Genomic DNA, 57,129 nt, shown 5'->3' on the forward strand with positions numbered 1-57,129 from the left:
AGCAACCTGACGGCTGGGTACGGCAGCACCGGCACCGCAGGCGCGGATAGCTCATTGATCGCCGGATATGGCAGCACTCAGACATCGGGAAGTGACAGCGCACTGACAGCGGGCTACGGCAGTACGCAAACCGCACAGGACGGCAGCAACCTGACCGCCGGATACGGCAGCACCGGCACGGCAGGTTCCGACAGCTCGTTGATCGCCGGTTACGGCAGCACGCAAACCTCTGGAGGCGACAGTTCGCTCACTGCGGGCTATGGCAGTACGCAAACCGCACAGGAAGGCAGCAATCTGACCGCCGGATACGGCAGCACCGGCACGGCAGGTTCCGACAGCTCGTTGATCGCCGGTTACGGCAGTACGCAAACCTCGGGCAGCGGCAGTTCGCTCACTGCAGGTTACGGCAGCACCCAGACTGCCCGTGAAGGCAGCACCCTGACGGCCGGATATGGAAGTACCGGGACAGCCGGTGCCGACAGCTCGCTGATTGCCGGTTACGGCAGCACGCAAACGGCCGGCGCTGACAGTAACCTGACCGCAGGCTATGGAAGCACGGGCACCGCGGGTCATGAGAGCTTCATCATTGCGGGCTATGGAAGTACGCAGACAGCAGGCCGCAAAAGTATTCTGACCGCTGGCTACGGAAGCACTCAGACTGCCAGGGACGGTAGCGACCTGATTGCGGGCTATGGCAGTACGGGAACCGCAGGTTCGGGCAGTTCGCTGATCGCAGGGTATGGCAGCACCCAGACCGCGAGTTACAGAAGCATGCTGACCGCCGGTTATGGGAGTACTCAGACGGCCAGAGAATACAGTGACCTGGTCGCAGGTTATGGCAGCACCTCAACGGCAGGATCAAACAGTTCGCTTATCGCCGGATATGGAAGCACCCAAACGGCCAGCTTCAAAAGCATATTGACTGCCGGGTATGGCAGTACCCAGACGGCACAGGAACGCAGTGACCTGGTGACAGGCTACGGAAGCACGTCGACTGCGGGTTACTCAAGCTCCCTGATTGCTGGCTATGGCAGTACGCAGACGGCAGGCTACGAGAGCACGTTGACAGCCGGTTATGGCAGTACGCAAACCGCACAGGACAGCAGCTCGCTGACCACCGGCTACGGAAGTACTTCCACTGCGGGCTATGGAAGTTCGCTGATCGCGGGTTACGGCAGTACGCAGACGGCAGGTTACGAGAGCACGTTGACTGCGGGTTATGGCAGTACGCAAACGGCGCAGGAACGCAGTGACCTGGTTACAGGTTACGGAAGCACTTCCACCGCAGGTTATGCAAGCTCGCTGATTGCCGGTTACGGCAGCACGCAGACGGCAGGTTACGAGAGCACGTTGACAGCCGGTTATGGCAGTACGCAAACCGCGCAGGAAAAAAGCTCGCTCACCACCGGCTACGGAAGTACCTCTACCGCCGGCTATGAGAGTTCGCTGATCGCGGGCTATGGCAGTACGCAGACGGCAGGCTATAAAAGTACGCTCACGGCAGGTTATGGCAGTACCCTGACTGCCGAGCATGGAAGTTCACTGACGGCGGGGTATGGCAGTACGGCAACAGCCGGGCAGGACAGCTCATTGATCGCTGGTTATGGCAGTTCCCTGACCAGCGGAATCCGAAGTTTTCTGACGGCAGGTTACGGCAGTACGCTGATCGCCGGGCTTCGCAGTGTGTTAATTGCCGGTTATGGCAGCAGTCTCACATCTGGCATTCGCAGCACATTGACTGCGGGCTACGGCAGTAACCAGATTGCAAGTTATGGCAGCTCGTTGATTGCGGGCCATGAAAGTATTCAGGTGGCCGGACACAAAAGCATGCTTATCGCCGGCAAGGGCAGTTCGCAGACCGCAGGTTTTCGCAGCACGCTGATAGCCGGTGCAGGCAGCGTACAGCTGGCAGGTGACCGCAGCAGACTTATCGCCGGTGCAGACAGTAATCAGACGGCGGGGGACCGCAGTAAACTACTGGCCGGTAACAACAGTTACCTCACCGCTGGAGACAGAAGCAAGTTGACCGGCGGGCATGACTGCACGTTGATGGCGGGAGACCAAAGCAGACTGACCGCTGGAAAGAACAGTGTGTTGACAGCAGGCGCTCGCAGCAAACTTATTGGCAGTGAAGGTTCCACGTTATCGGCAGGAGAAGACTCCACGCTTGTTTTCAGGCTCTGGGACGGTAAGCGGTACAGACAATTGGTGGCCAGGACGGGAGAGAACGGTGTTGAAGCCGACATTCCGTATTACGTGAACGACGATGACGATATCGTCAATAAAACCGACGAGGACGATACCTGAGTCACGTAACCGGGTTATTCGTACTGAATCATCGACAGGGTACGTCGGTGCGGTTCGGGACATGATGTCCCTTTATAAACGAACCAACGGTGTACGGCACAAAGGTGCCAGGGGTAAAACCGATAAAACCTGCGTTGTTTTTTATGTGTAAGCCGCGAAACTTTATTTTTTCAATCAGGGTATTCGACCGGGCGTCAGAACTGTTACGCGGGAGCAGCACGCCGCCCCCACGAGAATCAATCATTGCAGGCGTTATGGCAGCTCGTGGCTGGCATAGAACGCGCTCAATACCTTGACCAGATGCGCCAGATCATGACTGCCAGCCAGTTCGCGAATCGAATGCATGGCGAACGTCGGCAGGCCGATGTCTACCGTGCGGATCCCCAAATGGCTGGCGGTGATTGGCCCGATAGTCGAGCCGCAGGCCATGTCGCTGCGCACCACGAAACTCTGCACCGGTACTTCTTCAGCCATGCACAGATGGCGGAAGAAACCGGCTGTTTCACTGTTTGTGGCGTAGCGCTGGTTACTGTTGACCTTGATCACCGGCCCGGCGTTGAGCTTGGGACCATGATTGGCGTCATGTTTTTCGGCGTAGTTGGGGTGTATGCCGTGGGCGTTGTCAGCCGATATCAGCAGCGATTTCTGAATGGTTCGTACATAGTCTTCGCTGCTCGGTAGCAGGCGCTGGACGATCTGTTCAAGCATTGCGCCGTCTGCGCCACAGGTCGACGACGAACCGACTTCTTCATGATCGGTGCACACCAGCAGAGCGGTTTCGTCACTTTCGCTGTTCAGCAGCGCTTGCATCCCGGCATAACACGACAGCAGGTTGTCCAGGCGTGCGCCTGCCAGGAAGTCCCCATTGAGGCCGACAACGGCGGCACTCTGTGTGTCATAGAAACTCAGCTCGTAATCGAGCACCACGTCCGCATTCAGCCCGTGTTCGCGGGCCAGTTGATCAGTCAGAAGCGCACGGAAGTCCGCGCGTTCGTCGCCAGCCACTTGCGCGAGGATCGGCGGCAGTTCGTTTTGCGCATTGATCGCCCAGCCTTCATTGGCGGTGCGGTTCAAGTGGATGGCCAGGTTGGGGATCACGGCAATCGGCAGCTTGAAGTCGATCAACTGACTTTCAACTTTGCCATCGCGGCGGAAGGTGACGCGACCTGCCAGCGACAGATCACGGTCAAACCACGGTGCCAGCAGCGCGCCGCCGTAGACTTCGACGCCCAGCTGCCAAAAGCCCTGGCGTTGCAGTTCCGGTTGCGGTTTGACCCGCAGGCACGGGCTGTCCGTGTGTGCGCCAACCATGCGAATCCCGCCGGTGAGTGGCGACTGACGGCCCATGCGGAAGGCGACGATAGAGGAGTCATTACGGGTGACGAAGTAACGACCTCCAGTTTCTATTGCCCAGGTATCACGTTCATCCAGCCGCTGAAAACCCGCAGCTTCGAAGTGTTGCACGAGGGTGGCGGTGGCGTGGAACGGGGTGGGAGAAGCCTTCAGAAAATCGATGAGGCCGTTGTTCAACTCTGCGCGCATAAATAGCTCCAGACAGCAATGGCGCGAGTTTACCCCATTGGCTCAGTCGTTGCCGCTGCCACAGAAACGCTTTTCAACCGCGGTGGCACTGACGACGCAGAGTGCGACGTTAGTGACGGCTGAGTCCTGGCGCTGATCCGGCGACCCCCGGATCAGTGACAGGGCGAAGGAACCCGACGAAGTCGGGCCGGAAACAGGAGCGGGGGGGCTTTGGTTACTTTGGCCCCATCAAAGTAACTCGCCGAGGGGCGAAAAGGTGACCTGAGTCGACCCTAAATTCACCTGAAGTCGCAGAACCGCTGTGTGACGCGGAGCGTGGGAACGATAGTCAGAGCAGCTGTATGACGCGGAGCATCTGCACGATAGCCAGCGTGTCATTCAGATCAGAAAGGCGCGGGGCACTCGAAGGTCAACCGCTCGCCGGTGCCCGGATGGGTAAAGCTCAACATGCTGGCATGCAGGCACAGGCGCGGATACGCCGCCAGCGCTTCGGGGTGGGCATACAGACCATCGCCCAGCAGCGGATGACCGATCGACAGCATGTGCACCCGCAGTTGGTGCGAGCGGCCGGTAATAGGGGTAAGTTCGACCCGGCAGTAGGTGTCGTGACGTTCGACGACTTTCCAGAATGTCAGCGCGTGTTTGCCACCCTCGTGATCCACGACATGCCGGGGCTTGGTGGGCGGGTCGTAGCGTAACGGCAGGTCGATACTGCCGCTGTCCAGCGACGGTTGACCCCAGCACAGTGCGGTATAGGCTTTTTCGGTTTCGCGATCATGAAACTGACGCGACAGTTCGCGATGCGTGTCTGCATCGCGGGCCAGCAGGATGATGCCCGACGTTTCCCAGTCCAGACGATGGACGATGCGGGCTTCGGGGAAGCCGTTTTCCTGCAGGCGGGTAATCAGGCAATCCTTGTTGTCGTCGGCGCGGCCGGGGACGGAAAGCAGCAGGGTAGGCTTATCGATTACCAGAACGGCTGCGTCCTGATAAATGATGCGGATGTTCGACAACGGCATGCAACGGCCTCGAAACGCTAAAAACGCCAACGGCGGTAAGGGCGCAGCTTCCTGAGAAGTGCGCCGATACCGCCGCAAGCGACTGCCTGATCAGCGATCTGGCAGGGTGATATTGAGTTCCAGAATCGAGCAGCTGCCTTGGCTTTCCAACGCAACCTGAACTTGATCGGACTCGATATTGACGTATTTACGGATCACTTCCACCAGCTCTTTCTGCAGTGCAGGAAGGTAGTCCGGGGTACTGCGCTGGCCGCGTTCGTGCGCAACGATGATCTGCAGACGCTCTTTCGCTACCGAGGCCGTGCTTTCTTTTTTGCGGTCACGAAAGAAGTCAAAAATATTCATTAATTACCCCCGAACAGACGTTCAAAGAATCCTTTCTTCTGCACATCCAGGAAGCGATGTTCCCGGTCTTTGCCCAGCAGGCGGTCAACGGCATCGCTGTAGGCCTGGCCAGCATCGCTCTGGTCATCGAGGATGACCGGCACGCCCTGGTTGGAGGCTTTCAGGACAGCCTGGGATTCGGGGATCACGCCGAGCAGGGTAACAGCAAGGATTTCCTTGACGTCTTCCACACCAAGCATTTCGCCCTTGCTGACACGCTCAGGGTTGTAGCGAGTCAGCAGCAGGTGTTCCTTGATCGGGTCTTCGCCGCGTTCGGCACGACGTGATTTGCTGGCCAGCAGGCCCAGCATACGGTCGGAGTCACGCACAGAGGATACTTCGGGGTTGGTCACGACGATCGCTTCATCGGCGAAATACATGGCCAGGTGAGCACCGGTCTCGATACCTGCCGGCGAATCGCAGACGATGTATTCGAACGATTCCTTCAGCTCCATGAGGACTTTTTCAACGCCCTCCTTGGTCAGTGCTTCCTTGTCACGGGTTTGGCTGGCAGCCAGCACGTACAGGCCTTCGATCTTCTTGTCCTTGATCAGCGCCTGTTGCAGGTTGGCTTCGCCATTGACCACGTTGACGAAGTCATACACGACCCGACGCTCGCAACCCATGATCAGGTCGAGGTTACGCAGGCCGACGTCGAAGTCGACGATGACTGTCTTGTGACCACGCAATGCGAGACCGGTACCGATAGCGGCGCTGGTGGTGGTCTTGCCCACACCACCCTTGCCGGATGTAACAACGAGAATCTTGGCCAAGGTGTATCACCCCTAGAGGAAAAGGACATTAAGTCCCTGAAGAGCATCTCCTGGCGCCGCGCCCGTCGAAGCATTGTGTCAATTCTGGGGTCTGATTCCGGAAAGGTAGCGTTAAGCTATTACTTTCAACTCATATACCCGCTGAAAAGCAGTGCTTGTCAGAACTTCCTGCCGCCTTCACGACGGTTTCGCGACGAATCAGAGATACTTTGAAAATTGCGGCAGTATCCGTTAAAGACGAATGATGTTCAACACATCACCTGACAGGCTGACCTGGACCGGCGAGCCCCATAGAGGGTCCCTGCGCAAGTCCTCGGAAACCTTGTATTGCCCGGCAATCGAAATCAGCTCTGCACTCAACTGCTGACAGAAGATTCGTGCTTTCGTGTCGCCTTTTATTCCCGCCAGTGCCCTGCCGCGCATTGGGCCGTACACATGGATGTTTCCATCGGCCAGAAGTTCCGCACCGGGACTGACCGGCGCAACCACAACCAGATCGCCGCCCTGGGCATAAATCTGCTGACCGCCGCGCACCGGAGCGGTTATCACGCGGGTCGGCTTGATGAGCGGTTCGGGTGGTTTTTCCGGGATCTTTTTCGGCGCTTCGACTTCAATCGGGTCGATTACGCGCTCACGTGCGCCGGACGGCGGCAGCACCGGAAGATCAACGGCAATGGCTGCAGCGATGTCTTCGATGCGGTTGGCACGGATCGCCAGGGTGCGCAGACCGTGCTGGCGACAGATACGCACCAGCCCGGGGAGATCCACCGGGCCTTCGTTCGGCGCGAGTTTGTCCAGAGCCAGGATCAACGGCGTATTGCTGAAGAAGTTGGGGGCTTGTGCCACTTTCGCCGCCAGTTGCCTGTCGAGCGCTTCAAGGTTGGTCCGGGCCAGCTCCATCACAGTGATGGCGAGCATGCTGCCCTTGAGCTGAAATACAGGTTCCGGGTTTTGCGATTCAATCTGGCTCATGGTTGATATACACAACAGCTTGTCGCTAAAAGTGCCGAGACTTATAGCGAGAACGCCCGCGAGCCGCAAGCAGGTAGAACCGTTGTAGAATGCGCGGCCTTTGTTCTGACGGAAGCCCAAATGGATCGCCCGCGCTTTAAAGCCAGTTTCCTTCACCCCCGTTTCTGGCCGTTGTGGCTGGGGCTGGGGCTTTTATGGCTGGTTGTCCAGTTGCCGTTTCGCGCCCTGCTGGCCATCGGTCGGGCATTGGGTGCGGTCATGTACCGAGTGGCCACTGATCGAAAAAATATCGCGTCACGCAATCTTGAGCTGTGTTTTCCTCATATGTCCGCCGCCGAGCGCAAGCGTCTGCTCAAGGAAAACTTCGCCTCCACCGGGATCGCCTTCTTCGAGATGGCCATGAGCTGGTGGTGGTCGAAAAAACGTCTGGCCAGACTTGCTCATGTCGAAGGGCTCGAGCACCTGCAGAATGCTCAGGAGAAAGGCGAGGGCGTGATTCTGATGGCGCTGCACTTCACCACGCTGGAGATCGGTGCGGCACTGCTGGGCCAGCAACACACCATCGACGGCATGTACCGCGAACACAAGAGCCCACTGTTCGATTTCGTCCAGCGTCGCGGACGCGAGCGGCACAACCTTGATTCGCTGGCTGTAGAGCGCGATGACGTGCGCGGCATGCTCAAGTTGCTGCGTGCCGGCCGGGCCATCTGGTATGCACCGGATCAGGACTATGGCGCTAAACAGAGCATCTTTGTGCCGCTGTTCGGCATTCAGGCCGCGACCGTGACCGCTACCAGCAAATTTGCGCGTCTGGGCCGTGCTCAAGTGGTGCCGTTCACTCAGCAGCGTCTGGCTGACGGCAGCGGTTACAGGCTGGTGATTCACCCACCGCTGCAGGATTTTCCGGGTGAGAGCGACGAAGCCGATTGCTTGCGTATCAATCAATGGGTAGAAAGTGCTATCACTGAATGCCCGGAACAGTATCTTTGGGCGCATCGGCGCTTCAAGAGTCGACCGGCTGGCGAACCGAAGCTATATAACAAACGTAGATAAAAAAGCGTCGTTGACCATCGAGGCCAGTTGTAGATGCCAGATACCGCAGTAGTGACCCAGGCTGTAACCGAAGTCGAGCCCGTGACCGGGCTTATTTTGTCAGGTGGCGGTGCGCGTGCTGCGTATCAGGTTGGCGTACTTGCAGGCATTGCCGACTTGCTGCCGCCCGGTTCTCCCAATCCCTTTCCGGTCATTGTCGGTACGTCAGCCGGGGCAATCAACGCGGTGAAACTGGCCAGCGGCGCGCTGCACTTTCGCATTGCCATTCACCAGTTGACCGAGTTCTGGCAGTCGTTCCGCAGCCATCAGGTGCTGCGTAGCGACTGGTCTGGTGTGATTCATCAGGCCAGCCGTTTTTTCGGCCGCAGCCTGATGGGCTTCGGGCGAAATATCCCGGTTGCCTTACTCAATAGCTCGCCTCTGCGTGAACTGCTCAATGAGCGGCTGGACCTGTCCGGGATCGAGGCCGCCATTGATGCCCATCACCTGCGCGCCGTGGCGGTAACAGCCTTTGGCTATGAATCAGGGCAGGCAGTCACGTTCTATCAGGGCCGCGGCACCATCGAGCCCTGGCTGCGTCATCGACGTATCGGCCGCCCGACTCAGCTGACCGTGGATCACCTGCTTGCCAGTTCGGCCATTCCCTTGCTGTTCGCCCCCGTAATGCTGGATCAGGAATACTTTGGTGACGGTGCCGTGCGTCAGTCGGCACCGATCAGTCCAGCGCTGCACCTGGGCGCCAATCGTGTTCTGGTCGTAGGCGTGAGTGGCAATCCGCGCGGGCTGAAAACCGAAAGGCCGGCACCGCGTGCGCCAATCGGCATACAGCCAAGTCTGGCGCAGATCAGCGGCCACATGCTCAACAGCACCTTCATCGATAATCTGGAAAGCGATATCGAGTTGCTGGAGCGCTTGAACATGGCCAGCGCGTTGCTGCCTTGCGATCAGATCAGGCAGCCGGGTATGGAGCCGGTGGAAGTGCTGGTGATTTCCCCAAGCCGCCCGCTGGACGAAATCGCTGCCCGGCACCGCCGTGAACTTCCGCCTGCATTGCGCACGTTCCTGCGCGGGCCGGGCGCGACCAAAAGCAGTGGCGCCAGTGTCCTGAGCTATCTGTTGTTCGAATCGGGTTATTGCAGCGAACTGATCGAATTGGGCCGACACGATGCGATTGCCCAGGGTGCGGAACTGAAAAGGTTCCTGCGCCTCACATGACGCCTCCACGGCAGGAGCCAATCCTGCCGTGGGACGCGCTTCTACCTCAGTCGCCGAACCTGCAGGTTGCCACAAGGCGGGCCGCTCAATTGCTCTCCGGTTTCGAGACTGAACACCGAGAAGTGCAGGGGACAGGTAATGGATCGGCGTTTCTCGTTGACCACTCCATGCTCCAGCCACCCCTCACGATGCGGGCAACTACTCGGTACCAGGTATTGCTCCTGGCCGATATGCACGGTGAACGTGTCGGGACGACGAAACTCAGCAGGCTCGTTCAAGGTTGGCCTCCTTGTTGAAGTGCTTGAGTCGGCGAGCTTTCTCTACGGCCAGGTCGAATGCCAGATTGGTGATCTCGCGCCCCATGCAGATGCCTCGCCAGGCTTTCACCGGGGCCAGATCACCGCTGACGTCCATGGCCTTGAGCAGGCGCTGCCCCTCGATGGCATGGAAAACGTCGATATGAACGTGTTCGGAGTAGTAGGTATGAGCCTGGATCTGCAATCGCTCGCAGAGCTGGGTGTAACACTCGAAAAAGAACGGCACCACGGTCTCGAAGTAGGTAATGACCCCGGCAAACCATGATGGATCATCCGCGCGCATGGCCAGCCAGCAGAACATGTTGGGAAAGGTGAAACCGGCACTGGAGTTGGCCTCCACATAGAATTGCAGGTCCAGCGGCATGTCCAGTTCGCGCAGCAGGTCCTGATACAGCGTGGTATGCGAGCGCTTGAGGTTTCCCGAGCCAAACTCGTCGATCATCATGCGCAGCATGGGCATTTGCGCGGGCAGGCTGAGCCTGGGCATCAAATGATAGAAAACCTGCGCTTCGGTCAGACCATCCAACGCAAACTCCTGAACCAGAATCCGAAACTCATCGAGCGTCATGTCGCTGCCGACATAGTGCGCGCTGGGCGGCACTTCGCTGCTCTCCAGCTCGACCAGTTCGGCCAGCATCCTGCGCAGACCAGCAAGATCACCAGGAACATCCGCGGTCATGCTGCGTTCGATGGCGTCGTCGATCCAGCGCTGCTCGAATGCCAGGAGTTCCTGTGGGATAGGCACGAGTTTTTCGATAAGTGCACGATTGGCCAGAAACAGTTGTTTTTGCATGTTTTCCATTAAGCAGCCTCCTCGGTCATAACCCGGTCGCTGTCGATCACGCCACGGGCTTTAAGCTCGCGCTTGACCTGGGCGTACCAGTCGGACGCACTCAGCAGATACCGTTCATTGAGCGTCGCGATTTCCTGACTGAGCGCTGGCTGTTGGCGGTCAGCCGCTTGCCGACAGAGCAGCGGTTCCAGGTTGGCGAGGGACACCACGTTGCCGTCGGACTCCAGTTCGCCAGCCAGCTGCATTTCCCAGCCGATAAAGTAGTCGACGCCCTGTTGCCGAATGGCATCCACCTGATCCTGCGAGCGAGGCATGGATGGCGAGTCCTTGAGGCCAATCACCCTGGGTAACTGCGCGATGGCTTCGAGGGTGGCGAAGGTCTTCTCGTTGCCTGACAGGGCGGCCTCGTTGTACATGAAGATATCCAGACGGGTCGCGTCATGAATGGTCTGGTAATGGTCGATGATCACCTGCTGACTGATACCGGGTGTAAACGGCGAGGTGAACATCACCGCTTGCGCGCCGGCATCCTGAGCCATCAGGGCAAAGTCCAGTACCTCCTGCGTCGAACTGCGCTCAATCCCGGCGATGACCAGCTTGTCGCCTGCGTGGCGTAGGGTCAGCTCCAGCATCTGTAGCCACTGCTGGCGCGACAGCCGCCAGCCTTCTCCGGAGGTCAGGCATGGAATGTAGCCGTCGACGTGGGCTGCGAGGCTGCTCAAAAGACGTTCAAGACTGGTTTCGCAGACCTGCGCCTGTTCGTTCAGAGGCGTTACCAGCGGCACCAGAATGGTTTTACCAGACATGTTCAAAGTCCTCGTTGCGGATCACCATGGCACTCGACTGGTCATAGAGACGTTGCAACATCTCCGGGAACGCAGGCTGTCTGACGGGGCTTTCGAACGGCTGCAGGAAAGGCTGCAGGACGTGCAGGCGCAGCAGCTCCGGATCGTGGGTATAAAACGGGATTTCCTGCTCCAGTACCTGCGCCGCCAGCAGTTTCTTTTCGACGGGCAGGCCTTTGAGCAGTGTGTCCGTCGCGGCGCGCTGGAGTATGTATTCGCTGCAGCCCTGGCGCTGGATGGCCATGTCAGTGTGCAGTACATCCATGAACGGGTAGTACACGTCCTGCAAGGCACGGCTTTTCTTCCAGATAATGGCGTCGCAAATGCCTATCTGGGCGAAATTCATCTGCACGCTGCTTTCGTAGAACCGGGAAAAGAAGCCCAGGGATTTGTCACGCACACCTGGATCGGCGTGGTGCATGCCCATGAACACTGTTGCGTCGATCATTGGCAGGTCGAAGTCAGACATGGAAGTTCTCCAGTGCCTTGGCGATGACCTGAACCGCAGCCGCGAATTCGTCCGGTTTGCGTGCCAGTGCCAGACGTATGTAACGCTGGCCTTTTTCGGGCTGGCTCCAGTAGAAATATTTGCCCGGCAGCACGTACACGTCCCATTGCAGCAGATAAGCCTGCAACTCATCGGCGTTAATGCCAGTGGGCAGAATCTCGAACCACGCCACGCTGGTGTCGATCATCGGTTCCACATACTGCAAAACCCTGCCCTCAAGACCCGCCCGGGCCATGCGGCGGTTGACGTCCAGCACCGAACGCACGGAGTTGAAGTCATCGTCGTTGCTGTCCTCGATGTAGCGGGTAACCACATTGAGGATGAATGGCGAGACGTTCAAAAGGACGCTGGTGACGATGCTGTAGATATCGGCGTTGATGTCCTGGCTGGCCATGAGGGTGGCGCATTTGGTGTCTTGTAGCGGCCAGGTCTTGCCAGTGTCTTCCATGACCAGGTATTGCGTGCCGATATCGTCGAGAATCGCGTAGGCGTCCACGCGTTCCCGACCGGCCGCCTTGAAGAACGAGGCGAAACAGAAATCGAGTATCAGCAGTTTGTTGTAATCGCGGCAGTATCTGGCCACTTCGACGAACGTATCCGGTCCGCCGGCAAACAGGCTGGAACCGGTCGGGTTATTGGGATCGACCAGAAAGATCGCATCCAGCCCGATGGCCGCTTTCTGCAAGTTTGCGTACACCTCGGTCGATGAGGTGAACAGGCTTTCATCGAGTGCCGACATGGGCACTTCCATGTGTTTCAAGAGATCGTGCAGGTTGTCGAAGCAAGGCTCGATCAGCCCGACACTCATGTTCTGTTTGCGCAGGTAGGTCGCGGTAATGTGCATGGCGATGGACGCTGCGTAGACGAGATAGATTTCGTCGTGGCGTTTCAGCGCATGGTGCTGGCCATGGAAGGTGAAAAAGGCATGAATGAAGGCCTGCTCACTCTGGTATTGGGTCTGGTTCTGCGCCTGATACCACAGCTCGGGCAGGCTGGCGACGATCATGCGCTGAGTGTCGCTCTGATCCTGATGAGTGTGCGCATCGGCCAGGTTGAAACGGGTTTTGAGGGCAGAGATTTCGTGTTGGGTAATATCGTCCAGAACAGGAACCGCGTTCAAGGTGTCGATACCGGCATATAGACTGTTCATACCATTATCCCTATGGAGTCATTATTGTTTGGGGCGCAGCCGTCCTGGATATCCAGAACGCCCAAGCAGATTTCCTTATTTTTGGCTGAAATAACACTGTACCTAAGTGCAAATAACAGAATGTTATATTTCAAGGTATGGACCTGTTCTTAGGTACAGTAGATTTACCGTTTGAAATACGCGATGCTTCACACTGGTTGTGCAAGGTGGAGTTTATATGTCGAGCGGGTTTGAGTTTCAGTTAGCCAGTTACACGACGATGCCCGTTACGTTGCTGGAAACGCTATATTCCATGCGCAAGAAGATTTTTTCAGATCGGCTTGAGTGGAAAGTTCGTGTGAGTCATGCATTTGAATTTGATGAATACGACAATGCCAATACCACTTACCTTGTCGGAAGCTGGAACGGGGTTCCGCTGGCCGGACTAAGGCTGATCAACACCTGTGATCCCTACATGCTGGAAGGCCCATTCCGCAGTTTTTTTGACTGCCCTGCGCCCAAAAATGCTGCCATGGCGGAGTCGAGTCGGTTCTTTGTCGACACGGCTCGGGCACGCTCGTTGGGTATTCTGCACGCACCACTGACCGAAATGCTGCTGTTCTCCATGCACAACCATGCTGCGTTGTCCGGTTTGCAATCGATCATCACGGTGGTCAGCAAGGCAATGGCGCGGATCGTGCGCAAGTCCGGATGGGAGCACCATGTGCTGTCGACCGGTGAAGCATCGCCAGGCGAGACAGTGCTGCTGCTGGAGATGCCGGTGACGGCCGACAACCATCAGCGGCTGCTCGGGAATATTGCCCTCAGACAGCCTGTTACGGATGACCTGCTGCGTTGGCCGATAGCGCTTGGCGTGTCAGACCCCGCACCGCCAGCCTGCATGCACAGCGCTGCCTGAGTCAGACCATGCCCATGTTGATTGCTTTGTAGACTGCCTGCTTGGCAGTGCGCACTTCGAGCTTGCTGGAGACGTTGGACATGTGAAACTTCACGGTGCGTTCCGAGATGGAAAATATTTCAGCGATTTCGCTGTACGACTTGCCCATGGCCACCCATTTCAACACACCTGTTTCGCGGGTGGACAACTTGCACTGGGTGGGCTGCGGAAAGAGTTCATGGGGCGCTCGGGTCTTGATCAAACGGTCATGGAAGCGGATGAGACTCATCTGGATATCGGCGGCCTTTTCGCGGATTCGCTGATCGAAATCATTCTGCTGCCGGGCATTGCAAAGACTCAGTGCGGCAAAAAGCCCGCTGGCATCGTGCAGGGTGAAAGTGGCCCCCGAGGACAGTTGATATTTGGCCGATCGTTTCAGGAAATCGTCGGTCTCGACGCCTTGAGCGGCATTGCGGGCCTCTCTCCAGAAGAATGGCGTAATGCTATGCCAGGCATGTTTGATGATGGGGTCAATGAGGTGATAGTTTGAGGCTACATAAGATTTCAGCCAGGAGTCGGGGTAATTGGACAAAATGACGGGTTTGACATTACGCGTCTTGGGCGTGGAAAAGTAGGCATAAGTGAAATCGCCAATGTGGTGCAGATCGTTTTCAAAGTCTTCGATCAGTTGACGGAGCGGGGCGGGGGCCCCGTTTATCTTCAACGGTGGGCAGTCAAGTTGGGCTTTCACGGTACGAACCTCCATGTAATACCTTGTTTATTGTTTTGTTCTCGGCCTGGCTGTACTCATTATCCTCATTTGTAATTTAAGTAGTACATGAAAACATGGACTACCTGTGTCTTTTGATTTTGAACACAGGTTTAGGCTGTAAAAAAGTGCGCTCGTCGAAGCATTCGCATGCGAGTGCACGCGTGTTCGGGCGTTGGGCCCTGCACTGTGATCACGCACACCAATTATGATTTTGTTGCGATTGCAATCATATTCTTCGTTCCATTATGGTGCAAGGACGCTTGTCCGACAGCAAGGAGTAGAGATGAACAGCGCAAATGGCCACCAGTTGGCGCCGCAAACCCGGGTCGCAGCGCTGGCTTGCATGGAAAAGATTCAAGCGGCTGCGGGGCTTGCACTGCGCGGGTGCTGTTCACCCCTGTTTGCAATGGCCGACATCGTTGAGCGCCTGACGCGAGACCCGTCTACCTCGCGGCGCATATCGGTAGTGCGAGCCAGCAAGCACATGGTCTGCGAGCAGGAGGGCGTGCTCGCCAGCGCCTGGCCTTTGCGATTTGCTGCTCAGGCCGGCAAGGTCGAATTGCCTCTGATCTACATGATCAGCAGCGAAACCTCGGCCGAACTGAGCGCGCTGGCATCGGAGTCATCCCAACGTGGAATTTTCTGCAACGACATCGAGACGCTGCCATCTCGCTGGCCCAAGGGCGCTCATCCGTGGCTGCCGTTGTGGCTCCTTTCAAACCGCAAGTGTCAGCCTTATGACCCTGCGGATGCCGCGGAGGCTCGGGCTATCACGCTGCACGCCTTGCACAGCCTGTATGTTGAGGGCCGGGCCGGTTTCTATTACATGGCGTTGCATGACGAATCCAATGATCAGGTCAGTGCGTTGAGCGAGACGCAGGCTGCGGCGGCTGTGCAAGGTATGTATCGGGTTGGCGATGCCGTTTCCGGCAATGACGGCCGTCGCGTACGCCTGCTGGGCGCGGGCCTGGCCCTGCGTTCGGTGCATCAGGCGGCAAGCCTGCTCAAGGAGCACTGGAATGTCGATTGCGAAATCTGGAGCTGCCCCAGCTATACCCGACTGGCGCGCGATGCCGGCTCTGGCCGACGCTGGAATCGTTTCCATCCCTTGAAGACCCCTCGGTCCTGGCACCTGCGTGATTGCCTCGGCGAAGGGCACGACGCCGTGGTGGCGGTCACCGGTTATCCGCAGGCCGTGGCCGAGCAACTGCGTGAACATGTCCCCGGACGGTTTGTTGCCTTGGGAGCCGATTCCGCTGCGCCGCAAGGTAAGCCTGCAATCAGCCCCGAGTGGATTGTCGTTCAGGCCCTGACCGCGCTTGCGGAGGGCGGGCAACTGAGTTACGAGCCGCTGAAACTCGCCCTGCAACGCTATCGGCTGGTCTGATGTCAGCTTGTACTGCCACTTTGTCGGGCTGCCAGTGCGGCACGCTCCAGCGCATCAGCAAACACGCGGCGCTGCGGGGCGTCGAATTGCGCCAGAAACAGCTCGTCAACCGCCGTTTCGTAGATCTGCCACATCTGTTTGCGCAGTGCCCGGCCCTTGTCGGTGATCGCTGCCACAGCGCCCCGGCCGTCGCTGTCGGACCTGTGGCGCTCCACCAGCCCTTCGCTTTCAAGGCGGTCGATGAGGCGGGTCAGGTTGTAGCGTTCGATGGCCATGACATCGGCCAGTTCATGCATGCGGCGCATGCCCTGAGGCCCGCTTTCCACACCCCAGAGCGCGTCATACCAAGCGTATGGGGGCAGCTCGGCCGCCGCCAGACGTCGTTCGATTTCGCGAATAAGACAGCGGTGCGCCCTGACGAATCTGAACCACGTATCCGGTTCGGCTGACGACATGAATCACCTTTGTCTGAAATTCTTGAGGGTTGCAATAGTAACCGAGCACGGGATAAATTCCGGCATGTGATTGCAATTGCAATCAGATTTTTCAAGGCAGACGCCTGTCCGGCGTCCACTGCCGCATCACAGTAGGAGACGACGATGGCACAGCAACCCCGGTTTCTTGACGAGGATCCGCAAGAAACCCGCGAATGGCTCGAATCGATTGAGTCGGTACTCAACAGTGAAGGGCGCCCGCGCGCGCACTACCTGATCGATCAGTTGCTGGACTTCGATGTCGCTCAACACGGCGATTTCTATGGTCGGGTCACGACGCCCTACGTCAACACTATTCCCAGCGACCGTCAGCAGCCTTATCCGGGTGACCTTCAGGTTGAAAAGCGTATCAACGCGTTCATCCGCTGGAACGCCCTGGCGATGGTACTGCGTGCCGGCAAGCATTCCGGTGTGGGCGGCCATATCGCCTCCTACGCGTCTGCCGCCGTGCTCTATGACGTGGGGTTTGATCACTTCTTCCGTGGCCGTACCGAGCAGTTCGCTGGCGATCTGGTTTACATTCAGGGCCATTCTTCGCCGGGCATTTACGGCAGGGCGTACCTGGAAGGTCGCCTGAGCGAAGAGCAACTGGACAACTTCCGTCGCGAAACGGATCGCGATGGCATTTCGTCCTATCCACATCCGCGTCTGATGCCGGACTTCTGGCAGTTCCCTACGGTCTCCATGGGGCTTGGGCCAATTACGGCGGCGTATCAGGCGCGCTTCATGCGTTACCTGGAAAATCGCGGGCTCAAGGAGCATCAGGGCCGCAAGGTCTGGGCATTTCTCGGCGATGGCGAAATGGACCAGCCCGAGTCTCAGGCGGCCATTGCGCTGGCCGGGCGCGAAAAGCTCGACAACATCATCTTCGTGGTCAACTGCAACCTGCAGCGTCTCGACGGCCCGGTGCGTGGCAACAGCAAGGTCATTCAGGAATTCGAAAGCCTGTATCGCGCCGCTGGCTGGAACGTAATCAAGGTCATCTGGGGCAGTGGCTGGGATGCGCTGCTGGAGAAGGACAAGAGCGGGCTGCTGCGTCAGCGCATGATGGAATGCGTGGACGGCGAGTACCAGAACTACAAATCCCAGAACGGCGCCTACGTGCGTGAGCATTTCTTCGGCAAGTACCCGGAGTTGCTGGAGCTGGTCAGCGACATGAGCGACGACGATATCTGGAAGCTCTCGCGGGGCGGGCACGATCCGGAAAAAGTCTACAACGCCTACGCTGCCGCAATGCGTCACAAGGGCGGGCCGACCGTGATTCTGGCCAAGACGGTCAAAGGTTTCGGCATGGGCGAGGCGGGCGAGGGGCAGAACATCAATCACCAGTTGAAGAAACTCGGGGCAGAGGCAATCAGGGCCTTCCGCGACCGTTTCTCTCTGGACATCACCGATGATCAACTGGGCGACATGCCTTATCTGAAACCCGCCGAGGGCAGTACCGAAGCGCTGTACCTCAAGGCCCGCCGGGCTCAGTTGGGCGGTTACATTCCGGCGCGTTTCAGTGACGCGGCCACCTTGCAGGTTCCGCCGCTTTCGGTGCTGGATACCCAGCTGAAAAGCACCGGTGATCGCGGTATATCGACGACCATGGCCTTTGTGCGCATCCTTTCGACGCTGCTCAAGGACCCGAACATCGGCAAGTTGATTGTGCCGATTGTGCCGGACGAGTCGCGAACCTTTGGTATGGAGAACCTGTTCCGCCAGATCGGCATCCATTCCCATGTCGGTCAGTTGTACACGCCACAGGATGCAGGGCAACTGAGCTACTACAAGGAAAGCACCGACGGGCAGATCATGCAGGAAGGGCTGAACGAGTCCGGCGCCATTTCCTCATGGATTGCAGCCAGTACGTCCTACGCCAACCATGGCGTGATGACCGTGCCGTTCTATATCTTCTATTCGATGTTCGGTTTCCAGCGTGTGGGCGATCTGGCCTGGGCGGCGGGTGATGCCAGGGCCAGGGGCTTTCTGCTGGGGGCCACCTCAGGCCGGACCACGCTGATGGGCGAAGGCCTGCAGCATGATGACGGGCACAGCCACGTGATGTCGTCGACGATACCGTGCTGTGTGTCTTACGACCCGACGTTTGCCTTCGAACTGGCGGTGATCATTCAGGACGGCATGCGCCGCATGTTTGCCGAAAATGAGGACATCTATTACTACATCACCTTGCTCAACGAGAACTACCCGCACCCTGATCTGCCCGAGGGCGCCGAAGCCGGCATTATCAAAGGGATGTACCCATTGCAGGCCAGTGCGTCGGTCAACTCCGGCAAACACGTGCAATTGATGGGCTGCGGGTCGATCCTTCTCGAAGTCATTGCAGCCGCCAGATTGCTGGAGGACGACTTTGGTGTGAGCAGTGAAGTCTGGAGTGTTACCAGCCTCACCGAGCTGCGCCGTGAAGGCCAGGACGTCGAGCGCTGGAACCTGCTGCACCCTGAGCAGGAGCCGCGCCTGAGCTACGTTGAAAGCTGTCTCGCCGACAGGGAAGGGCCGGTCGTAGTAGCAACGGATTACATGAAGATTTTCGCTGACCAAATCCGTCCATTCGTACCCCTGCGTCGTTTCGTGGCGCTGGGTACGGATGGTTTTGGTCAGTCCGATACCCGTGAATCGCTGCGTCATTTCTTCGAGGTGGACCGTTACTTCGTGGCTGTGGCTGCGCTCAAGGCGCTGGCCGATGACGGCAAGGTCGAGCGTAAGGTCGTGGCCCAGGCCATCGAACGCTACAAGATCGACCCAGGCAAGCAGAACCCTGTGCTGGTCTGAGTCGCGCTCGTCTCTGTCACGAGACAGTAGTTGCGAAACCGTGCACTTCAAGCGAGGTGCACGGTTTCCTGATTACCTGCGTGAGAGTATCTGCTCACTTTAGCCTGTCACGCCGTCAGACGATCTTCCCGGAAATCACGCAACGCCTGGTCAATCTCTTCGCGGGTGTTCATCACGAACGGCCCGTACTGCACGATCGGCTCGCGCAAGGGCTTGCCGGCAATCAACAAGACGCGTGCACCCTTGGTGCTGCTGATCTGCAAATCACCGGTGTCAGACAGGCGCGCAAGATGGCGCTTGCTCACTGACTGTGCGCTGCCTTCTATTTCGATACTGCCTTCGTAAACGTACAGCAATGCAAGATGCCCTTCGGGCATGCGCGGGCTGATACGACTGCCGGCAGGCATGTCGAAGTCAAAGTACAGGGGCTCGGTATCCGGGCGCTGTACCGCACCGGCCTGTTGAACCTGGCCATCGTCGAAATGCCCGGCCAATACCACCACCTGCACACCGGCTGCAGTGGTCAGGCGAGGAACGTTTTCCGGCTGGATGTCCTTATAACTGGCGTCGTTCAGCTTGTTCTTGCCCGGCAGGTTCAGCCATAGCTGAAAACCTCGCATGGTGCCTTCTTCCTGTTCAGGCATTTCGCTGTGAATGATCCCGCGTGCGGCGGTCATCCACTGTACGCCGCCGCCCTGCAGCAGGCCCACATTGCCCATATGGTCTTCGTGACGCATGCGGCCTTCAAGCATGTAGGTCACGGTTTCGAAGCCACGGTGCGGATGAGGTGGAAAGCCCGCGATATAGTCATCAGGCACGTCCGACCCGAACTCGTCCAGCATCAGGAATGGATCGAATTGTTCCACGCCCCGTCCGCCGAAAACGCGTGTCAGTTTGACTCCCGCGCCGTCAGAGGCAGGTTGGCCTGCCTGAATCGACAGGACTTTACGAAATTGAGTCATGGAAAGAGAGCACTCCTTATCAGGTGGCCTTTTCAGGCGCCAGGGAGTGTCATGGTATGCCTGTCTATTCGATAAACTGATTCGAATCCCGAAACGGAATGATCGTATTTGTCGATGTGTTGCCTGCTGATACGTATTGGCGTGAGTAACAGGCAACCTGCCCGGAATAGCCTCCGGGTCAGGCTTGAGAGCGCTGGGTGATCAGTGTTTGCTGCCCTGTGTCGACATGGCCAGCAGTTGCTTTTCCTGGTTCCAGTCAAACGGTTCGTCGTTCTGCTCGGCTTCGTAACGGCGCTCTTCCAGCGCTTGATACAGCTCGATTTCATCATCCGGCATGAAATGCAGGCAGTCACCGGCAAAAAACCACAGCAGGTCGCGAGGTACCAGGTGGGCGATTTGCGGGTAGCGCTGGATGACCTGACACAGGATGTCCTGGCCCAGGTACTGGCTTTCTATCGGGTCCTGCGGCAGTTGCTCGACCAGTTCGTCGAAGCGCTCCATGAACAGCGCGTGGCTTTCTTCCGGAACCTGCTCGGCCTCGCCCAGCGCGACCAGAATGCTGCGCAGGTGTGCCAGCAGGCCAAGTTGGTGATCGAGAGTGGCGTCGGCCATCGGGTAATCCTCAAATGCAAAAACAGGCGCGAGAGTATAAAGCTCTACGCGCCTGCTGTGTGGTGTGACCTGACTATCAGCGAATCTTGCCCGCTGCCTGGGTCAGTTCTTCCTTGTCGAAATCATCCACGTCGATCACCTTGCGACGGGCGGCTTCGGCTGTACGCAGTGTCTGTGCCTCTTCTGCCTGCAAGGCACCGATGCGCAACGCAGCGTCGATGGCGTGCTCGCCTGCGGCCGGTTTGATCTGACCACTCTTGAGCGCCACTTGCAGCTTCTTGTGCAGCGGATAGGCGGCGCTCAGCAAGTCGATGGCGTGTTGCAGCGCGCCGACCGGATCTTCTGCCGATTGCGGGCGATAGCAGCCTGCCAGCAACTCCTCCAGTGTCGGATCGCCCTTGGCGCGGCCCAGTACCTGTGCAACTTCGGCGTCCAGCTTGTCCGAAGGGCCCTTGTGACGACGACCGAACGGGAACACCACTGCACGCAACAGCCCACCCAGCACACGGTTAGGGAAGTTGCCGAGAATTTCGTCCATGGCACGTTCTGAATGGCCCAGACTTTCTTCCATGGCCCAGCGAAACAGCGGGCTCATGTGATCCGGCGAGCCAAGATCGTGGTAGCGCTTGAGTGCCGCCGAAGCCAGATACATATGACTGAGCACATCACCGAGACGCGCCGACAGGCGCTCACGGCGTTTCAACTCGCCGCCCAGCAGCATCATGCTCAAGTCCGCCAACATCGCGAACGCTGCTGCCTGACGGTTCAACGCGCGGAAGTAGCCTTGGCTCAGGCTGTTGCCCGGTGCTCTTTCGAAATGGCCAAAGCCCAGATTAAGAATCAGTGTGCTGGCAGCGTTGCTCACCGCAAAGCCGATATGCTTGAGCAGAAGCGCGTCAAACTCGAGCAGCGCCTGCTGCTTGTCTTCGCGCCCGGCCAAGGCCATTTCCTTGAGTACGAATGGATGGCAGCGAATGGCACCCTGGCCAAAGATCATCAGGTTACGTGAAAGGATATTCGCCCCTTCGACGGTGATGAAGATCGGCGCGCCTTGCCAGTTGCGGCCCAGGTAGTTGTTCGGGCCCATGATGATGCCCTTGCCACCATGCACATCCATGGCGTGACCGATACATTCGCGGCCACGCTCGGTCAGGTGGTATTTGAGGATCGCGGAGAGCACCGAGGGCTTTTCGCCCAGATCGACCGCATTGGCGGTCAGCATGCGCGCGCTGTCCATCAGCCAGGCGTTGCCGCCGATACGCGCCAGTGCTTCCTGAATACCTTCGAACGCCGACAGCGGTACATTGAATTGCTCGCGCACCTTGGCGTACTGGCCTGTGACCAGGCTGGTGTACTTGGCAGCGCCGGTGCCGACCGCGGGCAGCGAAATCGAACGGCCTACCGACAGGCAGTTCATCAGCATCATCCAGCCTTTGCCAAGCATTGGCTGGCCACCGATCAGGTAGCTCAGTGGGACAAAGACGTCCTTGCCCGAATTCGGGCCGTTCATGAACGCCGCGCCCAGCGGCAAGTGGCGACGGCCGATTTCAACGCCTGGCGTGTCGGTTGGAATCAATGCCAGGCTTATGCCCAGATCTTCTTCTTCGCCTAGCAGATGCTCAGGGTCGTAAGCCTTGAAGGCCAGGCCAAGCAGGGTGGCGACCGGGCCAAGGGTGATGTAGCGCTTTTCCCAGGTCAGGCGCAGGCCGATGACTTCTTCGCCTTGCCACTGGCCTTTGCAGATGATTCCGGTGTCGGGCATCGCGCCCGCATCGGAACCTGCCAATGGACCCGTCAGCGCGAAGCAGGGGATATCTTCGCCACGTGCCAGACGTGGCAGGTAATGGTTGCGCTGTTCGTCGGTGCCGTAATGCAGCAGCAATTCAGCAGGGCCGAGGGAGTTAGGCACCATCACGGTGGAGGCCAGGTCGCCGCTGCGGGTGGCCAGCTTCATGGCCACCTGAGAGTGGGCGTAGGCCGAGAAGCCCTTGCCACCGAATTCTTTCGGAATGATCAGGGCAAAGAAACCGTGTTCTTTCATGTGCGCCCAGGCTTCGGGCGGCAGGTCCATTGCCTGGCCGATTTCCCAGTCGCTGACCATCGCGCAGAGTTCTTCGGTCGGGCCGTCGATAAAGGCCTGTTCTTCTTCGGTGAGCTGGACTTTTGGGTAGGCCAGCAGCTTGTCCCAGTCCGGGCGACCGCTGAACAGCTCGCCATCCCACCAGACGGTACCGGCGTCAATCGCATCGCGCTCGGTTTCCGACATGGGCGGCAGGACTTTCTGAAACCAGCTGAACATGGGCGCAGTGAAGTGCTTACGGCGCAGGTCGGGCAGCACAACAGGTACGAACACTGCCAGCCAAAGCACCCAGAAAACAGTCAGCAGCCATCCTGGCGCGTGGCTGAAAATGCCCATGGCCAGCAGGTAGACGGCTACCACGCCAAGCGCCGGGAGCGGGGCGGTACGCCGATGGGCCAGCCAGGCAATGCCGACGACCAGCACTACAATCCACAACAACAGCATAGGTATTCCTCCGTGATGACCGCCGCCGTGGCAGCGATCAAGAACTGGTCGCCGGGCAGTGGTGAGGCGACATCGATAGTGACCCCTGGTTGACGAGGAAGTTGCCGCCGCTTCGGGGTAGACTGTGAGCCTTTATTTATCAGCGACTGCGAGGGGAACGCAATGCTCAAGATCTGGGGACGGAAGAATTCCAGCAATGTGCGCAAGGCACTCTGGATTGCCGAAGAAGTGGGCGTGCCCTATGAGACGCAGGACGCCGGTGGGGCATTCGGGCTGGTCAATGAAGCGGCTTACCGCGCGAAAAACCCCAATGGCCGGATTCCCATGATTGAAGACGGCGACTTCGTGCTTTGGGAGTCGAACGCGATCGTACGCTACCTGGCCGCCCGCCATGCCCCGGACTCGGACCTGTACCCCGCTGACCTTCAGGCCCGCGCCAACGCCGACAAGTGGATGGACTGGACCTCCTCGACCATCGCGGCCCCGTTCAGCCCGGTGTTCTGGGGCGTGGTACGCACGCCGCCCGAGAAACAGGACTGGCCGGCCATCGAGCAAGGCATCAAGACCCTGCACAGCCTGCTGCTGGTCGCCGATGAGGCACTGTCTCGCCAGCCTTACCTGTCCGGCGAGGCTTTCGGCATGGGCGACATTCCCCTGGGGTGCTTCGCCTACGGCTGGTTCGAAATGCCGATTGAACGTCCGCCGCTGCCCCACCTCCAAGCCTGGTATGAACGCCTCAAGACGCGTCCGGCGTATCGCAAGGCCGTCATGAGTCCGCTGACCTGAGCATGCAGTCTGAGCCTTTAAAATAGTTGACCGGGCTCATGTCCGGCTCTTGATATTTACTATTAACAGATGTGTCTGTACTTGAATGACCCAGCCAAGCACCATTGCATGCCTGGGTCGTCATGACAGGCGTGTGTTCCCGGTCTGCTTCATTCCTTTTTCCTGATGAGTACTCTTTCCGATATGTCTTCCGCTCTGTCCATTCGGCAGCTAACCAAAACCTACGGCAACGGTTTCCAGGCCTTGAGTGGCATTGATCTGGACGTCGCCGAGGGTGATTTCTTCGCCTTGCTGGGCCCCAACGGCGCTGGCAAATCCACCACCATCGGTATCATTTCGACGCTGGTTAACAAGACCAGCGGTACGGTGAACATCTTTGGCCACGACCTGGATCGCGAGCCCGCCGCGCTCAAGCGTTGCATCGGTGTCGTGCCGCAGGAGTTCAACTTCAACCAGTTCGAGAAGACCCTGGACATCGTCGTCACTCAGGCGGGCTACTACGGCATCCCGGCGAAAATCGCCAAGGAGCGCGCCGAGCAGTACCTGACGCAGCTGGGGCTTTGGGAAAAGCGCGATGTGCCTTCTCGTTCGCTGTCCGGCGGCATGAAGCGGCGTCTGATGATCGCCCGTGCGCTGATTCACGAGCCGCGCCTGTTGATCCTCGATGAGCCCACTGCTGGTGTGGACATCGAGTTGCGCCGTTCGATGTGGACGTTCCTGACCGAACTGAATCAAAAAGGCATCACCATCATCCTCACCACGCACTACCTGGAAGAGGCCGAGCAGCTGTGCCGCAACATCGGCATTATCGACCACGGGGTGATCGTGCAGAACACCGGCATGAAGCAATTGCTCAGCACCCTGACTGTCGAAACCTTCGTGCTGGATCTGAAGGCGTCCTGGCAGACCGCGCCGCAGCTGCCCGGTTTCCCTTGCCGTTTGCTCGACAGCCACACCCTGGAAGTTCAGGTCGACAAGAATGTCGGCATCACCGCGCTGTTTAGCCAGCTCGCTTTCCAGAACATCGAAGTCTTGAGCCTGCGCAATAAATCCAATCGCCTTGAGGAGTTGTTTGTGTCCCTGGTGGAAAAAAACCTTGCGAAGGTGGCGCTATGACTGTGCAGAGCGGCGAGTTGCGCCCCAACCTGATTGCCCTGAAGACCATCGTTTACCGCGAGGTCCATCGCTTCATGCGGATCTGGCCGCAGACCCTGCTGCCGCCTGCGATCACCATGGTTCTGTACTTCGTGATCTTCGGTAACCTGATCGGCCGCCAGATTGGCGACATGGGCGGCTTTACCTACATGCAGTACATCGTGCCGGGGCTGATCATGATGTCGGTGATCACCAACTCCTACGGCAACGTGGTATCCAGCTTCTTTGGTGCCAAGTTTCAGCACTCCATCGAAGAACTGATGGTCTCGCCGGTTTCCCCGCACACCATTCTGGTCGGTTACACCCTGGGCGGTGTGTTGCGTGGTCTGATGGTCGGTTTCATCGTCACCATGCTGTCGATGTTTTTCACCGACCTGCAAGTGCACCACTTGGGCGTGACCATTCTGGTGGTGGTGTTGACCGCCACCATCTTCTCGCTGCTGGGCTTCATCAACGCAGTGTTCGCGCGCAACTTCGACGATATCTCGATCATCCCGACCTTCGTCCTGACCCCGCTGACTTACCTGGGCGGCGTGTTCTATTCGATCAACCTGTTGCCGCCGTTCTGGCAGACCGTGTCGCTGGCCAACCCGGTCCTGCACATGGTCAACGCCTTCCGCTACGGCATTCTGGGCGTCTCCGACATCAAGATCAGCATCGCCCTGGCGTTCATGATCGTGGCAACGTTTGTGCTGTACTTCGGCTGCGCACGGTTGCTGGTGAGCGGGCGCGGTATGCGTCAGTAACACATGCTTTGCGACCCGCCAGCCTGGCGGGTCGCCTGTCTGCCGAGAACGGCTGTTCAGGTTTTGCAACACACCATCACTTCCGACATTTCGATATTGCGCTGATCCTTGAAGCTTTCCGCTTCAAGGAATCACCATGCGCACAGGGATGATCGCGCTCGCGTCGGGGCTTGTGGCCTTACGCTTTCTGCCTGCTTTGCCGCCGACCTGGCTGTTGCTGCTGATGCCGATACTGGCGTTGATGCTGCTACCGCTTCGTACCTATCCACTGGCGCTGTTCCTGCTCGGTTTTACTTGGGCGTGTGTTTCTGCGCAGTGGGCGTTGAATGACCGTCTGGTTCATCGTCTGGACGGTCAGACGCTTTGGCTGCAAGGCAAGGTAGTCGGTTTGCCCAGTGTCGCCGAGGGCGTGGTGCGTTTCGAACTGGAAGGGGCAAGGTCGCGCAGGGCCATATTGCCTGCACGCATCCGGGTGGCGTGGTACGGCGGTCCGCAGGTCAACAGCGGTGAGCGCTGGCGCATGGCGGTCAAACTCAAGCGGCCGGCCGGGCTGGTCAATCCTGATGCTTTTGATTACGAAGCCTGGCTGTTGGCGCAGCGCATCGGTGCCACCGGTACGGTGGTGGATGGTCAACTGCTGACACCTGCGCACGGGGCGTGGCGCGACCTTATTCGTCAGCGCTTGCTGGCGGTCGATGCGCAGGGCAGAGAGGGCGGCTTGGCGGCGCTGGTGCTGGGCGATGGCTCCGGGTTGTCGAGCACCGATTGGCAGGTGCTGCAGGACACCGGCACGGTGCATCTGCTGGTGATTTCCGGCCAGCATATCGGTTTGCTGGCCGGGGTGATTTACGCGCTGGTCGCAGGCCTTGCACGCTGGGGGCTGTGGCCACGGGCTTTACCCTGGCTGCCTTGTGCCTGTGCGCTGGCGTTCATCGCTGCGCTGGGTTACGGGCTGCTGGCCGGTTTCGAGGTGCCGGTACGGCGTGCCTGTGTGATGGTCGCGATGGTGCTGCTGTGGCGTTTGCGCTTTCGGCACCTGGGCGTTGTCTGGCCGTTGTTACTGTCATTCAACGCGGTGCTGATTTTCGAGCCGCTGGTGACACTGCAGCCGGGGTTCTGGCTGTCTTTCGCGGCGGTTGGCATTCTGGTGCTGATTTTCAGTGGACGTCTCGGTGCCTGGAATTGGTGGCAAAGCTGGACGCGTGCGCAGTGGCTGATCGCAATTGGCTTGCTGCCTGTTCTGCTGGCGCTGAACCTGCCGATCAGCCTCAGCGGGCCGTTTGCCAATTTGCTGGCTGTGCCTTGGGTCAGCTTGATCGTCCTGCCGCCTGCGTTGCTTGGAACACTGCTGCTGCCGGTCCCTGTTGTGGGCGAAGGCTTGCTCTGGCTGGCCGGAGGAGCGCTGGAGTGGCTGTTTATGTTTCTCGGCTGGGTTGCCGCGGTCTTGCCCGCCTGGTTGCCCAGTGCAATGCCGGGCTGGACGTGGCTGCTTAGTCTGCTCGGGGCCTTCATTTTATTACTGCCCAAAGGCGTGCCGATGCGTCCGCTGGGTTGGCCATTGCTGTTGTTGTGCGTTTTTCCGCCGCTCGACTCAGTGCCTGCAGGCCAGGTAGAAGTATTGCAGTTGGACGTGGGGCAGGGCCTGGCCATTCTCCTGCGCACTCGAAATCACACGCTCTTGTACGACGCAGGTCCACGTTTCGGCGAGTTCGATATCGGTCAGCGCGTGGTCGTGCCCGCCATGCGCAAGGCCGGTGTGCGTCATCTGGACCTGATGTTGATCAGTCACGCCGACTCCGATCATGCCGGGGGCGCAGCGGCGGTTCATCAGGCATTTCCGGTTGACCGTGTACTGGGCGGTGAGCTGGCCAGGCTCGCGCCGCAACTCGACGCGCGCTTGTGTGAGAGCGATGCGCGCTGGGAGTGGGATGGGGTGGTGTTCTCCACCTGGCGCTGGGAGCAGGGGCCTGATGGCAATCCCGCATCCTGCATGTTGAGTGTCGACGCCGGGGGCGAGCGTCTGCTGCTGACGGGTGATATCGACGTCGACGCGGAACGTGCGGCAATCGCCAGCGGTTTCGACCTTCGTGCCCATTGGTTGCAGTCCCCGCATCACGGCAGCCGGACCTCGTCATCCAAAGTATTTCTTCAGGCCGTCGGAGCGGTTGGCGTGCTGATCTCCCGTGGCCGTAACAACGCCTTCGGCCACCCGCATCCGTTGGTCATGGCGCGTTATCGATGGCTGGGTATGGCCAGTTATGACAGCGCTGAGCTGGGCGCTGTCAGTCTGCGTCTGGGTACGTTCGGCACGCCGCAGGCAGAGCGCGCGCAACGGCGTTTCTGGCGTGACTGAGTGAAGGGATATCGATCTCGGCGTTCGGCACTTGGCGACCCTATGATAGAGTGGCGCCAATTTTTCGAGGGAGTGATCACTGTGTGGGAACTGGTCAAATCTGGCGGCTGGATGATGCTGCCGATTATTTTGAGCTCCATCGCCGCTGCCGGCATTATCATCGAGCGTCTGTGGACGCTGCGTGCCAGCCGTATCACGCCGCCGCATCTGCTCGGACAGGTCTGGCAGTGGATTCAGGAAAAGAAGCTCGACGGCGAAAAGCTCAAGCAACTGCGCGCCGACTCGCCTCTGGGTGAAATTCTCGCCGCAGGTCTGGCCAATTCCAGGCACGGTCGCGAGATCATGAAGGAATGCATCGAAGAAGCCGCCGCCCGGGTTATCCATGAACTGGAGCGCTACCTGAGCGCGCTGGGTTCGATTGCCGCCATGGCACCGCTGCTTGGCTTGCTGGGTACGGTGCTGGGCATGATCGATATTTTCGGCTCGTTCAACAGTTCGGGGGCCACGGCCAATGCCGGTGTGCTCGCCGGTGGTATCTCCAAGGCGCTGATCTGTACCGCGTCGGGCCTTATCGTGGCTATTCCGGCAATCTTCTTTCATCGCTTTCTGCAAAGTCGCGTCGATGAGCTGGTGGTCGGCATGGAGCAGCAGGCCATTCGTCTGGTTGAAGTGGTGCAGGGCGACCGCGATGTCGATCTGATCGACGCCAAAATCGATCTCAAGTCGCTGGCCAGAGCGGGCGGGGGCAAGAAGAAGTGAAATTTCGCCGTCGCAGACCCCGGGAAAACATCGACATCAATCTGGTCTCTCTGATTGATGTGGTGTTCATCCTGCTGCTGTTTTTCATCGTGACGACCACGTTCACCCGTGAAACCCAGCTGCGGGTGGATCTGCCACAGGCGGTCACCGGTACGCCGGAGGTGGACGCCAGCGCTAAGCATCTGGACATCGCCATCAACGCCGACGGGATCTTCTCGCTGAACAACCAACTGTTGCCCAAGAACGATCTGGCAACCCTGATCGAAGCGCTGCAACGCGAGTCGGCGGGCGATACCAGCCTGCCGTTGTCGATCAGTGCCGACGGCAAGACCCCGCACCAATCGGTGATTACGGCCATGGATGCGGCGGGTAAACTGGGTTTCAGCCATTTGCGCATGACCACTGTCGAGGCCACGCCGGCTAACTGATGGCATTTACCGACCGTTTGCTTGATGCCTGGTACAAGGGCCACCCTGCGCTGGCGCTTTTGCGTCCGCTCGAATGCCTTTATCGGCGTGTCGTCGATGGCAAACGCGCGCGCTTTCTGGCGGGTGAGGGCAGCATCTACCGCGCTCCGGTGCCGGTTATTGTGGTGGGTAATATTACCATCGGCGGCACTGGCAAGACGCCACTGATTCTATGGATGATCGAGCACTGCCGTCGTCGTGGCCTGCGTGTCGGTGTGGTCAGTCGCGGTTATGGTGCCAAGCCTCCCAGCCTGCCGTGGCGCGTCAAGGCCGACCAAAGTGCCAGCGAGGCGGGCGATGAGCCTTTGCTCATCGTCAAACGCAGTGGCGTGCCGCTGATGATCGATCCGGATCGCAGTCGCGCCGTGCAGGCCCTGCTCGCTGCCGAGCCTCTGGATCTGATTCTTTCCGACGATGGCCTGCAACATTATCGTCTGGCCCGCGATCTGGAGCTGGTGCTGATCGATGCCGCCCGCGGGCTGGGCAACCTTCGTTGTCTGCCTGCCGGGCCATTGCGCGAGCCGGTTGAGCGCCTAGGCAGTGTCGACGCTTTGCTTTACAACGGCGCGATGGCTGATCGTGATGATGGCTACGCATTTATGCTCAAACCGTCAGCCCTTATCAATCTTCGCAGTGGCGAACGCCAGCCGGTGGATTATTTCCCGGCCGGGCAGGCGCTGCATGCGGTCGCCGGAATCGGCAATCCTCAACGTTTCTTCAATACCCTCGAAGGATTACACTGGCGGCCGGTGGCTCACGCGTTCGCCGACCATGCGGTCTACAGTGCCCATGCGCTGACATTTACACCGGCATTGCCCTTGGTCATGACCGAGAAGGATGCGGTGAAATGTCGTGCCTTTGCAGCCGATGACTGGTGGTATCTGGCAGTGGATGCAGTACCGTCCGATGCTTTTGTCGACTGGTTCGATGAGCAACTGCTAAGTCTCTCTCCATGATTGCTTCAGGATCTCCTATGGACACCAAACTACTCGATATCCTCGCTTGCCCTGTGTGCAAGGGACCATTGAAGCTCAGCGCCGACAAGACCGAGCTGATCAGCAAAGGGGCAGGCCTTGCCTACCCGGTACGCGACGGCATCCCGGTGATGCTCGAAAGCGAAGCGCGCACCTTGAGCACCGATGAGCGGCTGGAAAAATGACAGCAGCGTTCACCGTTGTCATTCCTGCGCGTTATGGCTCCAGCCGCTTCCCCGGCAAGCCACTGAAAACCATTGCTGGCAAGCCCATGGTCCAGCTTGTCTGGGAGCAGGCGTGCAAAAGCAGCGCCGAGCGTGTGGTGATTGCCACCGACGATGCGCGCATCGTCGAGGCTTGTCAGGCTTTTGGTGCAGAAGTGCTGCTGACCCGCGAGGATCACAATTCCGGCACCGATCGTCTGGCCGAGGTGGCTGCGCAACTGGGGCTGGCTGCTGATGCGATTGTGGTCAATGTGCAAGGCGACGAGCCGATGATCCCGCCTGCGGTGATCGATCAGGTGGCGTCCAACCTGGCGGCTCACCCCGAAGCCGGCATGTCTACGCTGGCCGAGCCTATCGACGATGTGGCCGCGTTGTTCAACCCGAACATCGTCAAGGTCGCAACAGACATCAACGGCCTGGCGCTGACGTTCAGCCGTGCCCCGTTGCCTTGGGCGCGTGACGCGCTGGCCGCAAACAGGGACGAGTTGCCCGCTGGCGTGCCTTATCGTCGTCATATCGGTATTTACGCCTATCGTGCGGGCTTTCTTCATGACTTCGTTAGCTGGGGTCCGTGCTGGCTGGAAAACACAGAAAGCCTGGAGCAACTGCGTGCGTTGTGGAATGGCGTGCGAATTCACGTTGCCGACGCGCTTGAAGCGCCACCCGGTGGCGTCGATACGCCTGAAGACCTGGAGCGCGTAAGGCGCTTGCTGGAGGGTTGATGCGCTTCGTCCAGTGGTTCGGGAAGGCGAGAGTATGACCTTGCAGGTGCAGTCCGCGATTTCCCTCAAACCTTTCAACACCTTTGGCGTGGATGTTCAGGCCCGCTTGTTTGCCGAAGCGCATAGCGATGACGATGTTCGCGAGGCGCTGGCGTATTCGGTCGAGCACGATGTACCGCTGCTGGTTATTGGCGGTGGCAGTAACCTGCTGCTCAGCAGTGACGTGCAGTCATTGGTGCTGCGCATGGCCAGTCGCGGCATTCGCATCGTGCATGAGGACTGTCTCGAGTCGATTGTCGAGGCAGAGGCTGGCGAGCCCTGGCATCCGTTCGTGCAGTCCTGTCTGGAGCTGGGGCTGGCGGGGCTGGAAAACCTCAGTCTGATTCCAGGCACCGTTGGGGCGGCACCCATGCAGAACATCGGTGCTTATGGCGTCGAGATCAAGGATGTATTCCATAGCCTGACTGCGCTGGATCGTGAAACGGGTGAATTGCGCGAGTTTTCCCTGGAGGACTGTGCGTTCGGCTACCGCGACAGCGTGTTCAAGCATCAGGTCGCGCGCTGGTTGATCCTGCGGGTGCGCTTCAAGCTTAGCCGCGTAGCCAATCTGCACCTTGAATATGGTCCGGTTCGTCAGCGTCTCGACGAGTTGGATATCGATAAACCGACGCCTTTCGATGTCAGCCGGGCAATCTGCGCCATTCGCAGTGAAAAGCTGCCTGACCCAGCGGTGCTGGGCAATGCCGGCAGTTTCTTCAAAAACCCGATTATCCCTGCCCAACTGTACGCGACGATCAAACAGCAGCACCCTGGTGTCGTCGGCTACCCGCAGGACGATGGCCGGGTGAAGCTGGCAGCGGGGTGGTTGATCGAGCAGGCTGGCTGGAAGGGTTATCGTGACGGCGACGCTGGCGTGCATAAGCTCCAGTCGCTGGTACTGGTCAATTACGGGCAGGCCAGTGGCTTGCAGCTATTGAACCTTGCGCGTCGCATCCAAAGCGACATCGTCGAGCGTTTTGGTGTAGAGCTGGAAATGGAGCCGAACCTCTACTGAGGTCTGACTGCCACCCTAGTAGTGAAACCGGGCGACGCTTTGCTCGTCCGCGATCTTTGGAAATGTAGGAGCGGACTCGTCCGCGATGGGCTGCGAAGCGGACCCAAAACCGGCCATCTTGTTTGTATCTGGTGCACCGAGGCAGCTGGTTTTGCTGCCGGTTCCCGGCAGTTCGCGGACAAGCGAAGCGTCGCCCGGTCCGCTCCTGCAGTCGATGTATTTCCCTGAGTCACAGACGTAAAAAAGCCCCGTCTGTCTGCACAGGCGGGGCTTTTTCATGGGCCGGAGTTAGGCGAGTGGTTTAGGCTCGTTTTCTTTCTCGGCTTCATGTTGCGGTTTGACTGCTGGTTGCTCAGTCGCCGCTTCTTCAGTCTTTTCCTCGATAGCCTGAGAAGGCTGGACCGATTCTGCTTCAGCGGCAACAGGTGCTGCTTCGGCGATGACTGGAGTGCTGGCCGCGGCGGCTTCCTGCTGACGGCGTGCTTCTTCTTCACGCTTGCGACGACGAACTTCACGAGGATCGTTCGGTGCACGGCCGGTGCTGCTGACCGGTGCGACCGGTGTTTCCACGATCACAGGTTGTTGCTCTGCAGGTGCAGGCGCTGCTTCTTCGACGGCCTTGGGCGCGACGTAAGGAGCAGGCTCCTCCTTCACGACGACAGGCTCGGCAGCAGTAGCGGCAGGCGTTGGCAGTTCGGACGATTCAGTGGCTGGCACTTCTTCATGAGCCGCTGCTTCGACAGGCGCTTGTGGCGCTGGCTCTAGCGTTGGTGTGAACGGTACGACGCGCTCGGCATGCGGCGCTTCGAACAGTTCGGTCTGCGCGGCAATGGCAGGTGCTTCGACCGCAGCAGGTTGAACCTCTACTTCCGGAGCCGGTTTGGCGACTGGCGCATTATCCGCAACCGGCGCTTCAACGGCAGGCGCTTCAACGACCGGTTCTGCTGCTGCCGGAGTTTCTGGAGTGGATGCTTCAATTGCCGGTGCGTCAGCTTCCGGTGCCTTGGCAGTATTGGCTTCGGCAACAGGCGCTTGCTGTGCAGGCTCTACGGCTGGAGCGTCTACAGTGCTGTTGGCTCGCTCGGCCTGCTGGTGTGCATCGGCTTCTGCTGTGGCGCTGATCACGCCGCCAGCCGCAGCTGCTGCGGTGAATCCCAGACCAGCCGACAGATCGGTGGCGCTGCTGCCTTGTTCAGCATTTTCTGCCGAGCCGTTTTCTTCGGAACCGTTTTCTTCAGAGCCTTCGATCACGTTGCCATTGGCATCACGTTGACGCTCACGACGGTTGCTGCGACGACGCTGGCCACGGGAGCGGCGGCGAGGGCGGTCGCCTTCGCTACCGTCGTTGCCTTCCTGGTTCTCGTCATTGATCTGCTCTTCGTTGAGCAGTACTTCCTCTTCGCTCACGGCAGCCGCGGCCTGTTCGGCGCGTGGTTGACGTTCTTCGCGAGGCGCGCGCGGCTGGCGTTCTTCGCGTGGTGCGCGTTCAGGACGCTCTTCACGAGCAAGGTTTACGGCAGGGGCTGCATCCAGAGGCTCGCGCAGTTCGCGGACCGGACGATCTTCGCGTGCTTCACGAGGCTTGCGCTCGCGGGAAGTACGGGCTGGACGCTCTTCACGTGGTGCTGAATCCTCGCGGGCTTCACGTGGTTCGCGAACGGTACGCTCTTCACGAGGTGCGCGTTCTTCACGAGGTGCACGCTCCTCACGTGGGGCGCGCTCTTCGCGCGGCGCGCGTTCGGCACGTTCCTCGCGGGGGGCGCGTTCTTCACGAGGCTTACGCTCTTCGTCACGACGGTTGTTACGGCCACGGCTCTGTTGGCGACCGTTGCGGCGTTCCTCGTTACGGGCCGGACGCTGTTCGGCAGCAGGTTTTTCAACCACTACCGGAGCGGCAGGCTCTTCCTTGGTCGCAAACAGGCTGACCAGGGATTTCACCAGGCCCTTGAACAGGCTCGGCTCGTGAGCGACCGGTGCAGGCGTTGGGGCAGGCGCAACGGCTTCTACCGGAACCGGCGCATTGGCACGAGCAGGTGCAGTCTTGACGGCTGCTTCCTGGCGAACAAGAGTGCGGGTTGCGGCAGCCAGCGGGGCGATTTCTTCCACTTCGGCTGCAGCCGCGGCGATTTCGTAGCTGGTCTGGCTGTTGTGTGCTTCCGGGCTGTCATCACGCAGACGCTGAACTTCGAAGTGCGGAGTTTCCAACTGGTCGTTCGGCAGGATGATGATGCGCGCACGGGTGCGCAGTTCGATCTTGGTGATCGAGTTGCGTTTCTCGTTGAGCAGGAACGCAGCGACCGGGATCGGCACCTGAGCGCGCACTTCTGCAGTGCGGTCTTTCAGGGCTTCTTCTTCGATCAGGCGCAGGATGGCCAGCGACAGCGATTCAACATCACGGATGATGCCGGTGCCGTTGCAGCGAGGGCAGACAATGCCGCTGCTTTCGCCCAACGATGGGCGCAGACGCTGGCGGGACATTTCCAGCAGGCCGAAGCGTGAAATGCGACCGATCTGAACGCGGGCGCGGTCGGCTTCCAGGCTTTCGCGGACTTTTTCTTCCACGGCGCGCTGGTTCTTGGCCGGTGTCATGTCGATGAAGTCGATGACGATCAGGCCGCCGATGTCGCGCAGACGCAATTGACGGGCGATTTCCTCAGCCGCTTCAAGGTTGGTCTGCAGGGCGGTTTCTTCGATGTCGCTGCCTTTGGTGGCGCGCGCCGAGTTGATGTCGATGGATACCAGGGCTTCGGTCGGATCGATGACGATGGAGCCGCCGGAAGGCAGTTCGACCACGCGCTGGAAGGCGGTTTCGATCTGGCTTTCGATCTGGAAGCGGTTGAACAGTGGAACGCTGTCTTCGTACAGTTTGATCTTGCTGGCGTACTGCGGCATCACCTGACGGATGAAGGTCAGGGCTTCTTCCTGGGCTTCGACGCTGTCGATCAGGACTTCGCCGATATCCTGACGCAGGTAGTCACGGATGGCGCGGATGATGACGTTGCTTTCCTGATAGATCAGGAAAGGGGCCGAACGGTCCAGGGACGCTTCCTTGATGGCGGTCCACAGTTGCAGCAGGTAATCGAGGTCCCACTGCATTTCCTCGCTGCTGCGGCCCAGGCCGGCAGTACGAACGATCAGACCCATGTCGGCTGGAGCGATCAGGCCGTTGAGGGCTTCACGCAATTCGTTGCGCTCTTCGCCTTCGATACGGCGCGAGATGCCACCGGCGCGAGGGTTGTTCGGCATCAGGACCAGATAGCGGCCTGCGAGGCTGATGAAGGTGGTCAGGGCTGCGCCCTTGTTGCCACGCTCTTCTTTCTCGACCTGAACGATGACTTCCTGGCCTTCGCTCAGGACGTCCTTGATGTTGACGCGGCCTTCAGGGGCTTTCTTGAAGTACTCGCGGGAGATTTCCTTGAGGGGCAGAAAGCCGTGGCGCTCAGAGCCGAAATCGACAAAGGCAGCCTCAAGGCTGGGTTCGATGCGAGTGATTCGGCCTTTATAGATGTTGGCCTTCTTCTGCTCGCGTGCACCTGACTCGATGTCCAGGTCGTAGAGGCGCTGGCCGTCTACCAGTGCAACACGCAACTCTTCGGGTTGAGTTGCGTTAATCAGCATTCTTTTCATGTAGTACCGTCGGTTTCCGGGCTGCCGGAAACGGCGTTCGGCACACACGACTTCTCACGGTCGGTGTCAGGGCACGTCAGGAGTGGTTGGACACTCCAGTGTCTAGCGAGGTCCTCGCCCAGAGGGGGCGGAGGGTCGCGACGACGTTTCCTGCTTGCTGTGGTGGCATAAGACACCCTTTTCAGCAAAAGCTTTGTCAGGAGGAGGAATCGACCATCGGTAGCGGACGAGATGAAGCGTCTAGAACAAGCCTTGTGCTACACAGTCCGATGGTTGTGCGTCTCCACCCTACACGTATCCCTGATAATTCGGGTGCTGCCGCGCGCAGAATCCGCAGCGGGTTGGCATTTACCGCGATCTTCGATAGGGAAGGTCGCGCATCATGGCTTGAGGCGTTGTTCCCGAAGCATTCGCTCGTAGCGTCTGAAAGCGACTGCACTTTGTGAACTGGCCATGAACTGTCCGCACCGTCAGCGAGCTGTCTGCTCTGCTGTCAGGCGTGTTTCCGGCCTCATGTCACCTGCGCTCGTTACGTTTTCAGCGTGCTCCGTTGTCACCGAACACTGCGTAGGACGGCCTCCCGTCCTTGTGAATTGCGTTGGTCAGGGCCGGTTGTCAACCGTTGGTCCGCTGTCCGGCCGCTTTTGGCGGCGTTCGCGACTATAGCAGCAATCATTAAGTGCTTCAAATCCATAAAAAATTGTTATCATTTGCGACATGACGAATATTGCCCCTCCAACCCCCGGCGTCCAGCTGGTTGAGGTTGCCCCGGAACTTGCCGGTCAACGCATCGATAATTTTCTGATCACTTATCTCAAGGGTGTGCCCAAAACCTTGATTTACCGCATTTTGCGCAAAGGCGAAGTGCGTGTGAACAAGGGGCGGATCAAGCCGGAGTATAAGTTGCAGGCAGGCGATATCGTGCGCATTCCTCCTGTACGCGTGCCTGAGCGCGACGAGCCGGTGCCGGTTGCGCAGGCTCTGCTGCAGCGCCTCGAGGCTGCGATTGTCTACGAAGACAAGGCGCTGATCGTGCTCAACAAGCCTGCGGGTATCGCTGTGCATGGCGGCAGCGGCCTGAGCTTCGGGGTAATCGAAGCATTCCGTCAGTTGCGTCCGGATGCCAAGGAGCTTGAACTTGTGCACCGCCTGGACCGCGATACATCGGGCCTGCTGATGATTGCCAAGAAACGCAGCATGCTGCGCCACCTGCACGAAGCCTTGCGCGGTGACGGTGTCGACAAGCGCTACATGGCGCTGGTCCGCGGTAACTGGGCAACGGCTCAAAAGCAGGTGCGTGCGCCACTGATGAAAAGCAATCTGCGTTCCGGCGAGCGCATGGTCGAGGTCAATGAAGAGGGTAAGGAGGCCCTGACGATTTTCAAGGTGCTGCGTCGTTTCGGTGACTTTGCCACCATGGTCGAAGCCAAGCCGGTGACCGGGCGCACGCACCAGATCCGCGTGCACACGCTGCATGCGGGGCACGCCATTGCAGGTGATACCAAATACGGTGACGAGAATTTCAGTCGCGAAATTCGCGATCTGGGCGGCAAGCGTCTGTTTCTGCACGCCTACATGCTGACGGTGCCGATGCCCGATGGCAGCAAACTGAATGTGCAGGCGCCTGTGGATGAAATGTGGGCCAAGACAGTGGAGCGTTTGAGTGCGCCGTGATTACGATCTGTTGATTTTTGACTGGGACGGCACGCTGGCCGACTCTGTGGGGCGAATTGTTCTGGCCATGCGTACCGCGGCTATCGAGACTGATCTTGAGGTTCGTGACGATCCGGCGATCAAGGGCATTATCGGTCTGGGTCTGCCCGAGGCGATTCGAACCCTTTATCCGCAGATCAGTGACAATCAGGTGATCGACTTTCGGCAGCGCTATGCTGACAGCTATATGGCAATGGATAACGTGCCTTCGCCGCTGTTCGAGGGCGTTTTGGAGTCGATGCAGGCGTTTCGCGAGGACGGCTATCGTCTGGCGGTCGCTACCGGCAAGGCGCGCCGTGGGCTGGATCGGGTGCTACAAGCCAATGGCTGGGGCGATTACTTCGATGCCACCCGGGCTGCCGACGAAACCGCCAGCAAGCCGGACCCGCTGATGTTGAACGAGATCATGGCGCATTGTGATGTTGCGCCGCAGCGTTCGTTGATGATTGGCGATGCGTCATTCGATCTGCTGATGGCCCGCAACGCAGGTATGGATTCGGTTGCGGTGGGTTATGGCGCTCAGTCGCTGGAGTCGTTGCGCCAGTTTCAGCCACGATTGGCTATTGAGCATTTTTCCGAGCTGCGCACCTGGTTGAATGGGCGCGGCGTCTAGTTTTAGGGTTGGAGTGATTGGAACATGTCTGACGAATGGAAGGCACCCGTCTCGCAAAGTGCGGACGAGGGCGTCAATGGCAAGGAAGAAGCAAAAAGCTGGAAACTTCTTGAAAAGACGCTGCTGGCCAGCGTTCAGGAGCAGCGTCGTGCGCGTCGCTGGGGGATCTTCTTCAAGCTGCTGACGTTCGCGTTTCTGTTCGTTGCAGTGGTTGTTCCGATGCTGGATTTCGAAGGTGGTACATCGCGCCGCTCCAGCCACACTGCGCTGATTGATGTGCAGGGGGTGATTGCCGACAAGGAGTCGGCCAGTGCCGAGAATATCGTCACGGCGCTGCAGAAGGCGTTCGAGGATGAGAAAACCAAGGGCGTGATTCTGCGTATCAACAGCCCGGGCGGCAGTCCTGTGCAGTCGGGCTATGTCTATGACGAAATCCGTCGTCTGCGTGCTGCAAAGCCGGACATCAAGGTTTATGCGGTCATTACCGACCTGGGTGCTTCGGGTGCTTATTACATCGCCAGCGCTGCCGACCAGATCTACGCCGACAAGGCCAGTCTGGTGGGTTCGATCGGTGTGACGGCGGCCGGGTTCGGGTTTGTCGGTGCCATGGACAAGCTCGGCGTTGATCGTCGTACCTACACGTCGGGCGAGCACAAGGCATTTCTTGACCCGTTCCAGCCGCAGAAGGCCGATGAGACGCAGTTCTGGCAAGGTGTGCTGGACACAACGCATCGTCAGTTCATTGCCAGCGTCAAGCAGGGTCGTGGCGATCGTCTGAAGGACAAGGATCATCCCGAGCTGTTTTCGGGGCTGATCTGGACCGGTGAGCAGGCCGTTGCGCTCGGTCTGGTGGACGGTCTGGGCAGCGCTAGTTATGTCGCGCGGGATGTGATCAAGGAAAAGGATATCGTTGAATACACCGTCGAAGAGTCGCCTTTTGATCGCTTTTCGAAAAAGCTGGGCACCAGTATCGCTGAGCGCATTGCCATGCTGGTCGGCTTCAACGGTCCAAGCCTGCGCTGACGGCTTGATGTAGAAACAAAGAACCCGGCCAATGGCCGGGTTCTTTGTCTGAGCGTCAGGGTACGCTGATCCCTTCCTTTATTAGCATGTCCACAAGGCGTATCAGTGGCAGGCCGATCAGGCTGGTCGCGTCGCTGCCTTCGGTGCTGCGAAACAGGCTGACCCCCAACCCTTCAGCCTTGAAGCTGCCGGCGCAGTCATAAGGTTGCTCTGCATGCAGATAGCGTTCGATGCTGGCTTGATCGAGTTCGCGCATGTGCACGGTAAAGGGTACGCAATCGACCTGGTACTTGCCTGTCGAGCTATTAAGCAGGGCCAGTCCGGTCAGAAAGGTCACGCTGGTGCCACTGGCAGCCGTCAGTTGCTCAAGTGCACGCTCGAAGGTGTGGGGCTTGCCGAGTATCTGTCCGTTCAGGACGGCGACCTGGTCGGAGCCAATGATCAGGTGGGCCGGATATTCGCCCGCCAGCGCCTCGGCTTTCTCTAAGGCAAGGCGCCGAACGAGGTCGTGTGCGGTCTCGTCCGGTCGGTGACTTTCATCAATGTCCGGGGACTTGCAGGTGAATGGCAGGCGCAGACGAGTGAGCAGTTCGCGCCGGTATGAAGAGCTGGAGGCAAGGAGCAGGGATGGCATGCGGATCTCCGTAGGCTGAGCGTCGATTCTAAAGAGTGGCCGGAGTGACGAACAGGCCTGAATTTCCTTTGACATGCCAAGGGGGCATCCCTAGAATGCTGCGCCTATGTTGAATGACCCGATTCCATCTCACGTTGACCCGCGCAAATTGTCTGATCGCGGCACTACCCTTCAGGGTGAAGTGCTGCTGGGCGATTTGAAGAGACTCTGCGACCCGCTTGCCGATACTGTCGGTACGGTGCAGGCGAAATTCGTTTTTGAGCGTGACGAACGCCGTTCTGTGGTTATACACAGTTCGATAGACGTCCCGGTCAAGATGGTTTGCCAGCGTTGTCTTGAGCTGGTGACCCTGCCGATCCACAGCGAATGCAGTTACGCCGTGGTGAAGGAGGGTGCGAATACCCAGTCGTTACCGAAAGGTTATGACGTGCTGGAACTGGGCGAAGATCCTTTGGATCTGCTGGCATTGATCGAGGAGGAGCTATTGCTCGCCTTGCCCATTGTGCCTGCTCATCATCCTGAAGAATGCCAGCAACCGGCGGGTCTCGATGAGCCCGAACCGAGCGTGGACGAGGTAACGCGGTCCAACCCGTTCAGTGTATTGGCGCAGTTAAAGCGTGACCCAAACGTTTAGGAGTTAATCAATTATGGCTGTTCAGCAGAACAAAAAATCCCGCTCTGCCCGTGACATGCGTCGTTCGCACGACGCTCTTGAGGCAAGCACTCTGTCGGTAGAAAAGACCACTGGTGAAATTCACCTGCGTCACCACGTATCGCCAGAAGGCGTATACCGTGGTCGTAAAGTGATCGACAAGGGCGCTGACGAGTAATTTCTTGTCCGCTCCGATCATCGCGATCGACGCAATGGGCGGGGACTTCGGTCCCCGCAACATTGTTCAGGCAAGCCTCGCGTGCCTGACAGCTACGCCCTCGCTTCATCTGGTCCTCGTCGGCCAAGCCTCCCTGATTGAAGAACTCATTGCCCGTCGTGGTGCTGTGGATCGCTCGCGCCTGCGTGTCGTAAACGCCAATGAAGCCATTGCAATGGACGAGCGCCCGTCCCAGGCCCTGCGTGGCAAGCCTGACTCGTCCATGCGCGTTGCGCTTGAGCTTGTTGCGAGCGGGCAGGCCCAGGCATGTGTCAGCGCTGGTAATACCGGTGCGTTGATGGCGCTTTCGCGGTTTGTGCTCAAGACCTTGCCCGGTATCGACCGTCCCGCGATGATCGCAGCCATTCCCACCCGTTCTGGCCATTGCCAGTTGCTCGACCTGGGTGCGAACGTCGATTGCAGCGCCGAGGCGCTTTATCAGTTTGCGGTAATGGGCTCTGTTCTTGCCGAGACCCTGGGCGTCACAAAACCCAGGGTTGCCTTGCTTAACGTGGGCACGGAAGACATCAAGGGCAATCAGCAGGTCAAGCTTGCCGCCGGTCTTTTGCAGGCAGCTCAGGGGCTCAACTACATTGGCTACATCGAAGGCGATGGCTTGTACCGGGGTGAGGCTGACGTCGTGGTGTGTGATGGCTTTGTCGGCAATGTATTGCTCAAGTCGAGCGAGGGGCTGGCGACCATGATTGCCGCCAGAATCGATACACTGTTCAACCGCAACCTGCTGAGCAGGGCGGTCGGAGCGCTGGCGTTGCCGTTGCTCAGGCGACTGCAGACTGATCTGGCACCTGCCCGTCATAATGGCGCGAGCTTGCTCGGGTTGCAGGGGGTTGTGGTGAAAAGCCACGGTTCGGCCAGTGTTTCAGGGTTCCAGAGTGCGATTCAGCGAGCGATCGTTGAATCCCGTGAAAACCTGCCGCAGCGCCTGAAGGGGCGGCTTGAATTGCTGCTTCAGAACGGCCAAACCTGAAAATGTGACGCATCAGACTGGTCAGTCATCCAACCGATCAGTCATATAAATTTGAATACCCGCGTTCGGCCTGTCCGGACGCCCATTTTGGCGACAATAATTCAGAGGCTTGTCAAATGTCTGCATCCCTCGCATTCGTCTTTCCGGGTCAAGGATCGCAATCGCTCGGCATGCTCGCCGAGCAAGGCGCGCAACATCCGTTGATTCTCGATACTTTCGAGCAGGCTTCCGAAGCCCTTGGCTATGACCTGTGGGCGTTGACCCAGAGCGGTCCTGTCGAGTTGCTCAATCAGACCGACAAGACCCAGCCTGCCATTCTGACTGCTTCCATAGCCTTGTGGCATGTGTGGCTGGCCGAGGGCGGCGCCGTTCCCGCGTTCGTCGCAGGTCACAGTCTGGGTGAATACAGTGCGCTGGTAGCTGCGCAAAGCCTGAGTCTGGCTGATGCGGTGAAGCTCGTTGAGCGTCGCGGTCAGTTGATGCAGGAAGCGGTGCCGGCCGGTCAAGGCGGCATGGCCGCCATTCTGGGTCTTGATGATGCCGACGTTATCGCTGCCTGTGCCGAAGCAGCACAGGGCGAAGTTGTCAGTGCGGTTAATTTCAACTCGCCGGGCCAGGTGGTGATCGCCGGTTCCGCCGAGGCCGTCAAGCGCGCCATGGAGCTGTGCAAGGCGCGGGGTGCCAAGCGTGCATTGCCGTTGCCGGTCAGCGTGCCGTCGCACTGCGAACTGATGCGTCCGGCCGCCGAGCGTTTCGCCGAGGCTGTTGAAGCCATTGAATGGCAAGCGCCTGAAATCGCATTGGTACAGAACGTCAGTGCCAGCGCAGTCAGTGACCTGGCGACGCTCAAGCGTGACTTGCTGGAACAGCTGTACAAGCCGGTTCGCTGGGTTGAATCCATTCAATGCCTGGCGAGCCGTGGTGCGACCCAGCTTGTGGAGTGTGGGCCGGGTAAAGTCCTGGCCGGTCTGAACAAGCGTTGCGCCGAAGGCGTGATTACTTACAACCTTGATACCCCGGACGCCTTTGCCGCCGCGCGCGCGGCACTGGCCTGATTAGGAGAAGCCTGTATGAGCCTTCAAGGTAAAGTTGCACTGGTAACCGGTGCGAGTCGCGGTATTGGTCAAGCCATCGCCCTGGAATTGGGTCGCAATGGTGCTCTCGTTGTGGGCACCGCGACCTCTGAGTCCGGCGCCGAGCGCATCAGTGCGACGTTCAAGGAAAACGGCATCGAAGGCTTTGGCCTGATGCTCGATGTCTGCGATGCCGAGTCTGTGAATTCGGTCCTGTCGACCATTCAGGAGCGCGTCGGTGCACCGTTGATTCTGGTCAATAATGCCGGCATCACCCGTGATAATCTGATGATGCGCATGAAAGATGACGAATGGTATGACGTCGTCAACACCAATCTGAATAGCCTTTTCCGCCTTTCCAAGGGTGTTTTGCGCGGCATGACCAAAGCGCGTTGGGGCCGTATTATCAGCATTGGTTCGGTTGTGGGTGCCATGGGCAACGCCGGTCAAGTAAACTATGCTTCCGCGAAGGCCGGGCTGGAAGGTTTCAGCAGGGCTCTGGCCCGTGAAGTGGGCTCGCGGGCAGTAACCGTGAACTCGGTTGCGCCTGGTTTCATCGACACCGATATGACGCGTGAGCTGCCTGAGGCTCAGCGTGAGTCACTGATTACCCAGATACCCCTGGGCCGTCTGGGGCAGGCCGAAGAGATTGCGCATGTAGTCGCTTTTCTTGCCTCCGAAGGCGCAGGGTACGTTACCGGGGCCACAATCCCTGTTAACGGCGGCATGTACATGAGCTAATGTGACCACCTGTTTCAAAAAAATGTCATACGAGCTGTCTAAAATCCGTTATAAAGCTGCAATCTATGCGTGGGCAAAGGTACGGTTGGGCATAAGGGGAGAGCGTTAAGCTTGAAATTCGCAAAACCTCTTCTATACACTTACCCACTGGCCAGATGCCTGAACATTTCCACTAGGAGTTAAAACTAGGTATGAGCACCATCGAAGAGCGCGTCAAGAAAATCGTTGCAGAGCAACTTGGCGTCAAATCAGAAGAGGTTGTCAACACTGCTTCTTTCGTTGAAGACCTGGGCGCTGACTCCCTGGACACTGTCGAGCTGGTAATGGCTCTGGAAGAGGAATTCGAGACCGAAATCCCTGACGAAGAAGCGGAAAAGATCACTACCGTTCAAGCAGCAATCGACTACGTCACTAGCCACCAGGCTTAAGATTTGTAATCGCTGACTGCTGTCACGGGAAAACCGCACTGCTTTAACCGGCGTGCGGTTTTTTCTTTAGAAAACGCTGTGATTGTTCGTAAATGATTGTTCCGTAAACAAGAGAGAAGGAGAGTCCTGTGTCGCGTAGACGCGTCGTGGTCACCGGGATGGGCATGCTTTCGCCACTGGGCAATGACGTGCCCAGCAGTTGGCAGGGCATTCTGGCGGGCCGCAGTGGCATTGGCCTTATCGAGCACACGGACTTGTCAGCCTTCACCACCCGTTTCGGCGGTTCGGTCAAGGGTTTCAACGTCGAAGAATACCTCGCGCCCAAAGAAGCGCGCCGGCTCGATCTCTTCATTCAGTATGGCCTCGCGGCCAGCTTTCAGGCGGTGCGTAATGCAGGCCTCGAAGTCACTGATGCAAACCGTGAGCGCATCGGCGTCGCTATGGGTTCGGGTATCGGTGGTCTGACCAACATCGAAAACAGCAGTCGTCTGCTGCACGAGCAAGGCCCAGGACGGATTTCACCGTTTTTCGTGCCGGGCTCGATCATCAACATGATTTCCGGTTTCCTGTCTATCCATCTGGGTGCACAGGGGCCTAACTATTCCATTGCGACGGCTTGCACCACGGCAACCCACTGCATCGGCATGGCGGCGCGTAACATCGCCTATGACGAAGCGGACGTGATGATTGCCGGTGGTGCTGAAATGGCTGCCTGTGGCCTGGGGCTGGGTGGTTTCGGTGCCGCACGTGCGCTGTCGACTCGCAACGACGACCCGACGCGTGCCAGCCGTCCCTGGGACAAAGGCCGTGATGGTTTCGTCCTGTCTGACGGTGCCGGTGCGATGGTGCTTGAAGAGCTTGAACACGCCAAAGCACGCGGCGCGACCATCTACGCTGAACTGGTCGGGTTTGGCATGAGCGGCGATGCTTATCACATGACCTCGCCACCTGATGACGGTGCCGGTGCTGCACGCTGCATCGTCAATGCGTTGCGTGATGCGAAGGTCAATGCCGATCAGGTGCAGTACATCAACGCACACGGTACGTCGACGCCTGCGGGCGATCTGGCCGAGGCCTCTGCGATCAAGTCGGTGTTTGGTGATCACGCCTACAAGCTGGCTGTCAGTTCGACCAAGTCGATGACCGGCCACCTGCTGGGCGCCGCCGGTGCTGTCGAGGCGATCTTCAGCGTGCTGGCAATGGTTGATCAGGTGGCTCCGCCGACCATCAACCTGGATGAGCCAAGCGAAGGCTGCGATCTGGACTTCGTGCCTCACGAAGCGCGCCGCATGCCGATCGATGTTGTTCTGTCGAACTCCTTCGGTTTCGGTGGCACCAATGGCTCGCTGGTATTCCGTCGGTTCGCCGAGTAATGCCAAGCTGGGTCGATGGCTGCCCCGCAGACGCCTTGCCCCTCAAGGATCGCGGGCTGGCCTACGGCGATGGGTTGTTTGAAACCATCGCGGTGAGGGCCGGGCAGCCATTGCTACTGGAGCGCCACCTGCAGCGTGTTGAAAGCGGGTGTCAGCGCCTGTCGATTGCAGTCGATCATGCACTGGTTCGCGCAGAAATGACCCGCTTCGCCGCTGAGCTCGGCGACGGGGTCATGAAGCTGATACTCACCCGTGGCGATAGCCAGCGCGGCTATGCGCCGGCCCCCGATACCCAACCTCGCCGAATCCTGCAAGGCAGTCCTGCACCGGCCTACCCCGGTGCACATGCCGAGCAGGGCGTGCGCCTGTTTGCCTGCCAGACGCGTCTGGCGGAACAGCCGCTTCTGGCTGGACTCAAGCACCTCAATCGTTTGGAGCAGGTACTGGCTCGCTCCGAGTGGAGTGACAGCGAGCACGCCGAGGGGTTGATGCGCGATACCTCCGGGCGATTGATCGAGGGTGTTTACAGCAATCTGTTTCTGGTCAGTCAGGGACGCCTGCTGACTGCCGATCTGAGCCGCTGCGGGGTTGCTGGAGTGATGCGTGCCGAGTTGCTGGATCAGGCACGAAACCTGGGTCTGGTTGTCGATATCCGTGATTTGCACCTGTCCGACCTTGAATCGGCGGACGAAGTGTTTCTATGCAATAGCGTCTACGGCGTCTGGCCGGTTCGCGGCTTTACTGTCTTGAGCTGGCCGGTCGGGCCGCTCACCCGTAAACTGCAAGGTATTGCTCGCACCCTTCTGGATATCTGATTTGTGATCCGAAAAATATTGGTGTTGCTGGAAACAGCTGTCGTTCTGGCAGGCCTTCTGCTCGGCTTTGCGTTCTGGCAGCAATATCAGGCGCTGAACCAGCCGCTCGAAGTGGCTCAGGAGCAACTGCTGGATGTTCCGGCCGGTTCAACGCCGACTGGCGTACTTAATCGACTGCAGGCCGATGGCGTGATCAAGGACGCTTTCTGGTTGCGCCTTTACTGGCGTTTCAATCTCTCCGGACAGGCTCTGCACAGCGGCGAATACCGCATGGTGCCGGGCATGAACGTCAAGGGCCTGTTCGACGTCTGGAAGCGCAAGGAGGTCGTGCAATACAGCCTGACCCTGGTCGAGGGCTGGAATTTCCGTCAGGTGCGGGCTGCGCTGGCCAAACAGGCCAAGCTCGATCAGACGCTGGCTGGCTTGTCCGACGGCGAGCTGATGGCAAAAATCGGCCATCCCGATGTATTCCCTGAAGGGCGTTTCTTTCCTGACACCTATCGCTATGTGCGCGGCATGACCGATGCCGAATTGCTCAGGCAGGCTTACAGTCGTCTGGAAGAAGTGCTGGATGAAGAATGGAACGCCAGGTCGTCGGAGGCTCCGTATTCAAACCCTTATCAGGCCTTGATCATGGCGTCGCTGGTCGAGAAGGAAACCGGCGTACCTCAGGAGCGCGGCCAGATTGCGGGTGTGTTCGTGCGTCGCTTGAAGCTGGGCATGCAGTTGCAGACTGATCCGACCGTGATCTATGGCATGGGCGAGCGCTACAACGGCAAGTTGACCCGGGCCAATCTCAAGGAGCCCACGCCTTACAATACCTACGTGATAGCCGGTATGCCGCCGACACCGATTTCGCTGGTGGGGCGCGAGGCGATTCATGCCGCGCTCAACCCGGTAGCGGGCAGCAGCCTGTATTTCGTGGCCAAGGGGGACGGCAGCCATGTGTTCTCGGACGATCTGGATGCCCATAACGCAGCGGTGCGTGACTATCAGCTCAAGCGCCGCGCAGATTATCGCTCTAGCCCGGCACCTGCTGCACCGGCACCATCAACTGATTCTCCCTCTTCAGAGCCCGAGCCCGCGACTGCACCGGATGCCCCGCAGCCCGAGCTGAATGCGCAATGATGGAAACAATTAAGGATTACCTGTGACTGGCTTGTTTATCACCCTTGAAGGCCCGGAAGGTGCTGGCAAAAGTACCAATCGCGAATACCTGGCGGCGCAGCTTCGCGCGCAGGGCGTTCAGGTATTGCTGACCCGCGAGCCGGGCGGCACTCCGCTGGCCGAGCGCATTCGTGAGCTGCTGCTGGCGCCCAGCGACGAAGCCATGAGCGCCGACACCGAACTGCTGCTGGTGTTTGCTGCGCGTGCACAGCATTTGGCCGAGGTCATTCGCCCGGCTCTGGCGCGTGGCGAGGTGGTGCTCTGTGATCGCTTTACCGACGCAACCTACGCGTATCAAGGTGGGGGCCGCGGCCTGTCTCAGCAGCGTATTGCCGTGCTGGAAGAATTTGTTCAAGGCGATCTGCGGCCTGATCTGACGCTGGTGTTTGACCTGCCGGTGGAAATCGGTCTGTCACGCGCCGCAGCACGTGGCCGACTGGATCGCTTCGAGCAGGAAGGTCGGGCTTTCTTCGACGCGGTGCGCTCGACTTATCTGCAGCGGGCGAAGGCTGATCCTGCTCGGTATCTTCTGGTGGACGCGGCCCAGCCGCTGGCCGACGTTCAGGCTTCCCTTGATGCATTGCTGCCGCATTTGCTGGAGCTGCGACGTGGCTGAAGCCTACCCCTGGCAGGCATCACTCTGGCAGCAGATGGCCGGTCGTGCTCAGCACGCTCATGCCTATCTGCTGCACGGTCCGGCCGGTATCGGCAAGCGGGCACTGGCCGAGCGCCTGATGGCCAGCCTGCTGTGCAAGGCTCCCGAAGCGCTTGAGGCCTGCGGGCATTGCAAATCCTGCCTGCTGCTGGCGGCAGGCAGTCATCCGGACAACTATGTGCTGGAGCCGGAAGAAGCAGATAAGCCGATCAAGGTTGATCAGGTCCGTGACCTGGTGAGCTTTGTGGTGCAGACCGCCCAGATGGGCGGTCGCAAGGTGGTGCTTGTCGAGCCGGTGGAAGCGATGAACATCAACGCTGCCAATGCCTTGTTGAAAAGTCTGGAGGAGCCTTCGGGCAATACCGTTCTGTTGCTGGTCAGCCATCAACCCAGCCGCTTGCTGCCAACGGTCAAGAGTCGCTGTGTGCAGCAAGCCTGCCCATTGCCCAGCGAACAGATGAGCCTGGACTGGCTGGGCGATGCCCTGCCTGATTGCACGCAGGAAGAACGGTTCGAATTACTGACGCTGGCAGCGGGGTCGCCGCTGGCTGCTGTGGCACTCCAAACGCAAGGCGTTCGCGAACAACGCGCGCTGGTGGTGGATGGTGTCAAGAAGCTACTCAAGCAACAGCAATCGGCTACCCAACTGGCCGAAGGCTGGAAGGATATCCCGTTGTTATTGTTGTTCGACTGGTTCTGTGACTGGTCGCACCTGATCCTGCGCTATCAGATGACGCAGGACGAGGAAGGCCTTGGTCTGGGCGACATGCGCAAGGTCGTTCAATACCTGGCGCAGAAGTCTTCTCGCGCAAAAGTGCTGGAGATCCAGGACTGGATTCTGGCACAGAGGCAAAAAGTCATGTCCAAGGCCAATCTAAACCGGGTCTTGCTGCTTGAAGCATTGCTGGTGCAGTGGGCAGGCCTGCCGGGACAGGCGTAGACTCTGCGTTATCCGGAACCGTTGAGGTGTTGTCATGAGTCTGCCGCTGAACACAGGTCCACGTAATGGCATTCTGTCCCTGACCATCAAGGACAAATCCGTGCTTTACGCTGCCTACATGCCATTCATCAGAAACGGCGGGCTGTTCATCCCCACCAGCAAAAGCTACAAGCTGGGTGATGAAGTGTTCATGCTGCTCAATCTGATGGACGAGCCGGAGAAGGTTCCGGTGGCTGGCCGCGTCGCCTGGATTACGCCAAAAGGTGCGCAGGGCAACCGGACTGCCGGTGTCGGCGTGCAATTCAATGATGGCGACAATACCGCGCGCAATCTGATCGAAACTCATCTGGTCGGTGCTCTGAAGTCCGATCGTCCAACCCATACGATGTAGTTGTGTTTTAACCCATGCTTGTAGATTCCCATTGTCACCTTGATCGCCTTGACCTTGCCCAGCACGACGGCTCGCTGGATGCAGCCCTTGAAGCCGCCCGTGGCAGGGGAGTCGGGCATTTTCTCTGCATCGGTGTCAGCGCCGACAATGCGGGCGCGGTCAAGGCGCTCGCCGAGCGCTACGCCGATGTCGACTGCTCGGTAGGCATTCATCCGCTGGACGTGAAGCCCGGTGAGATGCCGCCTCTGGACTGGTTGCTCAAGGAGCTGGATCACCCGCGAGTGGTGGCGATAGGTGAAACCGGTCTGGATTATCACTACGAACCCGAAGCTGCCGAGCTGCAGCAGGCTTCTTTTCGGTTGCATCTGGAGGCAGCCAGTGTCACTGGCAAGCCGGTGATCATCCATACCCGTGGCGCGCGCGCCGATACATTGAGCCTTCTGCGTGATGCGGCGCTGCCTCAGGCGGGCGTTCTGCATTGCTTCACCGAAGACTGGGAGATGGCCAGGGCGGCGCTGGATATGGGGTACTACATCTCGCTGTCCGGCATCGTGACCTTTCGCAATGCCGACGCCCTGCGGGATGTCGCAAGGCAAGTCCCCGCTGACCGGCTGCTGGTCGAGACCGATTCCCCGTACCTTGCGCCTATCCCTTATCGGGGCAAACCGAATCTGCCGCAGTACGTACGCGAAGTTGCCGAGTTTCTGGCGATGCTACGGGGCGAGTCCTACGAGCATTTCGCCGAGCAGACCACCGCTAACTTCGCTCGCCTGTTCCCGCTGGCGCATGTTCAACGCTGAGTGGCGTACACGTTGACCGGCGGCAAATTGCAGGCAAAAAAAACCCGGATTCTGGGGGGGTGAAGCCGGGTTAAGACCATTAGGAGTAAAACAAAGGCACGCTAGTCCTTAGGCACCTTTACTGGCGAGTCATTTGGGGAATGATGACCCGTCAGCGGCTTAAGTATTGCCCAGCATGGCGTACCGTCCAGTGCCTTTTGATCGTTTTTTAAACAGTTTTGGAATACTAAAGCGATTCTTGAGTCCTTGATGAGCACTTTTTGCCGGACGGGATACAAGGCCATCGCATCAAATTAGCCCGTGTACGCCAGCAGATCAGGCATGCCGAGGTTTTTCAGTGCCTGGTCGGAGTGTTCGAGTGGAGTTTTCCAACGGTTTTCTACTGAGTCTGTCGCTATGCCTGGATATTGGCCTGGCAAACATAGCCATGATCACGCTGTCCATGCAGCGCGGGTTTTCCAAGGGCCTATGGCTTGGGTTGGGAACCTGTGTCGGCGATCTGGTCTATGCGGTGCTGGCCATGCTCGGCATGGCGGTGTTGCTGCAATATGAAGCCGTACGCTACGTGCTCTGGCTCGGCGGTACGGCGGTGTTAGCCTGGTTCTGCTTCAGGATGGTCATGAGCGCCACCGCGGTCAGCACCGGTCTCGATAATCAGGATGTTCAATCGGAAAAATCCAGCGTGGCGTTGTTCCTGCACGGAATTTTTCTGGCGATGTCATCACCCAGCGCCATTCTCTGGTTTGCTGCAGTCGGCGGTGCGCTGATTGCTCGACAGGGCTCTGATCTTGCCAGTGCCTCGACCTTTCTTGCCGGGTTCGGTGCGGCGGGCGTGGTCTGGTCGATCTCGCTGTGTGCGCTGGCACATCAGGGTGGGCGTTTCATGGGGGAGCGTATGTTGCGCTGGTCCTACATTGCCTCGGCGCTGATCTTTGCCTATTTCACGTTGTATGTAGTGATCACGGGTTACCTGGAGTTTGTCGCTGCATCTCCGGTACTGCCTGCGTCGTAGCATGCCGTCGTGTATCCGGTTTGCGAAGCGGACGCCAGACTTCGAATTTTTTGCCGGTTTCGTTCATAAAGGTCGACAAGTAAGGATGATCCGTGCAATTTAGCGCCGATTGGGCATAATACCCGGCTTCGATTTCGATCCTGACAGACCTCTCTATGCAGAAAGAACCTCGTAAGGTCCGTGAATTTCGCCGCCGTGAGCAGGAAATTCTCGACACCGCGCTAAAGCTGTTCCTGGAGCAGGGCGAAGACAGCGTCACCGTCGAGATGATCGCGGACGCCGTCGGCATTGGCAAAGGCACCATCTACAAGCACTTCAAGTCCAAGGCAGAAATCTACCTGCGCTTGATGCTCGACTATGAGCGGGACCTGAACGAGCTGCTGCACTCCGCTGATGTCGACAAGGACAAGGAGGCGCTCTCACGTGCCTACTTCGAATTCCGTATGCGTGATCCTCAGCGCTATCGTCTGTTCGACCGCCTGGAGGAAAAAGTGGTCAAGGGCAATCAGGTGCCCGAGCTGGTCGAAGAGCTGCACAAGATCCGCGCCTCCAACTTCGAACACCTGACGCTGCTGATCAAAGGCCGCATCACCGAAGGCAAGCTTGAAGATGTCCCGCCTTACTACCACTACTGTGCTGCCTGGGCGCTGGTGCATGGCGCCGTTGCGCTGTACCACTCGCCGTTCTGGAGCAATGTGCTGGAAGATCAGGAAGGCTTCTTCCACTTCCTCATGGACATCGGCGTGCGTATGGGCAACAAGCGCAAGCGCGATGCCGACGTCATCGCCGAGCCCAAGCCTGACCCTGCTACGGAATAACGCTCCGGCCAGGTCTTGAGCATCTGCTTCAAGGCTTTGGTGCCTGCTGTGCCAGAGATGGCGCGGAAGCTGCATCCGACGACCATTCGCCGGTTTTCCGTCACCGGCATTTGGGAGGGGATAATGCGTAGCCTGGTTATGCTGCTCGCGCTTCTGGCGTTGAGTGGCTGCATGAAAGTCAGTGACATGGGCGAGGGTGTTCGCGAGCAATTCAGCGATGCGGGTCTGCTCGATCACAGTGACACTCGCCGTACTGCCAACTGGCGTGTGCAGCCCGACTCGTTCATTTACATCGCGCAAGGTGCCTTCGTGCCGCCAGGCAATGCCTACCCACGGCCCAATGTGGTGGCTGAAGAGGCCTTCAAGGGGTTCATCGAGTACTTCCCGATGGTTCGCCGTGCCCGTGGGCCAATGGGCCTGGATGAGGCCATGATCGAGGCGCGCAGTGCAGGTGCACACTATTTGCTCTACACCCGTTTCGCCAAGGCCGATGATCGCATCGGTACCGGCGATCAGTGGGCCGATCAGGAAGCCGTGGACCGTCTGGGTGTCGACAGCGGTGTCATTCAACTGATGCTGATCGAAACCAGCACCCGTTATCTTATCGACAGCGCGCGTATTCGCAGCCGTGGCGGATTGCTGACGCTTTACGACAAAAGCCCCGAAGATTTGCTGGGTCCGCCTCTTGAGGACTACGCTCGTACCTTATTGGGCGTCGAACGTTAGGCCAGCGTCAGGAGAGTGGAGTGACCGATTCAAACAAGGCGGGTGATCTGTTTGCGCAGATCCCCAAAACCAAGGGGTTGCCGCCTGTTCATTTGTGGAATCCGGATTTCTGTGGCGATATCGACATGCGTATCGCCCGGGACGGGACATGGTATTACCTGGGCACGCCGATCGGCCGCAAACCGATGGTCAGGTTGTTCTCGACCATCATGCGTCGCGACGGCGATGACTATTTTCTGATCACCCCTGTCGAGAAAGTCGGCATCAAGGTCGATGATGCGCCTTTTGTCGCCGTCACCCTTGAGGTGCTGGGAGAGGGTGAGGGTCAGGTGCTGCGCTTCCTGACCAATGTCGAGGATCAGACTGAAGCGGGGCCGGAGCACCCTTTGCGGGTTGTGACACACCCTGATACTCAGGAGCCAGCGCCGTATATCCATGTGCGGAGCAATCTTGAGGCGCTGATTCACCGCAATGTCTTTTATCAACTGGTCGAGCTGGCGGTCTCCCGCGAGATCAGCGGGCAGCGCTGGCTGGGTGTCTGGAGTCATGGCGTGTTTTTTCCGGTGGGTCTTGAACCTTGAAAAACACGGCTATTTGCCGGCTTGAATTGCCTGTCGCCAGTGCGACAGTTAAAGTGCCGCTCCCTGATTTCCCTGAGGTTTTTGCATGAGCCAGTCCTTTGATATCGCCGTAATCGGCGCAACCGGTACTGTCGGCGAAACCGTTGTCCAGGTGCTGGAGGAGCGCAACTTCCCGGTCGGCAATCTGCACCTGCTGGCAAGTATCGAGTCTGCGGGTCACTCGGTGCCGTTTCGGGGCAAGAATGTACGCGTACGGGAAGTCGATGAGTTCGACTTCAGCAAGGTGCGCCTGGCATTCTTCGCCGCTGGCCCGGCGGTAAGCCGCAGTTACGCCGAAAAGGCCGTGGCGGCGGGGTGCTCGGTCGTCGACTTGTCCGGTGCATTTTCCGCCGTGCAGGCACCTAATATCGTGCCGGAAATAAATGCTACGCTTTTGCACAGCGGCGCGGTCGCCTCGCTGGTGGCCAGCCCGAGCGCCTCTGCCACTGCAGTCGCACTGGCTCTGGCGCCGTTGCGCGGGTTGATCGATATCCAGTCCGTGACAGTCACGGCCTGTCTCGCGGTCTCAGCACTCGGGCGCGAAGGTGTCAGCGAGCTGGCGCGTCAGACTACCGAGCTGTTGAATGTCCGTCCGCTGGAAACCCGCTTTTTTGATCGTCAGATGGCGTTCAACGTACTGGCCCAGGTGGGTACGCCTGACGAGTCGGGGCATTTGCCGCTGGAACGGCGTCTGGTTGATGAATTACGCGAACTGCTGACGCTGCCATCGCTCAAAGTCTCTGCCACCTGCATTCAAGTGCCGGTGTTCTTTGGCGACAGCTTTACCGTAACGCTGCGCACCGCAGGTTCGGTCGATGTTGCGGCAATCAGTGCGGCACTCGAGTCTGCCGCCGGAATCGAACTGGTCGATGCCGGTGATTACCCTACGCCGGTGGGTGATGCTGTGGGGCAGGACGTGGTTTATGTGGGACGCGTTCGGGCGGGAACCGACGATCCCGAGCAGCTCAATCTGTGGCTGACATCAGATAATGTGCGAAAAGGTGCTGCGCTGAATGCTGTGCAGGTTGGCGAATTGTTGATAAAAGACTATGTGTAAAAGATACTTGGCAACAATTTGAATAATTGTTTTAGCGGCGATACGCCTTACACCCAAATGCAGGACTACCTCCCCGGATCTCGGGGAATCTTTAAACAAGGGATGGGCTATGGTTCAGGTTCGTAAACTGGTATTAGCAATCGCTGCGGCTTCAGCGCTGTCATCGGGTATGGCGCAGGCGCTGGGGCTCGGGGAATTGTCGGTCAAGTCGACCCTGAATCAGCCCTTGGTAGCGGAAATCGAGTTGACCGAGGCGCAGGGGCTTAACGCAACGCAAGTTGTGCCGAGCCTGGCGACCACTGCCGACTTCGCTCAGGCGGGTGTTACCCGTCAGGCATTTCTCAACGATCTCACTTTTACCCCGGTTATCAACGCCAGCGGTAAAAGTGTCCTGCGCATTACTTCCAGCAAGCCGGTGCGCGAGCCTTATGTGAAGTTCCTGGTTCAGGTGCTCTGGCCAAATGGCCGGTTGCTGCGTGAATACAGCCTTCTGCTCGATCCTCCGAAGTTTTCTCCAGAGGCCGCCGCTGCGGCCGCCGCCCCGGCACCAGCTGCTGCTCCTGCCGCACCCGCGCAACTGGCGACGGTAGCGCCGTCGGCAGAGTCTGCGGCACCCGAGGCTCCAGCACCTGCCGCCAGTGCGCCAGCATTGCCGCCGCCCGCCGCGGACAAACAGGCACAATATGTCACCGCCAATAACGATACCTTGTGGGAAATTGCCGCGAAGGTACGTACTGGCGGCACTGTCCAGCAAACCATGCTGGCCATTCAGGCGTTGAATCCGGAAGCGTTCATCGGTGGCAACATCAACCGCTTGAAGAAAGGGCAGGTGCTGCGCCTTCCGACTCCGCAGCAAACCACCGCGTTGCCACAACCGCAGGCAGTTGCAGAAGTTTCCCGGCAGTACAGCGCCTGGCGTGAAGGCCGTCGCCTGCCTGCCGGCACGCGCCAGGTCGATGCGACCCGCCGTGATCGCGCTGGCGCTGCTCCTTCAAAGGTCGATACCTCCGACAACCTGAGCCTGGTTTCGGCAAGCGGCAAGCCTGCGGCAAAAGGTGCAGCTGGCGACAGTGATCTTGGCAACAAGCTGGCGGTGGCTCAGGAAGCGCTGGACACCACGCGTCGTGATAATGCCGAGCTGAAAAGCCGCATGAACGACCTGCAAAGCCAGCTCGACAAACTACAGCGCCTGATTGAGCTGAAAAACGGTCAGTTGGCCAAAATGCAGGCCGCCGGTGCAACTGTGCCTCCGGCTGCTGCCACCCCGCAAGCAACCACACCTGCCAATGCGGCAGTGCCTGCTTCGCTGGTCGATGCCAATGGTGCTCCGGTCAAACCGGCTGGCGAGATTGCTCCTGAAGATGCATTGCCGGCAGGTGCCGCCGAGGTTGCGACTCCGGCAGCCGATCAGCCGCTGGCTGTGGAGCCGGTGGCTGCAGCCGAAGATGAAGACGCGCTGCAGAAGATCCTCAACAACCCAGTACTGCTTGGCCTGATCGGCGGTGCCGTATTGTTGATTCTGGCCTTGTTGCTGTTGTTCCTGGCGCGTCGTCGCGCTGCGAAGGCCGAAGCCGAGAAGCACAAGCGCATGGCGCGTGCTCTGGCTGAGGAGTCGGATTTTGTTTCAGACATGGACATGAATGCACCGCCAGCCAGCTTCGACGGCCTGGACGTGCCACCACCGAATGTTCGCATGGGGGCCGCTGGTGCCGCCGCCGCTGCCACCGCGGCTCGCGAGCGTCCTGCCGATCCGTTGCTTCAGGCCGAGATTCATATTGCTTACGGGCGCATGAATCAGGCTGTCGAATTGCTTGAGGAAGCGGTGAAGGAAGATCCGAAGCGCGATGATATTCGCCTCAAGCTGATGGAAATCTACGCCGAGCAGGGTAATAACAAAGCCTACGCAGCCCACGAACGCAAACTGGTGGCAGCGGGAAAGCGTGAAGCTGAGGTCGAGCAGCAGGAAGAACTTAACTCGACCCTGAAACCGGTAGCGCCTGTTGCTGCGCCAGCGGTTTCTGAATCTGCCACTGCGTCGGCTGCTCCGGCAGTGGCCGCGGCGGCAGCAGCTGCCAGTGCTGCTGCGCTGGTTGCAGAGCTTGACGCCAAGTATGTTGAAGAGCTGTTGGCCGATGATTCGGCAGAGCAAGAGGTTGAGCCTGAGCCTGAAATCGCTGTAACAGCAGATCCCGAGCCCGAACCTGAAGTGGTTACGCCGCTGGCCGCTGAACCTGCCGAAGAGGCGGACCCGTTCGATCACGATTTTGACTTGAGCCTGGACGAGTTCGAAGAAGCGCCCACGCCTGAAGTCACCACTGTGAACGAGCTTGACGACCTGATGCTGGATGAGCCGAAGGTGTCGGCAGCAGCGGATGACGAGGAGCTGAGCTTCGAGTCGATCATGCAGCAACAGGAAGAGGCCCGTGCGGCGACTACGCCGGAAGACCTTGCCGACTTCGATCTGGACCTGTCCGAAGAAGATCCGGCGCTCAAGAACGAAGATGACTTCCTGCTCGGCCTTGGTA

55 protein-coding genes (1 of these 55 running past the window's edge) are annotated in these 57,129 nt (G+C 58.9%); 38 read left to right on the forward strand and 17 right to left on the reverse strand.

What is annotated here, in order from left to right; genetic code table 11:
* On the forward strand, positions 1-2,307 hold a 2,307-nt coding region (locus RYC17_RS06840; RefSeq protein WP_316902667.1), incomplete at its 5' end, for an Ice nucleation protein.
* A gap of 252 nt (positions 2,308-2,559) precedes the next feature.
* Here RYC17_RS06840 and RYC17_RS06845 read toward each other — a convergent pair.
* The 5 genes from RYC17_RS06845 to minC form a co-directional block, all read right to left on the reverse strand.
* Positions 2,560-3,849, reverse strand: coding sequence for a M18 family aminopeptidase (locus RYC17_RS06845; protein ID WP_002552650.1), 1,290 nt, complete (start codon positions 3,847-3,849; stop codon positions 2,560-2,562).
* A gap of 383 nt (positions 3,850-4,232) precedes the next feature.
* Entirely contained in the window at positions 4,233-4,868 is a 636-nt protein-coding gene (locus RYC17_RS06850) for an RluA family pseudouridine synthase (protein WP_004657795.1), read from the reverse strand.
* 90 nt (positions 4,869-4,958) lie between these two features.
* A complete protein-coding gene (gene minE / locus RYC17_RS06855) occupies positions 4,959-5,213 on the reverse strand; it encodes a cell division topological specificity factor MinE (protein ID WP_002552653.1) in 255 nt (84 codons plus the stop codon).
* Positions 5,213-6,025, reverse strand: coding sequence for a septum site-determining protein MinD (minD, locus tag RYC17_RS06860; protein ID WP_002552654.1), 813 nt, complete (start codon positions 6,023-6,025; stop codon positions 5,213-5,215). The genes minE and minD overlap by 1 nt, the downstream gene beginning before the upstream one ends.
* 231 nt (positions 6,026-6,256) lie before the next feature.
* Positions 6,257-6,997, reverse strand: coding sequence for a septum site-determining protein MinC (gene minC, locus RYC17_RS06865; RefSeq protein ID WP_002552655.1), 741 nt, complete (start codon positions 6,995-6,997; stop codon positions 6,257-6,259).
* A 120-nt stretch (positions 6,998-7,117) separates the two neighbouring features.
* Between minC and RYC17_RS06870 the strand changes: the two genes are divergently transcribed.
* Entirely contained in the window at positions 7,118-8,050 is a 933-nt protein-coding gene (locus tag RYC17_RS06870; RefSeq protein WP_122281464.1) for a lipid A biosynthesis lauroyl acyltransferase, read from the forward strand.
* Positions 8,051-8,083: 33 nt separating this feature from the next.
* Positions 8,084-9,265 carry a patatin-like phospholipase family protein gene (locus tag RYC17_RS06875; protein WP_002552657.1) on the forward strand — a complete coding sequence of 394 codons (1,182 nt, stop codon included), beginning with the start codon at positions 8,084-8,086 and terminating at the stop codon, positions 9,263-9,265.
* 41 nt (positions 9,266-9,306) lie between these two features.
* On the opposite strand, the gene RYC17_RS06880 is transcribed toward RYC17_RS06875, so the two are convergent.
* Genes RYC17_RS06880 through RYC17_RS06900 form a run of 5 tightly spaced genes read right to left on the reverse strand, consistent with a single transcriptional unit; the run spans position 9,307 to position 12,878 of the window.
* On the reverse strand, positions 9,307-9,543 hold the full coding sequence (locus RYC17_RS06880) for a Rieske (2Fe-2S) protein (protein WP_002552658.1): 237 nt from the start codon (positions 9,541-9,543) through the stop codon (positions 9,307-9,309).
* Entirely contained in the window at positions 9,527-10,384 is an 858-nt protein-coding gene (locus RYC17_RS06885; protein WP_122281462.1) for an iron-containing redox enzyme family protein, read from the reverse strand. The genes RYC17_RS06880 and RYC17_RS06885 overlap by 17 nt, the downstream gene beginning before the upstream one ends.
* Positions 10,384-11,181: a dihydrodipicolinate synthase family protein gene (locus RYC17_RS06890; protein ID WP_316902668.1), complete on the reverse strand. Its 798-nt coding sequence runs from the start codon at positions 11,179-11,181 to the stop codon at positions 10,384-10,386. The genes RYC17_RS06885 and RYC17_RS06890 overlap by 1 nt, the downstream gene beginning before the upstream one ends.
* The gene (locus tag RYC17_RS06895) at positions 11,171-11,689 is read right to left on the reverse strand and encodes a DUF6190 family protein (RefSeq protein WP_058401660.1); all 519 of its coding nucleotides are present in this window, start codon (positions 11,687-11,689) and stop codon (positions 11,171-11,173) included. Before RYC17_RS06895 ends, RYC17_RS06890 begins: the two co-directional genes overlap by 11 nt.
* The gene (locus RYC17_RS06900; protein ID WP_122258284.1) at positions 11,682-12,878 is read right to left on the reverse strand and encodes an aminotransferase class I/II-fold pyridoxal phosphate-dependent enzyme; all 1,197 of its coding nucleotides are present in this window, start codon (positions 12,876-12,878) and stop codon (positions 11,682-11,684) included. The genes RYC17_RS06895 and RYC17_RS06900 overlap by 8 nt, the downstream gene beginning before the upstream one ends.
* A gap of 217 nt (positions 12,879-13,095) precedes the next feature.
* On the opposite strand from RYC17_RS06900, the gene RYC17_RS06905 reads away from it, so the two are divergent.
* Entirely contained in the window at positions 13,096-13,776 is a 681-nt protein-coding gene (locus RYC17_RS06905) for an acyl-homoserine-lactone synthase (protein WP_058408944.1), read from the forward strand.
* Position 13,777: 1 nt separating this feature from the next.
* Here the strand turns inward: RYC17_RS06905 and RYC17_RS06910 are convergent, their stop codons facing one another.
* Positions 13,778-14,521, reverse strand: coding sequence for a helix-turn-helix transcriptional regulator (locus RYC17_RS06910; protein WP_057422269.1), 744 nt, complete (start codon positions 14,519-14,521; stop codon positions 13,778-13,780).
* Between the two features lie 289 nt (positions 14,522-14,810).
* Here RYC17_RS06910 and RYC17_RS06915 point away from each other — a divergent pair, with 289 nt between their 5' ends.
* Complete coding sequence (locus RYC17_RS06915) at positions 14,811-15,914, forward strand: transketolase-like TK C-terminal-containing protein (protein WP_122258283.1); 1,104 nt, start codon at positions 14,811-14,813, stop codon at positions 15,912-15,914.
* Positions 15,915-15,916: 2 nt separating this feature from the next.
* Here the strand turns inward: RYC17_RS06915 and RYC17_RS06920 are convergent, their stop codons facing one another.
* Positions 15,917-16,369 carry a MarR family winged helix-turn-helix transcriptional regulator gene (locus tag RYC17_RS06920; protein WP_058401664.1) on the reverse strand — a complete coding sequence of 151 codons (453 nt, stop codon included), beginning with the start codon at positions 16,367-16,369 and terminating at the stop codon, positions 15,917-15,919.
* A gap of 144 nt (positions 16,370-16,513) precedes the next feature.
* Between RYC17_RS06920 and aceE the strand changes: the two genes are divergently transcribed.
* Positions 16,514-19,183, forward strand: a complete 2,670-nt coding sequence (aceE, locus tag RYC17_RS06925) for a pyruvate dehydrogenase (acetyl-transferring), homodimeric type (protein ID WP_058408942.1) — start codon at positions 16,514-16,516, stop codon at positions 19,181-19,183.
* Between the two features lie 107 nt (positions 19,184-19,290).
* Here aceE and RYC17_RS06930 read toward each other — a convergent pair whose 3' ends face one another.
* The 3 genes from RYC17_RS06930 to RYC17_RS06940 all read right to left on the reverse strand — a co-directional run bounded on the left by RYC17_RS06930 (position 19,291) and on the right by RYC17_RS06940 (position 23,281).
* Entirely contained in the window at positions 19,291-20,145 is an 855-nt protein-coding gene (locus RYC17_RS06930; RefSeq protein WP_058408941.1) for a pirin family protein, read from the reverse strand.
* A 201-nt stretch (positions 20,146-20,346) separates the two neighbouring features.
* Entirely contained in the window at positions 20,347-20,757 is a 411-nt protein-coding gene (locus RYC17_RS06935) for a PA2817 family protein (RefSeq protein ID WP_004657828.1), read from the reverse strand.
* Positions 20,758-20,833: 76 nt separating this feature from the next.
* Entirely contained in the window at positions 20,834-23,281 is a 2,448-nt protein-coding gene (locus tag RYC17_RS06940) for an acyl-CoA dehydrogenase (protein WP_058408940.1), read from the reverse strand.
* A gap of 162 nt (positions 23,282-23,443) precedes the next feature.
* Between RYC17_RS06940 and RYC17_RS06945 the strand changes: the two genes are divergently transcribed.
* From RYC17_RS06945 to murB, 10 genes are all read left to right on the forward strand, one after another.
* Entirely contained in the window at positions 23,444-24,067 is a 624-nt protein-coding gene (locus RYC17_RS06945) for a glutathione S-transferase (protein WP_004657835.1), read from the forward strand.
* Positions 24,068-24,250: 183 nt separating this feature from the next.
* Positions 24,251-25,183, forward strand: a complete 933-nt coding sequence (locus RYC17_RS06950; RefSeq protein WP_058408939.1) for an ABC transporter ATP-binding protein — start codon at positions 24,251-24,253, stop codon at positions 25,181-25,183.
* Positions 25,180-25,968: an ABC transporter permease gene (locus RYC17_RS06955; RefSeq protein WP_058401669.1), complete on the forward strand. Its 789-nt coding sequence runs from the start codon at positions 25,180-25,182 to the stop codon at positions 25,966-25,968. The genes RYC17_RS06950 and RYC17_RS06955 overlap by 4 nt, the downstream gene beginning before the upstream one ends.
* A 136-nt stretch (positions 25,969-26,104) precedes the next feature.
* Positions 26,105-28,321, forward strand: a complete 2,217-nt coding sequence (locus tag RYC17_RS06960; protein ID WP_316902669.1) for a DNA internalization-related competence protein ComEC/Rec2 — start codon at positions 26,105-26,107, stop codon at positions 28,319-28,321.
* 81 nt (positions 28,322-28,402) lie between these two features.
* Positions 28,403-29,080: a MotA/TolQ/ExbB proton channel family protein gene (locus tag RYC17_RS06965; protein ID WP_002552676.1), complete on the forward strand. Its 678-nt coding sequence runs from the start codon at positions 28,403-28,405 to the stop codon at positions 29,078-29,080.
* Positions 29,077-29,508, forward strand: a complete 432-nt coding sequence (locus tag RYC17_RS06970; protein ID WP_002552677.1) for an ExbD/TolR family protein — start codon at positions 29,077-29,079, stop codon at positions 29,506-29,508. Before RYC17_RS06965 ends, RYC17_RS06970 begins: the two co-directional genes overlap by 4 nt.
* Complete coding sequence (gene lpxK, locus RYC17_RS06975; protein ID WP_316902670.1) at positions 29,508-30,503, forward strand: tetraacyldisaccharide 4'-kinase; 996 nt, start codon at positions 29,508-29,510, stop codon at positions 30,501-30,503. Before RYC17_RS06970 ends, lpxK begins: the two co-directional genes overlap by 1 nt.
* 17 nt (positions 30,504-30,520) lie before the next feature.
* Positions 30,521-30,706 carry a Trm112 family protein gene (locus tag RYC17_RS06980; protein WP_002552679.1) on the forward strand — a complete coding sequence of 62 codons (186 nt, stop codon included), beginning with the start codon at positions 30,521-30,523 and terminating at the stop codon, positions 30,704-30,706.
* A complete protein-coding gene (kdsB, locus tag RYC17_RS06985; protein WP_004657844.1) occupies positions 30,703-31,467 on the forward strand; it encodes a 3-deoxy-manno-octulosonate cytidylyltransferase in 765 nt (254 codons plus the stop codon). Before RYC17_RS06980 ends, kdsB begins: the two co-directional genes overlap by 4 nt.
* A 34-nt stretch (positions 31,468-31,501) precedes the next feature.
* The gene (gene murB / locus RYC17_RS06990; RefSeq protein WP_316902671.1) at positions 31,502-32,521 is read left to right on the forward strand and encodes a UDP-N-acetylmuramate dehydrogenase; all 1,020 of its coding nucleotides are present in this window, start codon (positions 31,502-31,504) and stop codon (positions 32,519-32,521) included.
* A gap of 288 nt (positions 32,522-32,809) precedes the next feature.
* On the opposite strand, the gene rne is transcribed toward murB, so the two are convergent.
* Positions 32,810-36,139, reverse strand: coding sequence for a ribonuclease E (gene rne / locus RYC17_RS06995; RefSeq protein WP_316902672.1), 3,330 nt, complete (start codon positions 36,137-36,139; stop codon positions 32,810-32,812).
* Positions 36,140-36,865: 726 nt separating this feature from the next.
* Here rne and rluC point away from each other — a divergent pair.
* Genes rluC through sppA form a run of 3 tightly spaced genes read left to right on the forward strand, consistent with a single transcriptional unit; the run spans position 36,866 to position 39,497 of the window.
* Positions 36,866-37,822, forward strand: coding sequence for a 23S rRNA pseudouridine(955/2504/2580) synthase RluC (gene rluC, locus RYC17_RS07000; protein ID WP_002552683.1), 957 nt, complete (start codon positions 36,866-36,868; stop codon positions 37,820-37,822).
* Positions 37,812-38,474 carry an HAD-IA family hydrolase gene (locus RYC17_RS07005; protein WP_057405089.1) on the forward strand — a complete coding sequence of 221 codons (663 nt, stop codon included), beginning with the start codon at positions 37,812-37,814 and terminating at the stop codon, positions 38,472-38,474. The genes rluC and RYC17_RS07005 overlap by 11 nt, the downstream gene beginning before the upstream one ends.
* Positions 38,475-38,498: 24 nt before the next feature.
* Complete coding sequence (gene sppA / locus RYC17_RS07010; RefSeq protein ID WP_002552685.1) at positions 38,499-39,497, forward strand: signal peptide peptidase SppA; 999 nt, start codon at positions 38,499-38,501, stop codon at positions 39,495-39,497.
* 55 nt (positions 39,498-39,552) lie between these two features.
* On the opposite strand, the gene RYC17_RS07015 is transcribed toward sppA, so the two are convergent.
* Positions 39,553-40,131 (reverse strand): Maf family protein, encoded by a 579-nt coding sequence (locus tag RYC17_RS07015; protein WP_058401676.1) that lies wholly within the window; start codon positions 40,129-40,131, stop codon positions 39,553-39,555.
* A 106-nt stretch (positions 40,132-40,237) separates the two neighbouring features.
* Here RYC17_RS07015 and RYC17_RS07020 point away from each other — a divergent pair, with 106 nt between their 5' ends.
* The 19 genes from RYC17_RS07020 to RYC17_RS07110 form a co-directional block, all read left to right on the forward strand.
* Entirely contained in the window at positions 40,238-40,765 is a 528-nt protein-coding gene (locus RYC17_RS07020) for a YceD family protein (RefSeq protein ID WP_002552687.1), read from the forward strand.
* A 13-nt stretch (positions 40,766-40,778) separates the two neighbouring features.
* Positions 40,779-40,961, forward strand: a complete 183-nt coding sequence (gene rpmF, locus RYC17_RS07025; protein WP_002552688.1) for a 50S ribosomal protein L32 — start codon at positions 40,779-40,781, stop codon at positions 40,959-40,961.
* Positions 40,962-40,965: 4 nt separating this feature from the next.
* Positions 40,966-41,988: a phosphate acyltransferase PlsX gene (gene plsX, locus RYC17_RS07030; protein ID WP_316902673.1), complete on the forward strand. Its 1,023-nt coding sequence runs from the start codon at positions 40,966-40,968 to the stop codon at positions 41,986-41,988.
* A 116-nt stretch (positions 41,989-42,104) separates the two neighbouring features.
* Entirely contained in the window at positions 42,105-43,043 is a 939-nt protein-coding gene (gene fabD / locus RYC17_RS07035; protein WP_016981661.1) for an ACP S-malonyltransferase, read from the forward strand.
* Positions 43,044-43,058: 15 nt separating this feature from the next.
* Positions 43,059-43,802, forward strand: a complete 744-nt coding sequence (fabG, locus tag RYC17_RS07040) for a 3-oxoacyl-ACP reductase FabG (protein WP_316902674.1) — start codon at positions 43,059-43,061, stop codon at positions 43,800-43,802.
* Positions 43,803-43,993: 191 nt separating this feature from the next.
* A complete protein-coding gene (acpP, locus tag RYC17_RS07045; RefSeq protein WP_002552692.1) occupies positions 43,994-44,230 on the forward strand; it encodes an acyl carrier protein in 237 nt (78 codons plus the stop codon).
* Positions 44,231-44,358: 128 nt separating this feature from the next.
* Positions 44,359-45,603 carry a beta-ketoacyl-ACP synthase II gene (gene fabF / locus RYC17_RS07050; protein WP_002552693.1) on the forward strand — a complete coding sequence of 415 codons (1,245 nt, stop codon included), beginning with the start codon at positions 44,359-44,361 and terminating at the stop codon, positions 45,601-45,603.
* The gene (gene pabC / locus RYC17_RS07055; protein WP_058401679.1) at positions 45,603-46,418 is read left to right on the forward strand and encodes an aminodeoxychorismate lyase; all 816 of its coding nucleotides are present in this window, start codon (positions 45,603-45,605) and stop codon (positions 46,416-46,418) included. Before fabF ends, pabC begins: the two co-directional genes overlap by 1 nt.
* Positions 46,419-46,421: 3 nt before the next feature.
* Entirely contained in the window at positions 46,422-47,546 is a 1,125-nt protein-coding gene (gene mltG, locus RYC17_RS07060; RefSeq protein ID WP_058401680.1) for an endolytic transglycosylase MltG, read from the forward strand.
* A gap of 22 nt (positions 47,547-47,568) precedes the next feature.
* A complete protein-coding gene (gene tmk / locus RYC17_RS07065) occupies positions 47,569-48,201 on the forward strand; it encodes a dTMP kinase (RefSeq protein ID WP_058401681.1) in 633 nt (210 codons plus the stop codon).
* Complete coding sequence (locus RYC17_RS07070) at positions 48,194-49,180, forward strand: DNA polymerase III subunit delta' (RefSeq protein WP_058401682.1); 987 nt, start codon at positions 48,194-48,196, stop codon at positions 49,178-49,180. The genes tmk and RYC17_RS07070 overlap by 8 nt, the downstream gene beginning before the upstream one ends.
* 34 nt (positions 49,181-49,214) lie before the next feature.
* Complete coding sequence (locus tag RYC17_RS07075) at positions 49,215-49,571, forward strand: PilZ domain-containing protein (protein WP_002552698.1); 357 nt, start codon at positions 49,215-49,217, stop codon at positions 49,569-49,571.
* Between the two features lie 14 nt (positions 49,572-49,585).
* On the forward strand, positions 49,586-50,371 hold the full coding sequence (locus RYC17_RS07080) for a TatD family hydrolase (protein ID WP_002552699.1): 786 nt from the start codon (positions 49,586-49,588) through the stop codon (positions 50,369-50,371).
* A gap of 358 nt (positions 50,372-50,729) precedes the next feature.
* Positions 50,730-51,383: a LysE family translocator gene (locus RYC17_RS07085; protein WP_316902675.1), complete on the forward strand. Its 654-nt coding sequence runs from the start codon at positions 50,730-50,732 to the stop codon at positions 51,381-51,383.
* Positions 51,384-51,538: 155 nt separating this feature from the next.
* On the forward strand, positions 51,539-52,201 hold the full coding sequence (locus tag RYC17_RS07090; protein WP_004657874.1) for a TetR/AcrR family transcriptional regulator: 663 nt from the start codon (positions 51,539-51,541) through the stop codon (positions 52,199-52,201).
* Positions 52,202-52,324: 123 nt separating this feature from the next.
* A complete protein-coding gene (locus RYC17_RS07095) occupies positions 52,325-52,927 on the forward strand; it encodes a DUF4823 domain-containing protein (protein ID WP_002552702.1) in 603 nt (200 codons plus the stop codon).
* A gap of 20 nt (positions 52,928-52,947) precedes the next feature.
* Complete coding sequence (locus tag RYC17_RS07100) at positions 52,948-53,508, forward strand: DUF1285 domain-containing protein (protein WP_316902676.1); 561 nt, start codon at positions 52,948-52,950, stop codon at positions 53,506-53,508.
* Positions 53,509-53,593: 85 nt separating this feature from the next.
* Positions 53,594-54,604, forward strand: a complete 1,011-nt coding sequence (locus RYC17_RS07105; protein WP_316902677.1) for an aspartate-semialdehyde dehydrogenase — start codon at positions 53,594-53,596, stop codon at positions 54,602-54,604.
* 109 nt (positions 54,605-54,713) lie between these two features.
* Positions 54,714-57,129, forward strand: partial view of a FimV/HubP family polar landmark protein gene (locus tag RYC17_RS07110; RefSeq protein WP_058401684.1) — the 5' portion only. The gene runs 419 nt beyond the window's last position; 2,416 of the gene's 2,835 nt are visible here — the first part of the coding sequence; it begins with the start codon at positions 54,714-54,716; the stop codon falls past the right edge of the window.

Origin of the sequence: Pseudomonas syringae group sp. J248-6 (assembly GCF_032586995.1) — a bacterium.
GTDB lineage: Bacteria > Pseudomonadota > Gammaproteobacteria > Pseudomonadales > Pseudomonadaceae > Aquipseudomonas > Aquipseudomonas amygdali.

Excerpts from the sequence above, each read along its gene's own strand:
- RYC17_RS06845 (WP_002552650.1), bottom strand. The coding sequence starts at position 3,849 with ATGCGCGCAGAGTTGAACAACGGCCTCATCGATTTTCTGAAGGCTTCT.
- RYC17_RS06850 (WP_004657795.1), bottom strand. The coding sequence starts at position 4,868 with ATGCCGTTGTCGAACATCCGCATCATTTATCAGGACGCAGCCGTTCTG.
- minE (WP_002552653.1), bottom strand. The coding sequence starts at position 5,213 with ATGAATATTTTTGACTTCTTTCGTGACCGCAAAAAAGAAAGCACGGCC.
- minC (WP_002552655.1), bottom strand. The coding sequence starts at position 6,997 with ATGAGCCAGATTGAATCGCAAAACCCGGAACCTGTATTTCAGCTCAAG.
- RYC17_RS06870 (WP_122281464.1), top strand. The coding sequence starts at position 7,118 with ATGGATCGCCCGCGCTTTAAAGCCAGTTTCCTTCACCCCCGTTTCTGG.
- RYC17_RS06875 (WP_002552657.1), top strand. The coding sequence starts at position 8,084 with ATGCCAGATACCGCAGTAGTGACCCAGGCTGTAACCGAAGTCGAGCCC.
- RYC17_RS06885 (WP_122281462.1), bottom strand. The coding sequence starts at position 10,384 with ATGGAAAACATGCAAAAACAACTGTTTCTGGCCAATCGTGCACTTATC.
- RYC17_RS06890 (WP_316902668.1), bottom strand. The coding sequence starts at position 11,181 with ATGTCTGGTAAAACCATTCTGGTGCCGCTGGTAACGCCTCTGAACGAA.
- RYC17_RS06895 (WP_058401660.1), bottom strand. The coding sequence starts at position 11,689 with ATGTCTGACTTCGACCTGCCAATGATCGACGCAACAGTGTTCATGGGC.
- RYC17_RS06900 (WP_122258284.1), bottom strand. The coding sequence starts at position 12,878 with ATGAACAGTCTATATGCCGGTATCGACACCTTGAACGCGGTTCCTGTT.
- RYC17_RS06905 (WP_058408944.1), top strand. The coding sequence starts at position 13,096 with ATGTCGAGCGGGTTTGAGTTTCAGTTAGCCAGTTACACGACGATGCCC.
- RYC17_RS06910 (WP_057422269.1), bottom strand. The coding sequence starts at position 14,521 with ATGGAGGTTCGTACCGTGAAAGCCCAACTTGACTGCCCACCGTTGAAG.
- RYC17_RS06915 (WP_122258283.1), top strand. The coding sequence starts at position 14,811 with ATGAACAGCGCAAATGGCCACCAGTTGGCGCCGCAAACCCGGGTCGCA.
- RYC17_RS06920 (WP_058401664.1), bottom strand. The coding sequence starts at position 16,369 with ATGTCGTCAGCCGAACCGGATACGTGGTTCAGATTCGTCAGGGCGCAC.
- aceE (WP_058408942.1), top strand. The coding sequence starts at position 16,514 with ATGGCACAGCAACCCCGGTTTCTTGACGAGGATCCGCAAGAAACCCGC.
- RYC17_RS06930 (WP_058408941.1), bottom strand. The coding sequence starts at position 20,145 with ATGACTCAATTTCGTAAAGTCCTGTCGATTCAGGCAGGCCAACCTGCC.
- RYC17_RS06935 (WP_004657828.1), bottom strand. The coding sequence starts at position 20,757 with ATGGCCGACGCCACTCTCGATCACCAACTTGGCCTGCTGGCACACCTG.
- RYC17_RS06940 (WP_058408940.1), bottom strand. The coding sequence starts at position 23,281 with ATGCTGTTGTTGTGGATTGTAGTGCTGGTCGTCGGCATTGCCTGGCTG.
- RYC17_RS06945 (WP_004657835.1), top strand. The coding sequence starts at position 23,444 with ATGCTCAAGATCTGGGGACGGAAGAATTCCAGCAATGTGCGCAAGGCA.
- RYC17_RS06950 (WP_058408939.1), top strand. The coding sequence starts at position 24,251 with ATGTCTTCCGCTCTGTCCATTCGGCAGCTAACCAAAACCTACGGCAAC.
- RYC17_RS06955 (WP_058401669.1), top strand. The coding sequence starts at position 25,180 with ATGACTGTGCAGAGCGGCGAGTTGCGCCCCAACCTGATTGCCCTGAAG.
- RYC17_RS06960 (WP_316902669.1), top strand. The coding sequence starts at position 26,105 with ATGCGCACAGGGATGATCGCGCTCGCGTCGGGGCTTGTGGCCTTACGC.
- lpxK (WP_316902670.1), top strand. The coding sequence starts at position 29,508 with ATGGCATTTACCGACCGTTTGCTTGATGCCTGGTACAAGGGCCACCCT.
- RYC17_RS06980 (WP_002552679.1), top strand. The coding sequence starts at position 30,521 with ATGGACACCAAACTACTCGATATCCTCGCTTGCCCTGTGTGCAAGGGA.
- kdsB (WP_004657844.1), top strand. The coding sequence starts at position 30,703 with ATGACAGCAGCGTTCACCGTTGTCATTCCTGCGCGTTATGGCTCCAGC.
- murB (WP_316902671.1), top strand. The coding sequence starts at position 31,502 with ATGACCTTGCAGGTGCAGTCCGCGATTTCCCTCAAACCTTTCAACACC.
- rne (WP_316902672.1), bottom strand. The coding sequence starts at position 36,139 with ATGCTGATTAACGCAACTCAACCCGAAGAGTTGCGTGTTGCACTGGTA.
- rluC (WP_002552683.1), top strand. The coding sequence starts at position 36,866 with ATGACGAATATTGCCCCTCCAACCCCCGGCGTCCAGCTGGTTGAGGTT.
- sppA (WP_002552685.1), top strand. The coding sequence starts at position 38,499 with ATGTCTGACGAATGGAAGGCACCCGTCTCGCAAAGTGCGGACGAGGGC.
- RYC17_RS07015 (WP_058401676.1), bottom strand. The coding sequence starts at position 40,131 with ATGCCATCCCTGCTCCTTGCCTCCAGCTCTTCATACCGGCGCGAACTG.
- RYC17_RS07020 (WP_002552687.1), top strand. The coding sequence starts at position 40,238 with ATGTTGAATGACCCGATTCCATCTCACGTTGACCCGCGCAAATTGTCT.
- rpmF (WP_002552688.1), top strand. The coding sequence starts at position 40,779 with ATGGCTGTTCAGCAGAACAAAAAATCCCGCTCTGCCCGTGACATGCGT.
- fabD (WP_016981661.1), top strand. The coding sequence starts at position 42,105 with ATGTCTGCATCCCTCGCATTCGTCTTTCCGGGTCAAGGATCGCAATCG.
- fabG (WP_316902674.1), top strand. The coding sequence starts at position 43,059 with ATGAGCCTTCAAGGTAAAGTTGCACTGGTAACCGGTGCGAGTCGCGGT.
- acpP (WP_002552692.1), top strand. The coding sequence starts at position 43,994 with ATGAGCACCATCGAAGAGCGCGTCAAGAAAATCGTTGCAGAGCAACTT.
- pabC (WP_058401679.1), top strand. The coding sequence starts at position 45,603 with ATGCCAAGCTGGGTCGATGGCTGCCCCGCAGACGCCTTGCCCCTCAAG.
- RYC17_RS07075 (WP_002552698.1), top strand. The coding sequence starts at position 49,215 with ATGAGTCTGCCGCTGAACACAGGTCCACGTAATGGCATTCTGTCCCTG.
- RYC17_RS07080 (WP_002552699.1), top strand. The coding sequence starts at position 49,586 with ATGCTTGTAGATTCCCATTGTCACCTTGATCGCCTTGACCTTGCCCAG.
- RYC17_RS07090 (WP_004657874.1), top strand. The coding sequence starts at position 51,539 with ATGCAGAAAGAACCTCGTAAGGTCCGTGAATTTCGCCGCCGTGAGCAG.
- RYC17_RS07095 (WP_002552702.1), top strand. The coding sequence starts at position 52,325 with ATGCGTAGCCTGGTTATGCTGCTCGCGCTTCTGGCGTTGAGTGGCTGC.
- RYC17_RS07105 (WP_316902677.1), top strand. The coding sequence starts at position 53,594 with ATGAGCCAGTCCTTTGATATCGCCGTAATCGGCGCAACCGGTACTGTC.